The sequence below is a fragment of the Methanobrevibacter sp. genome (genome assembly GCF_045112895.1).
Lineage (GTDB): Archaea > Methanobacteriota > Methanobacteria > Methanobacteriales > Methanobacteriaceae > Methanocatella.
Genome location: NZ_JBGUIH010000006.1, coordinates 1 through 44695, shown reverse-complemented (window position 1 = coordinate 44695; position 44695 = coordinate 1). Strand labels below are relative to the sequence as shown.

Annotated in this window: 39 protein-coding genes, 1 pseudogene and 1 riboswitch; of the genes and pseudogenes, 22 read left to right on the top strand and 18 right to left on the bottom strand. The window is 35.6% G+C overall.

Annotated features, from left to right (window positions below; translation table 11 throughout):
- The coding region (locus ACJMLD_RS01655) for a Cna B-type domain-containing protein (RefSeq protein WP_405267365.1) at positions 1 to 3753 on the bottom strand (3753 nt) is incomplete at its 3' end.
- Between the two features lie 983 nt (positions 3754 to 4736).
- Here ACJMLD_RS01655 and ACJMLD_RS01650 point away from each other — a divergent pair.
- On the top strand, positions 4737 to 5849 hold the full coding sequence (locus ACJMLD_RS01650; RefSeq protein ID WP_405267363.1) for a radical SAM protein: 1113 nt from the start codon (positions 4737 to 4739) through the stop codon (positions 5847 to 5849).
- Positions 5850 to 5997: 148 nt separating this feature from the next.
- Here the strand turns inward: ACJMLD_RS01650 and ACJMLD_RS01645 are convergent, their stop codons facing one another.
- The 3 genes and pseudogenes from ACJMLD_RS01645 to ACJMLD_RS01635 all read right to left on the bottom strand — a co-directional run bounded on the left by ACJMLD_RS01645 (position 5998) and on the right by ACJMLD_RS01635 (position 9126).
- Complete coding sequence (locus ACJMLD_RS01645) at positions 5998 to 6540, bottom strand: AAA family ATPase (protein WP_405267362.1); 543 nt, start codon at positions 6538 to 6540, stop codon at positions 5998 to 6000.
- 104 nt (positions 6541 to 6644) lie between these two features.
- Positions 6645 to 7409: pseudogene (locus ACJMLD_RS01640) on the bottom strand (ParA family protein); the annotation flags it as partial.
- A gap of 415 nt (positions 7410 to 7824) precedes the next feature.
- Complete coding sequence (locus ACJMLD_RS01635; RefSeq protein WP_405267360.1) at positions 7825 to 9126, bottom strand: TrpB-like pyridoxal phosphate-dependent enzyme; 1302 nt, start codon at positions 9124 to 9126, stop codon at positions 7825 to 7827.
- A gap of 90 nt (positions 9127 to 9216) precedes the next feature.
- Between ACJMLD_RS01635 and ACJMLD_RS01630 the strand changes: the two genes are divergently transcribed.
- Both ACJMLD_RS01630 and ACJMLD_RS01625 read left to right on the top strand, forming a co-directional pair.
- A complete protein-coding gene (locus tag ACJMLD_RS01630) occupies positions 9217 to 10245 on the top strand; it encodes a DUF1786 domain-containing protein (protein WP_405267358.1) in 1029 nt (342 codons plus the stop codon).
- A 6-nt stretch (positions 10246 to 10251) separates the two neighbouring features.
- The gene (locus tag ACJMLD_RS01625; RefSeq protein ID WP_405267356.1) at positions 10252 to 10911 is read left to right on the top strand and encodes a PHP-associated domain-containing protein; all 660 of its coding nucleotides are present in this window, start codon (positions 10252 to 10254) and stop codon (positions 10909 to 10911) included.
- 8 nt (positions 10912 to 10919) lie between these two features.
- On the opposite strand, the gene albA is transcribed toward ACJMLD_RS01625, so the two are convergent.
- Both albA and ACJMLD_RS01615 read right to left on the bottom strand, forming a co-directional pair.
- Complete coding sequence (gene albA / locus ACJMLD_RS01620) at positions 10920 to 11195, bottom strand: DNA-binding protein Alba (RefSeq protein ID WP_405267354.1); 276 nt, start codon at positions 11193 to 11195, stop codon at positions 10920 to 10922.
- Positions 11196 to 11397: 202 nt separating this feature from the next.
- On the bottom strand, positions 11398 to 12951 hold the full coding sequence (locus ACJMLD_RS01615; protein ID WP_405267353.1) for a 2-isopropylmalate synthase: 1554 nt from the start codon (positions 12949 to 12951) through the stop codon (positions 11398 to 11400).
- 43 nt (positions 12952 to 12994) lie between these two features.
- On the opposite strand from ACJMLD_RS01615, the gene ACJMLD_RS01610 reads away from it, so the two are divergent.
- Positions 12995 to 13708, top strand: a complete 714-nt coding sequence (locus tag ACJMLD_RS01610) for a sugar phosphate isomerase/epimerase family protein (protein WP_405267351.1) — start codon at positions 12995 to 12997, stop codon at positions 13706 to 13708.
- Positions 13709 to 13770: 62 nt separating this feature from the next.
- Here the strand turns inward: ACJMLD_RS01610 and ACJMLD_RS01605 are convergent, their stop codons facing one another.
- Complete coding sequence (locus ACJMLD_RS01605; RefSeq protein WP_405267349.1) at positions 13771 to 14565, bottom strand: HAD family hydrolase; 795 nt, start codon at positions 14563 to 14565, stop codon at positions 13771 to 13773.
- A gap of 235 nt (positions 14566 to 14800) precedes the next feature.
- Here ACJMLD_RS01605 and gatA point away from each other — a divergent pair, with 235 nt between their 5' ends.
- From gatA to ACJMLD_RS01590, 3 genes are all read left to right on the top strand, one after another.
- Positions 14801 to 16171 (top strand): Asp-tRNA(Asn)/Glu-tRNA(Gln) amidotransferase subunit GatA, encoded by a 1371-nt coding sequence (gene gatA / locus ACJMLD_RS01600; RefSeq protein ID WP_405267348.1) that lies wholly within the window; start codon positions 14801 to 14803, stop codon positions 16169 to 16171.
- A gap of 658 nt (positions 16172 to 16829) precedes the next feature.
- The gene (locus ACJMLD_RS01595) at positions 16830 to 18326 is read left to right on the top strand and encodes a DJ-1/PfpI family protein (RefSeq protein ID WP_405267346.1); all 1497 of its coding nucleotides are present in this window, start codon (positions 16830 to 16832) and stop codon (positions 18324 to 18326) included.
- On the top strand, positions 18326 to 18739 hold the full coding sequence (locus ACJMLD_RS01590; RefSeq protein ID WP_405267344.1) for a hypothetical protein: 414 nt from the start codon (positions 18326 to 18328) through the stop codon (positions 18737 to 18739). Before ACJMLD_RS01595 ends, ACJMLD_RS01590 begins: the two co-directional genes overlap by 1 nt.
- 1 nt (position 18740) lies before the next feature.
- Here the strand turns inward: ACJMLD_RS01590 and ribB are convergent, their stop codons facing one another.
- Positions 18741 to 19424 carry a 3,4-dihydroxy-2-butanone-4-phosphate synthase gene (gene ribB, locus ACJMLD_RS01585; RefSeq protein ID WP_405267342.1) on the bottom strand — a complete coding sequence of 228 codons (684 nt, stop codon included), beginning with the start codon at positions 19422 to 19424 and terminating at the stop codon, positions 18741 to 18743.
- 47 nt (positions 19425 to 19471) lie between these two features.
- Positions 19472 to 19606, bottom strand: a riboswitch (FMN riboswitch).
- 43 nt (positions 19607 to 19649) lie between these two features.
- Positions 19650 to 20024, bottom strand: a complete 375-nt coding sequence (locus ACJMLD_RS01580; RefSeq protein ID WP_405267340.1) for a DUF120 domain-containing protein — start codon at positions 20022 to 20024, stop codon at positions 19650 to 19652.
- A 234-nt stretch (positions 20025 to 20258) separates the two neighbouring features.
- On the opposite strand from ACJMLD_RS01580, the gene tfrA reads away from it, so the two are divergent.
- Positions 20259 to 21902 carry a fumarate reductase (CoM/CoB) subunit TfrA gene (tfrA, locus tag ACJMLD_RS01575; RefSeq protein ID WP_405267338.1) on the top strand — a complete coding sequence of 548 codons (1644 nt, stop codon included), beginning with the start codon at positions 20259 to 20261 and terminating at the stop codon, positions 21900 to 21902.
- Here tfrA and ACJMLD_RS01570 read toward each other — a convergent pair.
- Both ACJMLD_RS01570 and ACJMLD_RS01565 read right to left on the bottom strand, forming a co-directional pair.
- Positions 21895 to 23199, bottom strand: a complete 1305-nt coding sequence (locus ACJMLD_RS01570; RefSeq protein ID WP_405267336.1) for an amidohydrolase family protein — start codon at positions 23197 to 23199, stop codon at positions 21895 to 21897. The two genes, tfrA and ACJMLD_RS01570, sit on opposite strands and share 8 nt — an antisense overlap.
- 42 nt (positions 23200 to 23241) lie before the next feature.
- Positions 23242 to 23448 (bottom strand): histone family protein, encoded by a 207-nt coding sequence (locus ACJMLD_RS01565; protein WP_405267334.1) that lies wholly within the window; start codon positions 23446 to 23448, stop codon positions 23242 to 23244.
- 221 nt (positions 23449 to 23669) lie between these two features.
- Between ACJMLD_RS01565 and hisG the strand changes: the two genes are divergently transcribed.
- The 3 genes from hisG to pyrB are packed head-to-tail and all read left to right on the top strand — an operon-like array spanning position 23670 to position 25964.
- A complete protein-coding gene (gene hisG, locus ACJMLD_RS01560) occupies positions 23670 to 24530 on the top strand; it encodes an ATP phosphoribosyltransferase (protein ID WP_405267333.1) in 861 nt (286 codons plus the stop codon).
- Positions 24527 to 25033 (top strand): flavodoxin family protein, encoded by a 507-nt coding sequence (locus tag ACJMLD_RS01555; protein ID WP_405267332.1) that lies wholly within the window; start codon positions 24527 to 24529, stop codon positions 25031 to 25033. The genes hisG and ACJMLD_RS01555 overlap by 4 nt, the downstream gene beginning before the upstream one ends.
- The gene (gene pyrB / locus ACJMLD_RS01550; protein WP_405267330.1) at positions 25026 to 25964 is read left to right on the top strand and encodes an aspartate carbamoyltransferase; all 939 of its coding nucleotides are present in this window, start codon (positions 25026 to 25028) and stop codon (positions 25962 to 25964) included. The genes ACJMLD_RS01555 and pyrB overlap by 8 nt, the downstream gene beginning before the upstream one ends.
- Here the strand turns inward: pyrB and ACJMLD_RS01545 are convergent.
- On the bottom strand, positions 25954 to 27117 hold the full coding sequence (locus ACJMLD_RS01545) for a Cdc6/Cdc18 family protein (protein ID WP_405267328.1): 1164 nt from the start codon (positions 27115 to 27117) through the stop codon (positions 25954 to 25956). The genes pyrB and ACJMLD_RS01545 overlap by 11 nt on opposite strands.
- Positions 27118 to 27718: 601 nt before the next feature.
- The gene (locus ACJMLD_RS01540) at positions 27719 to 28192 is read right to left on the bottom strand and encodes a DUF2299 domain-containing protein (RefSeq protein ID WP_405267326.1); all 474 of its coding nucleotides are present in this window, start codon (positions 28190 to 28192) and stop codon (positions 27719 to 27721) included.
- A gap of 64 nt (positions 28193 to 28256) precedes the next feature.
- Between ACJMLD_RS01540 and ACJMLD_RS01535 the strand changes: the two genes are divergently transcribed.
- The gene (locus ACJMLD_RS01535) at positions 28257 to 29294 is read left to right on the top strand and encodes a cobalamin biosynthesis protein (RefSeq protein ID WP_405267324.1); all 1038 of its coding nucleotides are present in this window, start codon (positions 28257 to 28259) and stop codon (positions 29292 to 29294) included.
- Positions 29291 to 30304 carry a cobalt-precorrin 5A hydrolase gene (locus tag ACJMLD_RS01530; protein ID WP_405267322.1) on the top strand — a complete coding sequence of 338 codons (1014 nt, stop codon included), beginning with the start codon at positions 29291 to 29293 and terminating at the stop codon, positions 30302 to 30304. The genes ACJMLD_RS01535 and ACJMLD_RS01530 overlap by 4 nt, the downstream gene beginning before the upstream one ends.
- A gap of 24 nt (positions 30305 to 30328) precedes the next feature.
- Here the strand turns inward: ACJMLD_RS01530 and ACJMLD_RS01525 are convergent, their stop codons facing one another.
- Entirely contained in the window at positions 30329 to 30574 is a 246-nt protein-coding gene (locus tag ACJMLD_RS01525) for a UPF0147 family protein (RefSeq protein ID WP_405267320.1), read from the bottom strand.
- 145 nt (positions 30575 to 30719) lie between these two features.
- Here ACJMLD_RS01525 and ACJMLD_RS01520 point away from each other — a divergent pair, with 145 nt between their 5' ends.
- Entirely contained in the window at positions 30720 to 30884 is a 165-nt protein-coding gene (locus ACJMLD_RS01520) for a ribbon-helix-helix domain-containing protein (protein ID WP_405267319.1), read from the top strand.
- Here the strand turns inward: ACJMLD_RS01520 and ACJMLD_RS01515 are convergent.
- Both ACJMLD_RS01515 and ACJMLD_RS01510 read right to left on the bottom strand, forming a co-directional pair.
- Positions 30881 to 31465, bottom strand: coding sequence for a class II aldolase/adducin family protein (locus ACJMLD_RS01515; RefSeq protein WP_405267317.1), 585 nt, complete (start codon positions 31463 to 31465; stop codon positions 30881 to 30883). The two genes, ACJMLD_RS01520 and ACJMLD_RS01515, sit on opposite strands and share 4 nt — an antisense overlap.
- Positions 31465 to 33102, bottom strand: a complete 1638-nt coding sequence (locus ACJMLD_RS01510; protein ID WP_405267315.1) for a DNA-directed DNA polymerase II small subunit — start codon at positions 33100 to 33102, stop codon at positions 31465 to 31467. The genes ACJMLD_RS01515 and ACJMLD_RS01510 overlap by 1 nt, the downstream gene beginning before the upstream one ends.
- 153 nt (positions 33103 to 33255) lie before the next feature.
- Between ACJMLD_RS01510 and ACJMLD_RS01505 the strand changes: the two genes are divergently transcribed.
- From ACJMLD_RS01505 to ACJMLD_RS01490, 4 genes are read left to right on the top strand one after another with little or no spacing between them, the layout of a single operon-like run.
- A complete protein-coding gene (locus ACJMLD_RS01505; RefSeq protein WP_405267314.1) occupies positions 33256 to 33753 on the top strand; it encodes a hypothetical protein in 498 nt (165 codons plus the stop codon).
- 7 nt (positions 33754 to 33760) lie between these two features.
- Positions 33761 to 34834, top strand: coding sequence for a precorrin-3B C(17)-methyltransferase (cobJ, locus tag ACJMLD_RS01500; protein WP_405267312.1), 1074 nt, complete (start codon positions 33761 to 33763; stop codon positions 34832 to 34834).
- A 10-nt stretch (positions 34835 to 34844) separates the two neighbouring features.
- A complete protein-coding gene (locus ACJMLD_RS01495) occupies positions 34845 to 35444 on the top strand; it encodes a potassium channel family protein (RefSeq protein WP_405267310.1) in 600 nt (199 codons plus the stop codon).
- A gap of 53 nt (positions 35445 to 35497) precedes the next feature.
- The gene (locus ACJMLD_RS01490) at positions 35498 to 36742 is read left to right on the top strand and encodes a magnesium transporter (protein WP_405267367.1); all 1245 of its coding nucleotides are present in this window, start codon (positions 35498 to 35500) and stop codon (positions 36740 to 36742) included.
- Here ACJMLD_RS01490 and ACJMLD_RS01485 read toward each other — a convergent pair.
- Positions 36739 to 37602: a hypothetical protein gene (locus ACJMLD_RS01485; protein ID WP_405267308.1), complete on the bottom strand. Its 864-nt coding sequence runs from the start codon at positions 37600 to 37602 to the stop codon at positions 36739 to 36741. The genes ACJMLD_RS01490 and ACJMLD_RS01485 overlap by 4 nt on opposite strands.
- Positions 37595 to 38533 (bottom strand): hypothetical protein, encoded by a 939-nt coding sequence (locus ACJMLD_RS01480; protein ID WP_405267306.1) that lies wholly within the window; start codon positions 38531 to 38533, stop codon positions 37595 to 37597. Before ACJMLD_RS01480 ends, ACJMLD_RS01485 begins: the two co-directional genes overlap by 8 nt.
- 172 nt (positions 38534 to 38705) lie before the next feature.
- Between ACJMLD_RS01480 and ACJMLD_RS01475 the strand changes: the two genes are divergently transcribed.
- The 4 genes from ACJMLD_RS01475 to ACJMLD_RS01460 form a co-directional block, all read left to right on the top strand.
- The gene (locus ACJMLD_RS01475; RefSeq protein WP_405267304.1) at positions 38706 to 39104 is read left to right on the top strand and encodes a Zn-ribbon domain-containing OB-fold protein; all 399 of its coding nucleotides are present in this window, start codon (positions 38706 to 38708) and stop codon (positions 39102 to 39104) included.
- Positions 39076 to 39993 (top strand): sirohydrochlorin nickelochelatase, encoded by a 918-nt coding sequence (gene cfbA, locus ACJMLD_RS01470; RefSeq protein ID WP_405267302.1) that lies wholly within the window; start codon positions 39076 to 39078, stop codon positions 39991 to 39993. The genes ACJMLD_RS01475 and cfbA (ACJMLD_RS01470) overlap by 29 nt, the downstream gene beginning before the upstream one ends.
- A gap of 95 nt (positions 39994 to 40088) precedes the next feature.
- The gene (cfbA, locus tag ACJMLD_RS01465; RefSeq protein WP_405267300.1) at positions 40089 to 40571 is read left to right on the top strand and encodes a sirohydrochlorin nickelochelatase; all 483 of its coding nucleotides are present in this window, start codon (positions 40089 to 40091) and stop codon (positions 40569 to 40571) included.
- Positions 40572 to 40829: 258 nt separating this feature from the next.
- The coding region (locus ACJMLD_RS01460) for a right-handed parallel beta-helix repeat-containing protein (RefSeq protein ID WP_405267298.1) at positions 40830 to 44695 on the top strand (3866 nt) is incomplete at its 3' end.

Sequence of the window (44695 nt, the reverse complement as noted above, 5' to 3'; positions counted from 1 at the left end):
TTCAATTACAGTGTTATTCTTCATCAACTGAACAGTCACATTAACAGGTCTGACACCATCCTGGTTATTATTATCAGTCCAAACTTTAACAACAGTAACATTAACCAATTGAATAGTGTGAGTATTATTAATTACAAAATTAATTACAAAATTATTATCATTATATCTGGTAACAGTAACATTATAATCTTCAACTTTCACTTCACTAATGTTATACTCAATTTCTTTACCATTCCTACGAACAGGTAAATTATTGAAAGTATATGTCCAATTATTAGTTGCGTTTAAAGTAGCATTTATAATATTTATATTATCAGCTGACAACCAAACAGTGACATTAAGAGGTCTGACACCATCCTGGTTATTATTATCAGTCCAAACTTTTTTGACAGTTACATTTTTAAGAGGTAGAACCTCAACAGTCGCATTATCTTCTACAACAGTATCATTTTCTTTACAGGTAGCATTTGCAACATTAGTCCAATTACCAACAACTAAAGCAACAGCTGTAATATTGAACAAGAAAGAATCACCGACATTTATAGTAACATTAGATAAAATGCCAGTTACATTATTGTACCTAGTATCATTACAACCTACTACTCTAAATTGAGGAGGAACAACATCAGTAATGTTGACATAGGTCGCATTGAAAGGACCATTATTGGTTACATTGATAGTAAAGACAACACTTTCACCAACATAAACAGGAGTTTCATTAACGGTTTTGTTAATTGTCAAATTCAAACCTTCCATACCGAATAATGCAGTGAAATTATATGCTGCGGTATAGTATGTAGATCCGTAATAAGTTCCATTAACTTCATAGAATCCAACAGGTAATTTTCCTGTCAAATTAAGGCTAATCGTACCATCAATGTCAGTTCTTATATAACCCTCTTCAATAATTTCGTTGGTAAGTGTATTCCTAATTGTGTAATATATGACTTGATTGTTTTCTTTTTCATCTTCGTATAATAACTCACCATCTTCACTTGCTTCCCAACCGTAAACAGGTGTTTGATTTTCTACAGTGGTATTCTTAACATACTCAGTTCCATTATGATAGAACAGATATGAGATATTGCTTATGGTAATATTACTACTTCTATTGAAATCGTGAATAGCGTTAGCAATATTGTCTCCTCCAATATGAGTAATAGTAATGATTACATCATCAACTTCCTTAAAATTGGTAGCGTTTTCAGGATTTATGTCTAAATGATGAGTATAAGCAAGATTGTCATAGAAAGCAGAATCATGGATATACAAAGTGGAATCTTCTACATAAATTGCTGAACCGTTGATAGCTGTGTTATTGGCGAAATACCCTTCTATATCCGCATTTTGAGAGTCAGATATATGGAAAGCACCACCTTCACCAATATTGTCCGCAAGACTTTCACCAGTAGCATGGTTATTAGTGAAAGTTGAGTTTTTAACTATCAAATTGTTAGCTCCTAGAAGTTGAGCAAATCCACCATTAAGAGCGTTGTTATTGTCAGCATAAATGTCATCGAAATATGTATTTGTACCGTCGACATATAAAGCTCCACCATTATCCTTAGCAAAGTTGTTTGAAATGTTATTGCTGGTGAAATTTGTTCTGTCACCGTGGATATATATAGCACCACCTGAATTGTCAGTGTCTCTTACATGATTAGGCACAGCTGTGTTGTTTATGATAGTGTTATTGAAGAATTTTGCATTGCTTCCATCAATGGATATAGCACCACCCACAGGAGCGGTATTGTATGCAAATAAACTGTTTTCAACAAGAGTATTTTCTCCTATAACATATATTGAACCACCAGCTGAATCGGCAGTGTTATTTACGGAAGTAATATTTTCGAATACTGCATTATCACCAATAACATGGAACCCCGCACCTAAACCTGAATGTTCAGGATTACCATCACATACTGCAGTATTATACTTGAGTGTTGAATCAATGATTTGAGTATTTTCACCTTCTACATAAGCACCTGCACCATTGGCAGCAGTGTTATCGATAAAGGTTGAATTGGTAATTTTTGTATTTGAACCTTCGATGTATACTGTACCATTGACAGCAGAGTTATTATAATAGGTTGAATTTTCAACAATAGTGCCTGAACCATGAATGTACATAGCAGCACCATCATTTGAAGCAGTATTGTTCTCAAAAACTGTATTTATGATTTTGGTATTATTACCCCATACATAAATAGCACCTGCATTACCATTAGGGTAAGAGGAACCATTATTGGTTTCAGTACCTGTTTGACCTTCAATTCTTGCACAATTATTCTTAAAGGTACAATTTTCAATGGTCATATTATTTCCTTCAATATTATAACCCAAGAATGCATCATGGTGATACTTGATTCCACCAACCATAATAGCTGCACCTTGTCCACCGGTGTTGTTGGTGAAGTTGGAGTTTCTTATAATTACATTGTTGTGGCTTATTCCAAGTGCGCCACCATATTCGCCTGTTGATGTACAATTAATAAAATTACAGTTATCAAGCACTTGAGGTTCTGTAATAAAGTCATGCTGGAGATCACCATCACCTGTGTAATTTCCATGTATATAAACTGCAAACCATCGAGAAGTAATATTGATAAAATTACAATCAGTTAAACTACTTGCAACGCGTTCAGCACCACCTGCGTATTCATCTGAAATACAAAAAGCACCACCGTGATTAGCAGAGCTTGTATTAATAAAGTTACATTTTTCCAGTTTTGCACCAAAGAGTACACCTAACTGACCGGAACCGTCGCCCATATCATGATTACCACCACCAGTATAAGTTTGTCTACAGTTGGTGAAATTACAGTTAGTTAGAGGTACTGGATTACCAGGGGTATTTTCACCCACCTCGTGACATCCATATATGAAAAAAAGATGCTCATATGACTCAAGATTATTAAAAACACAATCTGTCAAAGACCCACTGTTGAAAGAAAACATTCTCCCTGTAGTTCTTATATTTTCAAAAGTAACGTTCACTAAATTTAAACCAGAAGATCTAACATAATATCCATTCTGTGGGTTACCCCTGAAGGTCATTGCAATGTCAGTCTGTCGATTTGTTCGAAGTGTAGCCATTTGATTTGGTTGATTTCCACCAACAACCCTAACATTCCTAATTGTATAATCATTCGGAATTGTTTGACCAGTCGAAAATGTACTTACACCAGCAGTTATAGAAGCGGCATTTCCACTATACTCTCTACCATTTAGATAGACTGTACCCCCACCAGTTCGACTACATTCTATAATTGCATTCATAACATCCTGTATTGAATTACCAGTTACAGTTACGTCATTGCCCAGCACAGGCTCATCATTGCTAGCGCCAAGAACTAAATCGCTGTTAATTTTTAAATCACCACTAGCACCAAGAACTATCAAACTTTCATTATCTGCTTCTAAGTCATTCTCAGCACTAAGTATTTCTAAATTTTCATCATCATCAATTTCTACATCATTACTAGCACGCAATAATTTATTTTCATTATTGCTATCTATTTCAATTTCATCTTCACTGGCCGTATCCAATGAATAATCGCCTGTTTCATCTACAGAATCCACAGTTAAAGTGTTTGAAGCCCCTTCGATTGGAGTTACATCAGACATCGATAGAGTGTTTAGTTCACCAGTGTTTTGATCGTATGTTACATTTTCACTTGCCGCCACAAATGAAATCGAAAATATCGTTAAAAATAGCATTAAAGTTAAAAAAATACATCGCTTAAAACGCATAAACTTCTCCTTTTTTAAACAATTAATACTGTTTAACTTTAATTTAATGAAAACTTTTTGCCTTTTTTAATAATAAGAAATATATAGAAAAAAACTTGTGAATACAATAAATGCAAATTAACATTATTGCCTTAATTTGAAACAATGAAAACCCTTTGCGATTCAAAATAATACATAAATATAACAGAAAAAAATAGCGGAATATATACAATAGAATAAATCACTATTGCTTTAACTAATGAAACATTTTGATATAATAATTAAATAATAGAAAAATTTACGGAAACAATACAATAAAATACCTGGCGGCATCCTATAGTATCAATTAGTATATTGATCTTTGACATATATAAATCTTTATATTGCGTTTTGAAAAATCGATGAAAATGCAACAAAATTTTTTAAAAATCAATAAAAAAAAAAGCAGATAATAAATAAAATTTAAATAACTATGATCAACCATCTAAAAACCAATAAATAACTGATTAGACTAGAGTCAATTAATTATTGATTTAAAATAACTGATTAGACTGAAAGTCATTGCCATATCGAAATACAGCAAATAGTTATTTAAACTATTTATTATATGGTTAAAGAACCATTAATCCTTTCTATTTAATTATGCTTGGACCTAAATTAAACAGAAAGTCCGGTTGATCTTTTTTAACAAGGTATATTTCCTTCAACTGAACCATAATAAATATGGTTAAGGCATTGGTCATAAGCCTTTCGATAGGTTCCCAACTAATTGGAAATCCATCTAATTCCGTTTTTTTTCAAGATATTTAATACTATTTTTTAACAAATTTTTCATTAACATACATGCTCTAATTATATCTGCTATAATCCAAACATATATGCAAGTGATATTATTTTTTTCATTTAATATAAAGTTTTTTATTTATTTGTCAATTTGAGGTTACATAATTTGTTCTACATTAAACAAACAATTAAATAATTGAATAAATAAACAATAAAATGATATGTCTACATTAGAAAAGATGAAAATTTTGACAGATTCTGCACAATATGATCTCTGCGATTATGTCAGTCACAACAAAAGTTCGCAGGTAAACCTGCCTGGAATATATGAAGCAATAGGCCATAACGGCTGCAAGATTCCTCTTTTCAAAACATTATTGACAAACAAGTGCAAAAACGACTGCAAATACTGCATTAACCAATCCAGAAGAGACTTCACAAGGTTGGAACTGTCACCTGAAGAGCTTGCAAAGGCATTTCTTGGATACTACAATAGAGGTTTGGTAAACGGACTGTTCCTAAGTTCAGGAATTTCAGGTGATGTAGACTCTACAATGGAAAAGCAGATAGAAACCGTTCATCTACTGAGAAACAAATACGGATATGATGACTATATCCATCTTAAGGTCGTGCCTGGAGCGAGCAAAGACTCGATTAAAAGGGCAATGGCACTAGCTAACAGGGTCAGCATCAATATCGAGGCCGCAACACCTTCAGGTCTTGCTGAACTCTCATCCACAAAAGACTACAATAAGGATATATTGAAAAGGCTATCCTGGATTAACAGCCTGCAGCATAAAAGCACCACATATCCAAATTCTACCCATACTACACAGCTGATTGTCGGTGCAAACAGTGAAAGCGACAGGGAAATATTGAGTAGAATGGAAAAGATATACAAAAAATCGGATTTAAAACGGACATATTTTTCAGCATTCACCCCTATCGAAGAAACTGAATTTTCAAATAGGGAAGCGTGTTCAACCAATAGAACCTCAAAACTATACAATGCTGACAGTTTGCTCAACGATTACCATTACAGTGTCAAAGAATTGGTGTTTGATGAAAACGATAAGCTCTCACTCAATCAAGATCCGAAGATTCTAGCTGCAAAAAACATGGATATATTTCCTGTAGAAATAAACAGCGCACCGTATGTGGAGCTTATAAGGGTGCCGGGAATCGGTGTCAAATCTGCTCGTGAAATAATTTCTATTAGGAAAAAAATGCCATTCTCCAATAAAGAGCAGCTCAGAAAATTAGGGGTTGTAGTTGATAGAGCAGAGCCATATATAAAAATAAGTGGTGAATATCAAACCACATTTGATTTTTAGATTTTTAATTAAAATATTTAATAAATAAATTGATTTTATTTAATTAAAATTATGGTAAAAATAAGTATAAAAATAGAAAATTTTTGTATACAATATATTATTAATTAAATATATTGTCTACTATTTCAAATGTAAATATATAAAAAACTCAGTAATCTTCAAACAAAGCCCATATTTCAGGGTATTTTTTAGCAACGGCTTCTTCAATCAGAAGTGATGCCTCTTTAGAAATACTAAATTCGGGTTCGGTTTTTCTTAAATATCTGAAAACGGCTGATGATCTTGAAGACCACAAGGTAATCCTAGGATTCTTGTCAACAATCTCCTTGACTTCAGCTATATGTTTTTCCTGAATCTTGATTTCTTGTGATGATTGTACGCTTTCTCCGCCACTTTTATCACTACGTAAGTCTTCGGATTCGCCCTTATCCACTTGTACTTCTTCACGCGGTTTAGGTTCTTCAGAGATACCGCTTGTATCGGAATTCGAATTATCTTCTTGATCATTTTCTTCCTCGATTTGTTCAAATATATTCTTTTTATCTTCACTAGATATATCTTCTTCTACTGATATATCCTCTTTTTCATTTAATAAATCTTCAAGAGATTGAGTAGAATTACTGTCAAAATCTTCATTATAATAATCGGGAATTAATGAAGCCAATCCTTTTCCAAGACCTTTCCTAGCCATTATTTACCTCCCATACTCCTTTCCAAATTTCTTTTAACCATCTTATATTGACTTTTGCCTTTCTTATCAATATTATTTCTAGCTTCATTCAATTGGACATTTTCATCCCTTTGAATAATTTCCCTGGCTAATTTCAAATAAGCTTTAGTGCCTGTACTCTCAGGATCATAGATTAAGCAAGGTTTTCCGAAACTAGGAGCTTCAGCTAATCTAATATTTCTTGGAATGATAGTTTTAAACAATAAATTTGATTCGCCAAAGTAGGTTTTAAGTTCTCTGTGAACATCCCTACTGAGTCTAGTCCTTTTATCAAATAGAGTTAGGAGAATTCCTTTAATGGGAGTGGGACTTCTAAGTCTCTTTTCAACCAATTTTATTGTATTAATTAAATCAGCTACTCCTTCTAAGGCATAATATTCAGCTTGGATAGGTATTAAAACACTGTCGGAAGCTACTAATGCATTGACTGTTATGACCCCTAATGAAGGAGGTAAATCGATGAATATGTAATCAAATAATGGTACAACATCTTTTAGAGTTTCCTTAAGGATAATATGATAATTTTCACGTCTGGAAAGCTCCATACCAGCGCCGCTTAGGGATATATTACTTGGGATAATAAATAAATTTTTAATAAACGTAGGAATTGTTGCTTTTTTAACATTTATATCCCCAATAATAGCATCGTATATTGTATTTTCTATTTTGGTCTTATCGATTCCAAAGCTAGTTGTGGCATTAGCTTGGGGATCCATGTCAACGACCAGAACAGATTTGCCCATTACTGCCAGAGATGTTGCAGTATTGACAACAGTAGTTGTCTTTCCACAACCCCCTTTCTGATTCATCACCGCAATTACTTCACTCATTGAAAGAATTCTCCTTTATCTGATAAGTTTTAAGTTACCAGTTATGAATTATAACTTAAAATTTAAAGGTTTTAAAGAATAACTTTAAAGTTATCCAGTATAAGTTAAAAGAACTAAGTTAAATCTTTTATGTTAAAACTTAAAGGAAATAACTTATCAGTTTTAACTTCTAAGGGATAGGAATTAAGGTTTAAGTTAAAACGTGTAAGTTATAAAAAATAAGTTTTAAGAAATAACTTATCATAACTAACTTTTAACAAATAAGTTATATTTTATAACTTCTCTCTTATAAAGTATTTGTTTTCACAAATAAGTTATTCGTTATTTGTTAATAGTTATAAGTTATAACTGATAATAAACTTATAATAACTTATAAGTTATAACAATAAAAAATCAAAAAAAATAAAGAAAAAAGTTATTTAGCATTCTGCATGGTCCCATCAAAATAGCTAGCATAACCTTTTAAATCCAACATTCCATGACCTGAGAAGTTCATTACAATGGTTTTCTCTTCACCTGTCTCTTTACATTTAAGAGCTTCATCGATTGTAGCCCTAATGGCATGAGTAGTTTCAGGAGCTGGCAATATGCCTTGATTACGAGCGAAAGTGATGCCCGCTTCGAAACAATCCCTTTGATGAACTGCTTTTGGTTCAATATAGCCCTCTTTAGTCAGAAGGGAAACGATAGGTGACATTCCATGATACCTTAATCCGCCTGCATGCACAGAAGGAGCAACAAAGTCATGACCTAATGTAAACATCTTAAGCATTGGTGTAAATCCGTTGGAATCTCCAAAGTCATAATCATAGCTTCCCTGTGTAAGTGTAGGACAGGCTGTAGGCTCAACAGCAATGAATTGGGTTTCAGAGTTTCCATCAATCTTATCCTTAATGAATGGGAACAATGATCCTGCAAGGTTACTTCCACCGCCGGCACAGGCAATCATTACATCAGGAGTCTCTTCAGCAATTTCCAATTGTGTCTTGAGCTCCTGACCGATAATGGTCTGGTGGAGCATTACATGGTTCAAAACACTTCCTAATGAATATTTGACTTCATCGTTTTCCAATGCCTCTTCCATGGCTTCAGAAATAGCTACGCCTAAGGAGCCAGGATGGTCTGGGTTTTCAGCCAAGACTTCACGGCCTACCTTAGTGTTTTCACTAGGTGATGCATAAACATCGCCGTCATAAATGTTCATGATGTTTTTCCTATCCGGCTTCTGGTTAAATGAAACCTTTACCATATATACAGTACACTCCAAATCAAGCATGTTACATGCAAGGGATAAAGCAGTACCCCATTGACCGGCACCTGTTTCTGTAGTTAATCTTTCAACACCTTCTTTTTTAGCAAAATATGCTTGAGGAATAGCTGAATTCAATTTGTGAGAGCCTGTTGGAGAAGTATCTTCCCTTTTGAAGAAGATTTTGGCAGGAGTATTCAAGTACTCTTCAAGCTTATTGGCTCTAACCAATGGAGTAGGCCTGCCTATTTCCATATATAATTCTCTCACTTCATTAGGAATTTTAATATAACGGTCACTGGCAAATTCCTGTTCTAAAGCAGATTTTGTAAACGCAAGTTGTAAAGCGGCAATTTGATCTTTGCCTTCACTGTTTTTTGGAGCAGGAAGCTCTGAAGGCAAATCCGCCAACATATTGTACCATTGCTTTGGTACCTCATCGGATGATAATTCAATTTTATAAGTCATAATAATAAATTGTACAATGTACTATTTAAAGCTTTGTTGTACAAAAATGTACAGTTTAATTATTAATAAGATAAAAAACAATCTAAAAGCATGAGAATTTTAGCAATAGATGTGGGAACAGGAACCCAGGACATAATGATTTATGATACTGAAAAAGAGTTGGAAAACTCCATTAAACTAGTTTTGCCATCTCCGCACCTATACATTTCACAACAGATAAGGGAAACTGAAAATGACATTTATTTTAAAGGAGAAATAATGGGTGGAGGAAAAATCAAAAGAAGCATTCTGGAACATATGGAAAAGGGATACAAAGTAGTGATGGAACCTGTATGCGCAAGAACAATTCGTGATAATATAGAGCAGGTAAAGGCCATCGGAATCGAAATAGCCGATGAATCCAAAAACTATAAGAATTATACAAAAATTACTATGGGCGACATAAACATTACAAAATTATCTGAATTCCTACTGGGCTATGATTTGGAATTTGACCTTGACAAAATTGCAATAGCAGTGCAGGACCATGGCTACAATGAAAATATGGGAGACAGGGACTTCAGATTTGAAAAAATCAGGGAAAAGGTGTCAGAACCCATATCCCCACTGAAATTCGGCTTTAAGGAGGACGTTCCAGAATACTTTACAAGGATGCAGGCGGTCAGAAGACAGGTGAAAGGCGAAGGAATAGAAGAGTTGCCGTTGGTGATGGATACAAAATTCGCTTCAATAGCTGGAATGTGCTATGATGAAGTGGCTATGAAATTGAACAGCTTCATTGTCATTGATATTGGTAACGGCCATACTACGGCCGCATCCATAGAGGATGGAAAAATACAAGGAGTTTTCGAACATCACACATCTAGCTTAACCGGAGAATCACTTGAAAGATACATAAAACGGTTGGCATCAGGCGAAATTACCCACGAAGAGGTTCATGAAGACTTCGGGCATGGTGCCCATGTATTGAATCCTATATCAAAAATAGAAAAGGTAATTGTCAGCGGACCGAAAAGGGAATTGATTGAAAAGACAAATCTTGATTGGCATCATGCCGCTCCAGGCGGAGATGTAATGATGACAGGTACAATCGGTTTGATCAAAACAATAACAGGATAGATTATAATGCTTAAAATGGATTCCCATATTCACAGTGAATATTCTCCAGATTCAAATTCAAAAATTGACGATATCATAAAAACTGCAAGAAACAGGAATATCGACATAATAGCCATCAGCGACCACAATACTGTAGATGGAACAAGCGAAGTTTTGCAAAAAACAAGAAACACAGATATATTAGCCATTCCATCTATAGAGATTTCTTCAGCACAAGGCCATATTCTCGGATTTGGCTGTGAGGAAAATATACCGCGTGACCTCACACCACAGGATACAATTGACAGAATTCATGATTTGGCTGGGCTTGCAATCATACCCCATCCCTACTGTTTTTACCGGCATGGACTATTATGCAAAAGTGACTATAAGAATTTGAAAATTGATGCAATAGAGACAAAAAATGCAAGATTCATTGTTGGATACTGCAATCATAAAGCAAAAAAATTATCAAACAAACAAAATTTGCCTGGACTTGGCGCTAGTGATGCACATTATTGGAAATTTGTCGGTGACTGCTACAGTTTAATTGACTGCGAAAAAGATATTGACAGCGTCTTGAAAGCGATAAAAAAAGGCAATGTGAAAGCCCAAGGAAAAGGAACTTCCAATATTCTGCTTTCAAAATATTTATTTGAGAAAAATTTCTTAAAGAAATTTGATTAAAAAGAGTTTTAAGGACTCTTTTCAATTAAAATTTCTATAATAGATACATTTGTTTTTTCGTTGTTATAGTTTTCAATTTCTTCGGTAGAAATTTGAATATCTGTAACATCGGAATCAGGAACAAACCTATTTCTTACGATTTCGGCAGCATCTACCGCACGACTAATAGCTTTTCCTCTTGCACGAAGAACAACACTATCAGAACCTTCATTAAACTGGGTAACTACTGCTAAAACATAATTCATAACAGGCTTGCTTCCAACAAAAATTGTATTATTCTCCATAAATAATTCACCATATAAATATTTGTGAATGATGTATATAAAATTTTACATTATGAAAACAATAATATTAAACAATAAATAGAAAATCTATGAATATTATACAAATTATATATAAATAAAAAAATTTTTTTTGAACAGAAGTAATTTATAAAAAAAATTTATAAAAAAAATATAAAAAATTAAAAAAAAATTAAAAAATTAATTAAATTGACCTTCGAATTAATAATAATTTATTGATAGAATCTAAAACCGCCAATATACTGGCCATCACAATGTCCTGATTGATGGACCTGCCGGTTGACTTGTTGCCGTCAGGGTCTGAACAGATTACAAACACATCAGCCAAAGCATCAGTACCGCCGTTGATGGCCTCCAAATTATATTCTTCAAGTTCGATGTTAAGTGTATCCTGTATTAAAGTGCCAATAGCTTTCAAAGCTGCATCAACAGGTCCAACACCAGTGCTTGCTGTTTCCTTTTCAACGCCGTCGATTTCTAGTTTTACGGTAGCGGTAGGCGAAACGTTAGCACCCATGGAAATGCTCATGCCCTTAATTTCAATAGGAGTCTCACGAGCTGAAGCAAGCTCGGTAATCGCAATAGCCACAAGATCATCATCAGTAACGCACTTGCCGCTGTCGCCTAAAGATTTTATCTCATCGAAAACCTTACAGAACTGCTCATCATTCAAGTCAATGTGATAATCCTTAAGCTTGGATTTCAAGGCATTGGCTCCTGTGTGCTTTCCTAGAACAATGCGTCTTGAATGACCAACCATTTCAGGTGACATCGGCTCATAAGTTGAAGAGTTATTTAAGATTCCATGAACATGAATGCCTGATTCATGGGCAAATGCATTGTCACCCACTATTGGCTTATTGACTGGCATCTTAACCCCTGTAAGACGGCCAACCAGATTGGACAGGCTGTACAGCCTTGTAGTGTCCAGACCTAAATCAACGCCATAAGCGGTCTTAAGAGTCATGACCAATTCTTCCAATGAACAGTTACCGGTCCTCTCGCCCAAACCGTTGACTGTGACATGGGCCTGATTGGCGCCGCATTCAATGGCTGTCAGACTATTGGCGGTAGCCAGACCGAAATCATTGTGAAAATGAACGCTTATAGGAGTCTTAAAGTTATTTTTGATATCGGTGATTAATTCATGGGTCATGATTGGTGTTAATATGCCAACAGTATCGGGAACATCCAAAAAGTCGGCGCCGGCACCAACGACCTCATTGAATATTTCAAACAGGAAATCCCTTTCAGTTCTTGTTGCATCCTCGGCTGAAAACTCAACGGTCAATCCATGGTCCTTAGCATATTCAACGGATTCAACAGCACCTTGAACTATCTCCTCTTTGGATTTCTTAAGCTTATAGTCACGATGCAATGGGGAAGTACCTATAAAAGTATGAATGTATTCTAAATCAGCATCAAGGACTGCATCAATGTCTCCTTTCAAAGATCGTGCCAAACCGACAAGTGTTGAATCCAAATCCCTTTCCTTAATTCTTTTGGCGGATTCGATTTCGCCTTTAGAAGAGGCTGGAAAACCAACTTCAATCTTGTCAACGCCCAAATTGTTAAGCTTTTGAGCAATCTGTATTTTTTCATCAACAGTTAGAGCAACCCCTGGAGTCTGCTCGCCGTCCCTTAATGTAGTGTCGAAAATATAGATCTTATCGGCAAGATTCATATTTTCCCTTTTCAGTTTTTCTATATCATTTGTAGTCATTTCAATACTTCCCATTTTATATTAAATTTTATAATTATTGAAATTAATATATATTTTTATGAAACTGGGTTTTACAACACTGGCTTTATTCATGCAACCGAATGATGAAATCATAAATTTAGCTAAAAGACATGACTTTGAAATAATTGAAATTCTCGGAGAGGGACCGTTCTTTGAAAGGGAGAATATGGAATACAAAGACTGTGGCCTTGATGTGAGAATTCATGCAGCAACCGTAGACATCAACATCGCAAGCCTGAACAGAGGGATACGTGAAGAAAGCGTTCGTCAAATGATTCAATGCGGCCAATACGCTGAAACCATAAATGCAAATACGATTACGGTTCATCCCGGAATCATCGGCCGTAACGAGCCACGCCTAAGAAAGTGGGCATTGGAATATGCAATCGAAAGCGTTGGCCAAATCATTGACAATACGAATGTTGAAATCTCTGTTGAAAACATGCCCGTTCGAGGCAAATTCCTGGGAAATACCGTTGAGGAAATCGAGATGATTCAGGAGGCAACAGGATGCAGCCTGACCATCGACACCGGCCATGGGAACACATGCGGAAACCTTGAGGAAATGTTAAATTTAAAAAACATCAGCTATTGTCACCTGAACGACAATGATGGCGTTAAAGACCAACACATTACATTAGGCGAAGGCACTCTTGACTTGAATTTACTTAAAAAAATCGATACTGCAATCATTGAGCTGAACAACTTCGATAACATCCTAAAGAGCAAGGAAGTAATCGATAGCTTATGATTTATTATTTTTTTATAACTTATTAGTTATAAGTTATAAGTTATATCTGTTAAAAAAATAATTTAAAAGTCAATCTGTGTGACTTCAAAAATGTCTTCAATGATGTAGTCTGTCTTATCCATCATCTTTGGGGAGACTTCCTCCTGCTGTTCGATGGTCAGAACGCTGACATCAGCTTTTTTGAATGCCAATACGTCATTGAGGCCATCTCCTACCATCATGACCTTATAGCCGCCATCCTTTAGAATGGAAACGACTTCACATTTTCCTCTTGTCGAAACGGTTCCATAGGCGTTGTCTTCGGGAACATCAAGCATGTTTGCCAATCTGTTGATGGCCCCCTTCCTATCCCCTGAAGCGATAAATATTTCAATTCCGCGTGATTTCAGTGTTTCAACGGTTTCAAATACTTTTGGGAAGAACTTGCCTGCTGAAGTGATTGTGTATGCAACAACGCCAAGATCCATATCAACAATCAGGGCAGATCCGTTGCACAGCTCCATGTGGGGAATCTTTTCACGCAAAATGTCAAATCCGTCGGTGATGTCTGAAACCTTGGTGTGGCTTTCAACATTGAGAATATCCTTGACTTCGGCCTTTGATACCTGTTTTGTTGAAAAGCTTATGTCAAAATCAATGTTATAATCTTTGATGACATCTGAAATCAGGGTATCCGGATCCAATTTCTGAAGCTTATTTGTATTGAACTGCAAAACCACTAAAGCCAGAGAGTCAGCCGCTTCAATCAAATCCAAGGAATTGATGTCAGTGAATATATTACCATTTATAACATCTTTGATTACCCGAAATCTTTCTATCAATGTTCCTGAGTTATCAAATACCACAGCTTTTTTCATATTATCACTACCTTATAATATCGATAATAGTATTAAGCATACTCCTTTAACTATGTCAATGAAATCTTTGTTCTTTAAACCTAATAAAATTATTACTGCACATCATATTATTTGAATTATTGTTTAAAATTAATTTTACAAAGTTAAAGCAATAACTGCTTATAAAAAAAACAACTTTATAAACCTTGAAAAAGAAAATAATAATATTACAAATTACGATTATTTAGGTGTTTTAATGAACGTTATTGAAAAATTAAACTCCATAAAAAATGGAGAAATGACAGCTAAAGAAAATGTAGAAAGCTTCATTAAAGTTATTGATGAAAATAACGAAAGCATTAATGCATTCATTGAATTGAACTATGAAAATGCATTAAAGCAGGCTGAAGCTATTGATGAAAAAATAGCTAAAGGTGAAGATGCTGGCGCTTTGGCCGGATTGGTATTCGGTATTAAAGCAAACATTAATGTTGAAGACTTAATCATTTCAGCAGCCTCCAAAACCTTGGAAGACTATATCGGAAGCTACAATGCAACCGTTGTCAATGAAATCCTGGCTGAAGACGGAATAATCATCGGTATCTTGAATATGGATGAATTCGCAGCAGGAAGCTCAACCGAAACCTCATACTACGGACCTACCCAGAACCCTAAGGCCATGGGAAGAATTCCTGGAGGTTCATCCGGAGGATGTGCAGCGGCCGTAGCGGCTGAAATGTGTGACATTGCAATCGGATCCGACACCGGTGGATCCATCAGAAACCCTGCTTCACATTGTGGAGTGGTCGGATTCAAACCGACTTACGGCGCAGTTTCAAGACAAGGGCTTTTGGACCTTTCCATGAGTCTGGACCAAATCGGACCATTGGCTAATGATGTCAGCGGAATAGCTTTGGCATTGAATACAATTGCAAATTACGATGAAACCGAATGCACTACCCTTAACTGGGACAAGCCTGACTTTACCGAAGTACTGGATGAAACATCCCTTGAAGGCATGAAAATAGCTGTATGTAAGGAATTCATCGATGTGACTGACGAAGAAATCAACAAAACAGTCAATAAAGCCATCAACAAATTAGTTGATGCAGGTGCTGAACTTGTTGAAGTAAGTTTTGATTATATTGACCTTTGTTTGCCGACCTACTACCTAATCAACTATGTGGAATTCTTCTCTGCAACCAGAAAATACGATGGAAGGGACTACGGTTCCAGAATCGAAGAGGTATGTGGTGATGAAGTATTAAGAAGAATCAAAATAGGTTCCCACATTGCGGAAGCCGAATTCAGCGGTAAATACTACAAGCAAGCATTGAAAGCAAGATCCGTGATCAGAGCTGAAATTACCTCAATGCTTGAAAACGTGGACCTGATTGTTGGTCCGACCGTACCAAAACTTCCACACGAAATCGGCGAGGAATTGGAACCTATGGAAATGTATGCCTACGATATCTTAACCGTAATAGCTAACCTTGCAGGTATTCCTGCAGCAAGCATTCCTGCAGGTGAAGTCGACGGCATTCCGGTAGGACTGCAGATTCAGGCAAAGCCATTGGATGATGAAAAAATTATCAAAGCCATGAGTGTTTTTGAAAACACTCAATAAACTTCTTTTTTTAAAAATATGCCCATATTAATCAACAAATGAAGACTTTAAAATTATTTAAATCTATTTCTAATAGTAATTAGATTGTATTTTTAAAAAATAGAATGCAAGTAGGCACTTGCATTCGGAAATCTTTATATATGGTCTTCAATATATAAAGAGTAACATGATTAGTTCAATCAAAAATAAAAATATTATGGTGATAAATTATGAATAACAATGAAATTATGTTAAATACCGTTTCTTTATTAGTATTTTCTCTTGCTGTTGTAGCAGCTTTAGCTTAAACTAAATACTGATGAGGATAATAGAAATCTTTTTTAATCCAAATCATACAATTGCAACAAAAGAGGAAATATCTCCTTCAAAATGATAAACTCACTAAATTTTCAAGAAAATATATAAAAAATCAGTATGAGGTTATCAAATCATAATCTCTTAAATTCCCTTTTTTTTCAATATAAAAACAACTTTTATTATTTTTAAAAGCAAAATCCTAATTTTTTCAGCATTAAAATCTTTCTAATGGACTCTTCGTCACCCAATAAAACATCAGTGGTATCAGCTCATCATCACTATCAATTTTTTTACACTTGAAACATACCTCTAAAATTTAATATAAATTAAATACAATAGATTTATACAAGAGGTTATTTTTATGACAAGAATTGGACTTGCTTATGTTAGTGGAGCCGTTCCGGGATTTGAAGATTTTGGAAATCTACCAACAGATATCGTTAAGGAAAACGGACTTGTTGATGGTTTAAATGCTTCAAAAGAATTGGATGCATTGATTATCCCAGGCGGAACATTGATTGAGTCAAATGACATTAATATGGATTTGAACACTGAAATCAAGAGGATGGCTCGTGACGGGAAGCCCATCATTGGAATTTGTGCGGGCTTTCAGCTTCTCTCAAACCAAATAGATATCGGTAGAAAATCTCCGGTGCCTATTGTAAAAGATGGTCTCGGTATAATAGATGTAAATTTTTCACCGTTGATTACAAGCGACCGTGTAAAGGCGAAAGTATTTGACAACTCCTTTTTGGTTAAAAACCAAACTGAAGATGTTGACGGCTTTCATACACACACATACGGCAAGGTTGAGGGAGATGCAAAACCCTTGTTCTATTCACAAGTCCAAAGAATGAATTATGGCGATGTCAACAAGGAAGCTGAATACAACATATTTTCAGGTGCTTGCAGTGATGATGGAAACGTTATCGGTACCATGATTCATGGAATATTAGATGAGAATCCGATTCTTGTAGAGAATCTATTAGAAAAAATAGATGCAACAGACATCGACAATATATACAGTAGAAACCTCAAGGTCAAGGAATTCCTGCAAAGTGAAGTCGGAATCAACACCGACATCAAGGTTCCTAAACTTGAAAGCAAACCTCAAAAGCCTAAATACCTGATGATTGGAAGCAACGGATCCGATTCGGGAAAGACTTTCATCATGACAGGCCTTGCGGGAGCAATAAGAAAAAGAGGATATAAGGTTGCGCTTCTCAAAGTAGGACCTGATGTTCGTGACATTATACCGGGATTATATTTGACAAAAGGCAAGATGGAAGACTTCGCATCTGTAAAGATTGGACATCTGGGATGGGCCGACATAGAATCTACAATAGCTACACTAAATTCATCAGACTATGATATCGTCTTGATTGAAGGGGTGATGAGTGTGTTTACAGGCTTATTGAATGAAAAGGTTCCGTTTTCAGCGGCCGAAATCGCAATGTCATCAAAAATCCCAATGATTCTTGCATCAGGCGTAAACAAAGGCGGAATCGAATCCGCCGCAATCGATTTGGTTTCACATGCCAACATGCTTGACAAGTTCCAAATCCCGGTAGAAGCGATACTGCTAAACAAGGTATACAATGACGATATATTCGACCAAGTGGTGCCTTACATCAGAAATAACACCAATGTCGAAAAAGTATTAAAGCTTCCTAAACTAAAGTCTGCAGATATGAGAGGATTCATCCCTGAAGTTGAAATAAGATATGAGCTGTTTACAGGCCACGCAATGAATCTGATTGAAAACAATCTGAATGTCGATGAGATAATCGGCATGGCTCGCGAAGTGGAATTCGGGAAAATCTACACATTTGACGAAATCAAGGAAAAAGTGATATAATGGCACTTAATTTAAGCCCAGAACCAAACGTTAAGCTTACAAAAAAGGATAGAGCACATGTTTTAAAAAAGATGAAGCAAGGCTGGAAGGCTACCTGCCTTATCCCTGACTATGTCATCGATGAAAATGGCGATGTTCAAATAGGACTTGAAAAGAATCGCCGCATAGTCAAGATTGTTAAGATTCTGGATGACGGAATCCACATAGAAAAGGCTTTGGGAAGCAAAACATTACGAGTTCAATGGCATAAAATAGCTGAAATAAATAAATCAAAAGAAATTAAAGATGCTTTGGAAATTAAAATGCGTGATGGAAAATATGTTTCCTTTAGCATTTACAATTCCTATAAAATCAGGCAAAACAGTGAATTTATTGCAAATTATATTGCAAATAAATGCAATGAGAGGAATTAATCTATTCCTCTATGTATTTATTAATGATGTCTTCTCCTTTAAGCAAGACCAAATCGTTTTCTTCCGCGTATTTGCGGGCATCGGCAACGGATGTAGCCTGTCCGGTTTCACCATCCATCATTTCACAAACCACGCAAACAGGGGTAACGCCAGCCATTTCACATAAGGCAAGACCTATTTCTGTGTGTCCCTGTCTATTTTTTACAAGACCATCCGCTCCTCTCAAAAGACATACGTGACCAGGTGATCTGAAGGTAGCTCCGAATTCATCAAATCTTTCTTCCTTCATCATTATAGCCATTTCGCTAATGGTCATTGCTCTGTCATGGTCGGTTACGCCAGTGAATGATTTTCTGTGGTTGGTCCAAACTGAAAATGATGACCTTTCATCATACGGAATATCAGTTGGGGCAAGTTCAGCAAGTTCCGGATACTTTTCTGTTGCCGCCTTCATGATGTCTACCATGAAAGGCAAATGAATTGCATCACAAAAATCAGCATGCAAACAGTTGCAGATCAATCCGCCTGCATCATTTCTCATGGTTGCAATGGATTTGGGGGTTACGAATTCGGAAGCGATGATCATGTCGACTTCCCCTTCCCTGTCATCATCATCAAAAACGAGTACAAACTCACCATTTCTAATAGCTTCTAGAGCTTCATCTAACTTTGTTTCTTGATTCATAGTAATATCTCCTTATAATACTAGAACCAGGGCTAAAAATAACACTATTATCTTCTCTTCCATCCGGACTGTCACCGTCGGTTTTGGATTTTCACCAAATCAACACTTCCTTGTGCTCGTGGACTTATTTTATAAAAAAAATCACCACCGGTGGAGAATTCCACTCCGCCCTGAGAACGTATTTAAACATTTTATTAATTATACATAAAATACTTTACTATTTTTTCAAAATTCTAAAGATACGATGTCACCATCGTTTAACATTAATTTATCTCTTAATTTACATTCTGCAATGAATTCCAAATAATTTTCTTCATGAGTGGTCTTTGCCGGGAAAACGATAGCGCCTTCAATCTTATCGTTTAATTTAGCTTGAATGTATTTTACAGCACCGAATCCTTCATCCGGCTTAATCAGATTTTCACAAGTGTCTTTGATTTCATTGATTTCATCCAGATAATCATCGCTAACGATGACATTCAATGTGCCGGGAAAGGGGACAAATCCCAAATTCTTCTTAAATTCCCTAGTGTAAAACTCCTGTGAAAGGAAATATGCCGCTTTTCCCAAACCGGTTGTAACTTCACCATCGATTTTCATTAAATACCCTCAAATTAAATTACATGTTAGTAATAAATAATGCTAAAATTTTATCCATATTTTAAATTTAACAATATTTCCCGATAAAACGATAAAACCTGCTTTGTAAAATATAGATTCAATACTATTAATTAACTCATTTTAATTAATATATTTTATTAGAATTTTTTAAGAAATTTATTTAATCATTGAAAAATAAAGTATTACTATAATGAATTTTACAGGGTAATTGAAATGGAAATAAAAACTATCTCAACAGATATATTAATAATCGGATCTGGTGGAGCAGGTTCAAGAGCAGCTATTGAAGTTGATGATGCGGGACTGAAAGCCCTTATTGTATCAAAAGGCCTATCATTCAGGTCAGGCTGTACTGGAATGGCAGAAGGAGGATACAATGCAGTATTCAAGACCGTGGACAAGGACGATTCAATAGAAGCTCACTTCAATGACACACTTAAAGGCGGAAGCCACCTCAATGACAAAAGGCTGGTGGACATTCTCGTCAATGAATCACCGAAAAGACTGATTGACCTGGAAAATTTCGGTGCGCTGTTCGACCGCCAGGAATCAGGTGAAATAGACCAAAGGCCTTTCGGCGGACAGACCTACAGAAGGACCTGCTATCAGGGAGACAGGACAGGTGCAGAGCTATTGAATGCACTTAAAGAAGAAATCATCAGAAGAGATATAGAATGCATCGAAGAGGTGATGATAACCTCATTGATTACCCAAGACAATCAAGTAATCGGAGCAACCGGACTTGACTTAAAAGACTCCAGTTTAATTTATTTCAAGGCAAAATCCGTTATTTTAGCAAGCGGAGGAGCCGGTCAACTATACCCTGTAACATCCAATACCTTCCAAAAGAACGGAGACGGCTATGCAATAGCCTACAGAGCCGGAGCCAATCTGGTGGATATGGAACAGATTCAATTCCACCCAACCGGAATGGTGGCACCCGAATCCAAAAAGGGAGTTTTGGTGACTGAAGCCGTAAGGGCAGAAGGCGGAAAGCTCATAAACAAGGATGGCGAAAGGTTCATGAGCAAATATGCCCCTGAAAAAATGGAATTGGCTACCCGTGATGTCGTTGCCCGTTCAATCTATCAGGAAATCATCGAAGGAAGGGGAACAGAAAGCGGCGGAGTCTATCTTGACATTTCACATTTGGATGACGATTATATCGATGAAAAGCTTGAAACCATGGTACTGCAGTTTGAAAACGTTGGAGTGGACATCAAGCATGGTCCAATTGAAGTAGCACCGACTGCACACCACTTCATGGGAGGATTGAAAATAAATACTGACGCTTCAACTTCACTTAAAAACCTATTCGGAGCCGGCGAAGTCTGCGGAGGAGTTCATGGCGCAAACCGTTTGGGAGGAAATGCCCTGGCAGACACACAGGTATTCGGTAAGATTGCCGGTGAAAGCGCTAGCGAAGCTGCAAAAGCAAGCGAACTCAAGACAAATGAAGAACAAGTAAAAGATGAAGCTTCAAGAATCGAGGGGCTAATCAAAAAAGGCACAATTAAACCGCAAGACTTTAAAAACAACATTAAAAACCTCATGTGGGAAAAAGTAGCTATCGTAAGAGACGAAAAGACCTTGAATGAAGCGTTAGGCCAACTTCAAGAAATGCAAAAGGATCTTGAAAATCTGGACGTCAGCGATAAAAAGCAATACAATACAGATTTGGTCACTGCCCTTGAAGTGATAAACATGGTTGAAATTTGCATTTTGACCGTGAAATCTGCAATACTTAGAAGAGAAAGCAGAGGAGCACACTTCAGGTCTGATTTCCCAGAAACCAAAGACGAATGGAAAAAGAGTATAGTAATGGGTAAAAATAAAATAGAATTTGAAGCTAGATAGCTTCTTTTAATTCTTTTATAGCCTGTCTGGCTTTGGCATAGATTTCATCCTCATCCAAAACTGTCAATTTCTTATTTTCCATTAATACTTTACCGTTGCAGATTGTAGTATCAACGTTTGAACCGTTTGCGGAGTAAATTATATTGGAGCTTAAGGATGAACTGTCCGGAACCATATTGGCTGAGTTGGTGTCTATTAGAATAATGTCTGCCTTTTTGCCAACTTCAATTGAACCGATTTCGCTGTCAAGACCCAAAGCTTCAGCACCTTTTATGGTACCCATAGCTATTGCCTCATCAGAATCCAAAACCTTAGGATCCAAAGTTGAAACCTTTTGAAGCAAACTTGCAGTCTTCAGCTCTTCAATCAAATCAAGATTATTGTTTGAAGAAGCGCCATCGGTTCCAATGGAAACGCAAATGCCATTTTCGATTAATTTAGAAATTGGAGCGATTCCTGATGCCAACTTCATGTTGCTGCATGGATTGTGTGAAACCTTAACACCATTTTTCCTGATGATTTCAATTTCGCTGTCACTTAGCCATACGCAATGTGCGGCAACAACGTCAGGGCCTAAAAATCCTATCTTATCCAAATATTCAAATGGCCTTAATCCCTTTTCCTCTAAGCTGTCATTGATTTCCTTTTCTGTCTCGGAAACGTGAATGTGAATTCCCATGCCATGTTCATCTGCCAATTCACGGACTTTAGTCAACAACTCTTCAGAAGCTGTGTATGGAGAGTGTGGTCCAAAGAAAACCTTGATTCTTCCGTCAGCCATGCCGTTGCAGGCATCAAATAATGTTAAATTTTCTTTGAATTCATTTTTTCTTTTCTCTTCATCGCCGAAATCAATCATTCCATATGACAAGACAGCTCTGATTCCGGCTTCTTCAACTGCACGAGCAACATCTTCCATGTAAAAGTACATGTCTGAAAATGTTGTAGTTCCTGATTTTATTAATTCGACAGCTCCTAAAAGGGCTCCGATATAACAGTAATCCCCATTAAGATTAGCTTCCATCGGCCAGATATGATCATTCAGCCAGCTGTCCAAACTTAAATCGTCGGCTAATCCTCTAAACAAGGTCATGGATAAATGAGTATGAGTATTAATCAATCCCGGAAGTAAGATCTTGCCGGTGGCGTCAATAATCTTATCGACGTTGCTTTCATATATTTTTGGAGCAATCTCAGAAATAATATCATCTTTGATTAAAATTGATTGCTTATCTTCAAAATTTGTATTAGGACTTAAAATAAATGCGTTCTTAATTAAAATAGTATTATCTGACATAATAACACCTAAAAAATAAAAAAAAGAAAGCTAAAAAACTATTTATAAGTTTTTGATAGCTAATTTAATATCTTCTGCTTTAACAGTTTTACGTTTTGCGATTTTAGCAACAGCGTTTGCTTCTTTAGCTACATCACGAGCAACTTCTTCTAAGTATGCTGCTAATTCAGCTTTTGCGTCTTCGCTAACTCTTTCTGCACCAGATTCTTTAATAATTCTTGCGATAGGAGCTTTTGGTATTTCAGACATGCTTTTCACCTCACAATAGTTTATTAAAACTTATGATTTACAGCCAAAATCATAAGTTAAATAACAATATAATATAACTTAATATTTAAATATTTTGCAAAATTATGCTCATAATCAAAAAAATAGATGTTATAAATTAAATAATAAAAAAAGTAATACTTAAAAGTATTTAACAAATGATTAATAATATAATATAAGATAGAAAAAAATTGAGAGATACAATGAAAATTAAAATTGCTGTTCCTTCCAAGGGAAGAATAAGTGAACCTTCAATAAACATATTGGAAAAAGCAGGTTTAGGATTAATAGATAAAAATAACCGCAAATTAATTTCCAAGACATTTTACGATAACATTGAGATTATGTTTGCAAGAGCATCAGACATTCCGGAATTCGTCAATGACGGAGTTGCAGATATGGGAATAACCGGTGTTGATCTAATCAACGAAAATGAAGTTGACGTCAACGAACTGCTAGACTTGAGATTCGGACAGACAAAACTGGTTCTGGCTGCTCCTGAAGAATCAGATATCAAATCCCTGGATGACATTACGGATGACATGAAAGTTGCAACCGAGTTTCCTGTCCTGACTAAAAAATATTTTGATGAAAAGGGTTTGGATTTGAAAATCGTCAAGTTGAGCGGGTCAACAGAAGCGGCTCCATTTATTGGGCTTGCCGACATGATAACAGATTTGACAAGCACAGGAACAACATTGAAAATGAATCATCTTGAAATCATAGATGTGATTTTGGAAAGCTCCATCAAGCTTATTGCAAATAATGAAAGCCTAAGCGAAAAAAGGGAACTGATTGAATCCGTCAGCACAAGCATAAAGGGAGTTCTTGATGCCGACAGAAAGAAACTAATAATGATGAACGTTAAACAGCGCGATTTGGATAAAGTCAAGGAAGTCATGCCGTCAATGGGTGGTTTGACAATATCAGAAGTGCTTTCCGATGAAAAGACTGTTGCCGTTCAGGCAGTAATAGATGAAAAGCAAGTATTTGAACTTGTAAATGACCTAAGAAACGCCGGTGCAAAAGACATTCTGGTTGTGCCGATAGAGAGAATAATATGAAAATCGCAATAATCTACTCCACTTCAAGCAGATCAACCAAAAAGGCATGTAAATTACTATCCGATAAAATCAAAGCCAACGTTAAATTGATTCCTATTGAAAAGGCCAAAACCGCATGTCTTCTGAAATATAATTTCATAATTTTGGCTGGATCTGCATATAACGGCAAGGTTCAAAATGCACTAAAGCAATATATTTCAAGAAATATGATGACTCTCAAAGAAAAGCCTATTGCTTTGGTAATGAACTGTGAAGAAGGCATCGATACAAGAGACAGATTAAACAAAACATTTACAGAGGAACTGGTTAACAAATCAAGCCTCAGCTCAAATTTCGGATATGAACTGAATCCGGATGATGGAAATTTTATTGAAAAAAGAAGAATAAATAACTTAATTAACAAACATAAGCAAGAGGGGAAAAGTCTCCCTGTCTTGAATATTGACGAAATCGATAAGTTTGCTGAATACATTAACGACATGATTGAAAAAAGGGTTGATTAGAATTTTTAGACTAAAGAACATAATTTCAATAAAGGATTTTGAAAGAGAGGATATTGAATATCTCCTGGATGAAGCATCAAAACTGGAAAACATTGCCAAATCCAAAGAAGTGTCTGAAGAATTGAAAGGAAAGCTTTTAGGACTGATGTTTTTCGAACCTTCAACAAGAACAAAAATGTCATTTGAAACTGCAATGAAACGTTTGGGCGGAGAATGCATTGGATTTGAAAACAGCGGATCCAGCTCCGTGTCCAAAGGTGAAAGCATTGCCGATACTGCAAAGATGTTTGAAGGATATAGCGATGCATTGGTCATCAGGCATGAGCTTGAAGGCGTGTCCAAGTTCATTTCAGATATTGTTGATGTTCCTGTTATCAATGCTGGAGACGGTGCGGGCCAGCATCCAACACAAACATTGCTCGATTTGTACACAATCAAAAATGAAATAGGATACATCGACAACTTAAAAATAGCTTTGATTGGAGACTTGAAATTCGGACGTACAGTGCATTCACTATCAAATGCATTAGGATTATTTGATAACGTTAAAATATATTTGGTATCCCCTCCAGAGCTCAGAATGCCTCAGGAAATTCTTCACGATATATCAAAAACAAATATCAAATATGTGGAAGTTGACAGCATTGAAGAGATTATCGATGATGTCGAGGTATTATATGTAACCAGAATCCAAAAAGAGCGCTTTGCGGATATCGAAGATTATCTTAAAATAAAAGGAGCTTATATCATAAACAAAAAAATGCTTGAAGGCAAGGACCTGATTGTAATGCATCCGTTGCCTAGAATCGACGAAATTGCAGACGATGTGGACAATACAAAATACAACAAGTATTTCACACAGGCCGCAAACGCCGTTCCGATGAGAATGGCAATATTGAAAACATTAATAAAAAACAACCCTAAACAGTGAAGAGAGTTGTTTCAAGTAATGTTTCATCACATTGAAGCTTGATGATATTGGTTCTTCCCTTTGCACGTCCACGTGAGATGGTGTTTGTGGAAATTATTCCAAGCATTTCAAGCTCGCCGATAAAGTCAAATATTCTTCTGTAGGTAACAGCATCCTTTTTGGAAATATCCGTGTAGGCATCATATAATTTCCCAGAAGATATTTCCTCTTTTTGTTTTGTCAAATTTAAAATGGCTTCCAAAAGCCTTTGTTGCTGTAGCGGTAAAGTGGATATGATTTCAATTATTTTGTTATGTTCTATCTTGTCTTTTGCCCTTCTTACATGATCGCTTGTAACAATCTCTGAATCTTCATCGAAAGCTAATTCACCAGCGTTCTTGAGCAAATCAAGAGCGTATCTTGCATCACCCTCTTCCTTGGCTGCCATTGCGGAACACAATGGAATGACATCGCTTTCCAATATGTTTTCATTGAAGGATAATTCCGCCCTTTCACCCAATATGTCTGACAATTGATCTGCTCCATAAGGTGGAAATACAATCTCTTTATCATTCAAACTGCTGGTAACCCTGGAATTGATTAAATTTTTAAAGTCCAAATAATTACTGATGCATAAGACGGAAACATTATCTGTTCTTGTAAGGGTATACAATATTCCATCGCCATCCTTATTAAGTAATATGTCAATTTCATCCAAAATAACAATCAAATGCAATTTACGAGCAAAGACATCAGGTTTGAAGATATCCCTAAATGTATTTACGACTTCACCTTTTGTCCAACCTCTGTTTGGAACGTCACGTCCAAGCTTATTGCATAACTCAGCAATAACTTGATATTCTGTCGTAAAATCTGTGCATCTGATATAAATTACTTTAACAAAAACATTCTTTTTACGGGCAATATCAATAAGCTGCTCACGTGCAAACAATGATGCTGCTGTCTTGCCTGTTCCTGTTTTGCCGTAAAGGGTTACGTTAGCTGGAGTGACACCGCTTAACACATCCACCCAATATTTGGCAATTTGCCTTATCTGATCGTCTCTGTGAACCAATTTCTCAGGAAGCCATCTATGATCCAAAGGACGCTTGTCCTTAAATATAGTGGGAGCAATTGATTCCTCAATTTCCAAATCTTCAAAAATATTTGACATATATCCACCTTAAAAATTTAATAAAAATTATCAGTATAATTTCCAGTGTTAATATTATAAAACCTATCATAAATAAAGGTTTTTATTACAATTTTGCAGAAAGTTAATAAATTTGACAATGATGTAAAATAATAAATAAATCAAATTCGTTTAAATTAAATAAAAAAAGTTTAAAATTGATATTTACTAAAAAAACTTATTTTAATTTTATAAATACAAAAAAAGACTTATAATCAATCATTAAATTTTAAATATGAAATTGTACTATTTCAAATATAAAATAAGAATTTCAAGTGTAAATTTCTAGTAAAAACATGGAAAATAAGCCCTCAGATAGCTTGAATGACATCACTTTCAAAAAATCTATCATGATTAATATCAAGAGAGAGACATGTGTTTCAAGTGTAAACACTTTTATGCAAAAAACGAAAATGAAGGGATGCCCTTCAAGTGTAAAAAATTGGAAAACCCGTAATACGGATTTAAACAAAAAATAAAGAAAAATTAAGGGAGATTGATTTCAAGTGTTACAATTGAAATATACCCCTTCGTTCATAGTATATCCTCGCAGACGTTATACTTGAAATGGACCTCTCTCTGTCTAGATGAACATGTCATTTTCATTGGACTGAGGTGGGATGCGACCGAATTTTTTATCAATCAGCCAGATGCAATGCAGCTTGGATTTGAATACCCTCTTCAAAGCCCTGATGAAAGCGTCCTTTGTTAGGCCATCCTCAAATATCTGATCTGAAATGATAAACTGCTGCAATATGTCCTGGTTTATTTGAAGTTCATAATCGACAAGAAAACTATTCAAACCAAAATTCAAATCCAAAATGAAATCCTTTTTAGTACTTGGATCTGCAGGAATCATAATGTTTTTATGTTCAGGTGAAACCTGTGTTGCACATGCAACAACAATGCAGTCTTTCTCTTTTGGCTTTACAACATCCATTATGTTATCTTTAGGAAACTCGATAATGAAATGAAAATCAGCATTTTCATCATATTTCATTTCTCTGAGCAAATCTTCATCAAGTAGCCATTCTTTAATTGTTTCTTCATTAATCATAATATCAACATCAATAAAAATTTATAATAAATTATTTATTTTTTTATTATATATAATATAAAGTATGATTGAATATAATGAATTTATAAATAATTTAATGTTGACAAACGTCAGCAATATTGTTTCATTGAAATTATTTATGTTTGTTGTATTCGCATTGTTGTTTTCACTTGCAATAGATGTCATGTTCGGTGAGCTTCCTGGCAGAATCCATCCAGTTGTGATTATGGGTTCTATAATCAATTTTTTCAAGAACTTGTTCATTGGCATGAAGAGCAGATTATCAGGCTTCATCGTTGTAATATGCTGTTGTGTCGTTACCAGCGTTATTTTGCTGGTCATTTACATGATTTGTCAAATCAATATAATTTTGCTGTTTGTCGTTTTCACAGTCCTTTTGTCATCAACCTATTCGGTGAACATGCTTTTGCAAACGGCAATCGACGTTAGGAATGATTTGACTGAAGACATCGATAAGGCAAGAAGATCAGTTTCATACCTTGTCAGCAGGAATACTGAAGAGCTGACAGAAGAATTCATTGTCTCTGCAGTCATTGAAAGCCTGACTGAAAATATAACGGATTCATATGTTGCACCGGTATTCTATTATTTTGTTTTTGGAGCAGTCATCTTATATAATCCGTTCAATTATCATCTATATTTCCTGCTGTTAGTTCCAATGCTTTACAGACTTTCAAATACGATGGATGCAATGCTTGGATATAAAACAGAAGAATTGGTAAACATAGGTTTTTTTGCAGCGAAAATCGACGATGTTCTGAATTATATTCCATCAAGAATTGCAGGGATATTTGTTGTCATTTCCGCTTATCTGCTTAGGCTTGATGGAAAAAACAGTTTTAGGATAATGATGAGAGATGCAAGAAACTGCCCATCTCCAAATTCAGGTTATACTATGGCATCAACTGCCGGAGCGCTGAATATTCAGCTGATAAAAAAAGAGACATATATTTTAGGGGACAGCAATAAAGAAATAACAAGGGATGATATTTCCAGGGCTGTTGATCTATCAAGATTGTCAATGATTTTATTTACAATAACAATTATTCTAATATTTGCAATGATTTATGTGATATTATGAAAATAGCGATTATTTCCGTTTCAGATAAGGGGCAAGAATTGGCATTAAGCTTAAAGGAAAAATTGGATGCAGATTCAACAATAATAAAAACAGATCTGTATCATAAGAATGTCAAGAAATATTTTCCAGTATTGTTTTATGAGTATGATGCTGTAATAGCTATCATGGCATCCGGAATTTTAATCAGGTCGATTGCACCACTAATAGAATCAAAGGTCAGTGACCCTGCAGTTTTAAACATTGATGACAACGGCAATTTTGTTATATCAACCCTGTCAGGCCACTTGGGCGGTGCAAATAAATTGACTCAAAAGGTAGCCGGTTTAATCGGCGCAACACCTGTCATCACGACATCTACAGATGTCAACAATAAGCTGGGAATAGACGTGATTGCAAAGGACCTCTATTTGTCAATCGATAAACCAGAAGAGATCTTATTCTTCAACAAAGCAATCCTTGAAGGAGAAGAGATTTCATTTACAATCAATCCCAATAAAAATTTTGAATATTTATTGGGATATTTGAATAAAGTTACACTTGAAATCGATGTTTCATTTGATTATTCGTCTGAAGTTAGTGAAGATGAGATTCTCGTTCACTTCGATGACCACAGGCTTGTTTTAAAGGAAAGAAAAATAGTCGCAGGAATTGGCTGCAGACGTGAAAAGGAATATGAAAAGATTCATGAAGGGCTGATCAAGTCAATAAATGATTTGGGCATAAGTGAATCTAGAATCAACATGTTGGCATCAGCTGAAATAAAAAAGGACGAGCAGGGAATTTTGAAACTCTCAGAAAAGTTAGGAATACCTGTTTCTTTTGTTGATATGGATAGATTGAAATTATTCGAATCAACTGATGTTGCAAAATCAGATTTCGTATATTCAAAATTTGGAATTTATGGCGTTTGCGAACCTTCAGCGCTGATTACGGCAGGTTTCGATTCGGAATTGATATATAAAAAGACTTCTTATGATGGCGTTACAATAGCTATCGCTATTTCAAAATGAATTTAATAAAAAAAAGAAAAGAAATTAGATAGATTCTAATTTTGATAAAACTTCCCAAATTAAGGTTCTTGCATGAACAGGGATGTTTGGATCATTACTAATCTCATCTAGCTTTCCTAAAACAGTACTTATTCTAATAGATTGATCTTGTTCTTCATCTTTCAATAAAGCACTTGAATCTCCTGCAGCCTCTCTGATATTACGAGGTACAGTATTGTTGTCTGCAATATATTCAAGAATTTGACAGACTTCTTCAATTTGACTATTCATAATACCCCTCCAAAATAAATTATTAAAATGAGTTAATAAAAGCTATTAGAAATATATTTGTTTCTAATTACTTTAAATATTTTGTGGTAAATTGTATTTTTGATAGTAGAAAAATTTATATTAAAATAAAATTCAATTATATATTATGTCAGATATAAGCAAAACTACTATAAATTTACCGGTGGACTTAAAAAAAGAATTAAAGAAAATGGCAATTGATGAGGATACTTCATTATCTGGTTTAATCATTAAAATGATTGAAGAAGGAATGGAGAAAAGAAAAACAGGTGTTATTTCAGATGGAGATTAGATATCTTCAACTGAATTTAACATATATGTTATGAATTGGGTTTTTGCACTCTCTTCTACAAAAACGGCAAGCAATTTAGCTTCTTTTAAACTGTCACTTACGCAAATAACACCATGATTTTTTAATATTAAGACATCTTCATCGCCGATGGCTTCACCAGCACCTTTTGCAAGTTCGTGGCTTCCAGGCTTTTCATATTCCATTTGGGATAAATATTGATTTTTTATAGCGCCGAAGCCTTCCAGCCTTTTAAGCCTCTTTTGCGAAAAGGCAAATCCTGTAGCATAAGATGAATGGGTATGGACAATAGCTTTCACATCTGGCCTTTTTTTGTATATCTCCAAATGCATATTGACCTCTGAAGATGGCTTTCCCTTAGTCAATACATTCCCGTCCATATCAACCAGAACGATGTCCTCTTCGTTTAAGTTGGAAAGTGACTTCATGGTTGGAGTTATGGCAACAATGTCTCCGGTGCTTCCATTTATTCTTTTACTAATGTTTCCAGCTTTGCCTGAAACCAATCCCTTATCATAGATTTCATTTGCAACATTGATTATTTCAGCAATATTCTTTTTCATTAATTAACCTCATCTATAAATTTGAAATGCTTATATTTTCCCTTATGAAGAACAGGGACTTCTGCAGGAGTAGGTTCAATATTATAAATTTTCTGGAATTCGGTCTGGGTCTGAAAAGTACCTGAGTTGATCAAATGAATTCCTTTGAATCTTCTGTAGGTATTGATGTGAACGTGACCTGTATGGAAGACATCAGGCAGTTCGTCGATTACCAAATAGTCCTCAAGTTCTGATGCAAGAGGAGTTCTTTCACCATAAATCGGGGCTAAATGCCTCTTTTTGAGTAATTCTTCCATTAATATATCATTTCTCTCATGTGTAAATCCTTTGACGGCCATCACAAGATCGTCAAAGCTGCGCCCGTGATAGATTAGGACATTAATTCCGTCGAGTGATACTACACCAGGATTTGAAATGAATTCGACATTGTCGAGCTCATACAGTGCCTTTGCATATTCTTCAGGAACTGCCGGCTGCGGTTCAGCCACTCTGGACGCATCGTGGTTTCCAGGAGCGATGATGATTTTGATGTCGCTTCTGATATTGCCCAGAAACTTAGCCGCTTCGTTGTATTGTTGTGTAATGTCCTTGATTGCAAGCTCCTTTTCCTGATTTGGATACACACCGATACCGTCCACAATATCTCCTCCGATAATGAGATATTTGACGTCTTCAGCAACTTTTCTTTGTTCTTCAGAGCCATATTCACAATTAATCCAGTCAATAAACCTTTGAAACGCGTCTTCAAGAAATGTAAGGCTTCCGATATGGACATCTGACAGGAACACTATACCGAAATCCATTTCCTTTTCGGGAATCCTCACGACGCCGGGGTTTATGATTTGCTGGCCGAATGCAAAATTCGAATCGTCGCTTTTGTTTGCAATCACGCCGACAACTTCGTCCTTTACAAGCTTTTCGGCTTCAGCAAAGAGCTCTTCATTTTTGTTTGTGAAAAGAATTGAGATTGATCCGGTATCATCTTCAAACTCAACAATCTTATGGCCGTTTTTGCTTGTCCTGATTTCACGCACCATCAGAATTAGGCTTAGGCTTTCCTGAGAGTCATCAATATCCGCTATCTTTGTGAAGTTCCTTAGTTCCGGCCTTCTTTGCAGAATGTTTGATAGTTTTTCATATCTGCTTTTGAAATAGGCTATGAGGTTTTCAAGCTCGCCGCTGGTGTATGATTTTTTGGAAGTGTCCTGAATTATTTTGAAGTCATATTTGACGTTTGTCTTCTGTTCGTTTCTTTTGAATTTGACTTTTGTATCTTCAATTGTTTCGGAAGCTTTTAATATTTCTTCGTTGACGTGCTTTTCCTTTATGTCGCTTTCCTTTTTAAAGTCATCAATTGAAGATGCTTCGTTAGAATCCTCCAATTTAGGCTGTGGTGTTTCGTCAAGTGTAGTTTCGGCTTCAATTTTATCTTCTTTTTTAATACCTGTAATTTCATCAACCATTTCACCGCTAACAGAAACCAAATCTTTTGATGTGAACTTATCGCTTTTTAGCTTAACTATTAACGAGGATGCAAAATCAGTTGGATTTTCTGCGCTAATAACCCTATTATACGCTTCAGGTGATAGGTTGATACCTTTTTTTGCAAATTTTAATAGAATTTTACTAGTTGACATTAATTAGAATTTTTATTTTCTATGTTAATAAACTTTGAGAATTTAATTTTTAAAAATTGATTTTTCCCTATAATTTTTTGTCGATTAGTTATCTTTATTATATATTAAAAATAGAAATTATCATATTATAAGTTAGATAATGATTGTGATAACATGGCGAATAAAGTTGTTAGAATTATTTTAATTATAGTTTTATTTATTGCATTTTTTGAGATAGGGCTCTTTAGTTCATACACTATCGTCACTGCTGAAGCTCCTAACATTCAAGGGTTGATTGATTTGCAAATAGATAAGATTACTACATTCTTCAATCCTGAAACAGTTAATGAAGCTTTAATTAAAGATCCGACTCCAGTCAATATTACTAACAAGAAGGATGTTGCAATGAAGCTGGAAGAGCTATCGAAGGTTGATGGTGTTAATGTTGAGTCTATGAACATTTCTACTCGTGATGACACCAGCAACAAGAATTTGACAGTTTCAATCGAAGCTTTAGGTTATGCTTCACCTAATTCAACTTCCGGACAAATAGTTATAAGTCAGGATCCGTCCTATAAGATTATTGCAGTAGGTGATGCTACATTCAGAGGAAATGGTTTGATGGTTAACCCTAATTCGATAACTATTACTTCAGTGTTAAAGTTATATTAGTGATAAAATGATTAATGTAATAGGAATAGGTCAAAATAGAGAAAACATGACTCTAGGTGCTATAAAGGCTATTGAAGAGTCTGATGTCATTATTGGTTATAAAAAATACATTAACCAAATTGAGGATTTGATTCAGGATAAAGAAATCGTTAAAAAAGGAATGGGCGATGAAATTGCTAGAGCGGAATTTGCTATTCAAAAAAGTCTGGAGGGCCAGACTGTTTCATTGATCAGTTCCGGCGATCCGGGCGTATTTGGAATGGCAAACGTATTATATCAAATCGTCAGCAAATATGACGGTGTCGAAATCAAAGTCTATCCTGGGGTTTCTGCACTGAATTATGCATCAGCTCATTTGGGAGCGCCCTTGCACGATTTTGCAGCTATCAGCTTAAGCAACATTTTAACTCCATTGTCCGAAATTGAAAAGAAGTTAAGGTATGCTCTTGAAGCCAATCTGATTGTTGCAATTTATAATCCAATCAGCAAAACACGCAAAGAGCCTTTCAGAAGGTTCAAGCAGAGTGTTTTGGATATTAAAGGGGAAGATGCATTGATCGGTATTATTGACAGTACCTACGAACCTCCGAAAACCACTATTGTCAAGGTTAAGGATTTAACTGAAGACATCGTTAACATGTCTTGCACATTGATTGTCGGAAATGACATAACATATGTTCAGGATGATAAGCTGGTGACTCCAAGGGGATATGTAATCAGATCCAATATTCATCCATTATCACAAAATCATTATGAAAAATTCCTCAATGGCGAAGTTCCGCATGGTCCGAATCGCGAATGCGAATTCTATCCTTGCCATTATGATGGCCAATACTGTGATTTCTGCTATTGTCCGTTTTATCCTTGCGGAGACTCAGCAACTGGGGGAGAATGGATCAAGGGCAAAAACGTTTGGAACTGCAAGGAATGCAATTGGCTGCATTCAAAAGAAGCGGTTGAATGTTTAAGGGAACCTTTAGAAAACATTTTAGAAGAAGTTGATGATTTAAAATCAAAGAAAAAAACATTGTTAAAGCTTAGGAAAGCATGCTTATTGAATGTTAATCCAAATGACTTATGAGGTAATTTAATTGTCAATCAAAAATCTTTTAATCGAAATGAAAAACATGTCGGAACTGATGGTTGATTTAGCATATTCTGCAGTGCTTTTTAATAGTAAAACCGCTGCAGAAGAGGTACTTACATTGGAAAATGAAGTAAATGCAATGAATTATGAAATCAAAAAGGAATCATTAGTTGCCGCAAGGTCATACGAAGACGCTGAAAAATTAACCGCCTTGCTTGAGATTGCAGAAGCGACAGAAAGTATGGCAAATGCAGCAAAGGATTTGGCCGATTTGGTTATAACCGGCTTTAAACCACACCCAGTATTTAAGATGGTGATGGAAGAATCAGATAAGAGTATTGCAAGGGTCGTTGTTGACGAATCATCAGAACTTGCAAACAATACATTAGGAGATTTACTTTTAGTTAACCGTACAGGTATGAGAGTTATTTCTATAAGAAGAGGTTCATCCTGGATTTATGGGCCTGACAAGAATACAACACTTTTGCCTGGCGACACATTAATTTTAAAAGGAACAGATGAGGGTGCAGATTTACTTGAAAAATTGGCATCCGGAGCATGTTCATTAGACGATATTCCAGAAGAATTAGAAGACGAAGATTAGAGAAGTGATTTAAATGATAAGGGGTAGTGATACTTGTGAAAGACCAAAAGAAGATGACTCGCAGTTCACTATCTACCCAAGCGTTCTCTGAGTTTTACGCTGAACATGACTATATCATAAAAGAAGGATTAATTGCTCTTTTTATTTGTGCAGTAGGAGATTTAATAGCCGGTATCATCTTAGGCAAAATGACATTTTTCCTTGAAACATTCCCAGGACTTTTGGTTGTTATTCCTGGAGCTATTGGAATGAGGGGAAACATTTTTGGCTCATTTGCCTCAAGGCTATCAACAAGTCTGCATATCGGTCTGATATCTCCAGAATTTGAATTTTCCGAAGACTTGAACAATAACATTTTTTCATCATTTGTCTTAACATTAGTTTTGTCAATATTTTTAGGAATAGTAGCCAAGATATTCTGCATTCTATTAAACTCACCTTCAATGTCTGTCATTGACTTCATATTGATTTGTACAATTGCAGGAATAATATCAAACTTGATTATGCTTCCAATAACCATGTTCGTTTCATTCAAGAGTTTTGAACATGGATGGGATCCGGACAACATTACAAGCCCTATCATAGCGGCATTTGGAGATTTATTCACCTTGCCAGCTATTATTGCATCAACCTTTATATTGAATCTGCTGAATGTAGACATTATTGTTAAATACGTTGTTCTTGTTGCAATTGTAATTGGAGTTTTAATAAGCTTTGTTCATTGCTATCGCTTATCAGACGAGACAAGAACTATTTTAAAGCAGTCCACACCGATTCTGCTTTTATGCTCCTTTTTGGGCGGTTCGGCTGGTGGAATTCTGAACAACTCAGTGGAAACATTGCTTACCAATCCTAGCTTATTGACATTGGTTCCACTGTTTTCAGGTGAAAGCGGAAGCCTAATAAGTATTTTAGGAGCAAGGCTATCATCCGGATTGCACTCAGGTTTAGTAGAACCTTTGGCTAAACCAGAAGGGGAAGCACTTCATAATTTTGGAATTTGCTATATTTTAGCTATTATAGTATTCCCATTCATTGGGATTCTTGCCGAAAGCTCTTCAAGAATATTTGAAAGCGTTGGAGTCGGTTTTGATAGGATTATTTCAATCAGTACATTATCAGGTCTGATATTGGTTACAGTAATGGTCTTTGTTGTCTACTATATCTCAACAATTTCCTATAATCATAATTTGGACCCTGACAATATCGTGATTCCAATTTCAACTAGTGTCACTGATTCGATTTCCAGCTTGATTTTGATTAGTGTTTCTTTACTTTTGTTAGGCGTTTTAATTTAAAACCAAGCTCTTAGAATGAATTCACATTCATTTGTTCTGAAATAATCATATTCCAATTTATCCCTATCAAAATTTTTAGGCACACTAACCAAAAGAGCTTTAGTTTGGGGCTTGTTGAAATGAATAAACACCACGGCACTATCATCATCATAGAAGTCTATCTTGTCATTAAGGCAAATAACGTCTGATGTTGCTGTTTGCCAATATCTTGCCTTGACGACTCTTGTAGTATCTATGATATATTTCAGGTTATATTCACCGTCATCCAGCAGCAGGTAATAATTGGAATTTTTAACGTTTCCCTTGAATACTTTAAAGTAGTTGCAGCTATTTGAGCTTTGGTCGTGATTGCGGTTGCATTTTCCTTCGCTTTGAAAATCCTTTAATACATATTTTTTGTAGAAGTCGCATTTCACTATCCTATTAACGGCAAATACATTATTTGAATCCTTGTTAGAACCGATTTTTACACTTGAAACACTACTCTTTTGTGGGATTATTTCCATTGATGTTTTTATTTTTGAATTGAATAATCTTTCGTCAACAAGCTTTTTGTATTTGCTCCCAAGTGCAACAAATTTTGAATATGAAATGCTGTTTGGTATGGTTTGCCCTCCTTCATTGACAATTGCCAAACCAGGTGTTCCCTTTAAATTTTTAAACCAATTGTCCGGAACTCCCGGATTGTTTATTAAATTGTCAACGACCTGCGAAGTTAGGATTTCCATATTTTCCCTTTCTTGCGCATTGACAATCTTGTTTGTGACATTCTCAAATGATGATAGGACAGTCCCGCTTATCAGCAGAACCACTATCAGGATTATTGCTATTTCAATTGTGCTACTTGCCTTATTATCCATCTTCCCACAACCCGTATTTTTTTCTATGAGATGAATCCAAAATCAGGCTGTTCCAGTCATCAGGGTCGATTTTTTCACCGTTATAATGGTCTGCAAAAACGACATGATCAGAACAGGACAACGATTCGTTTTTCAATGGGGTGTGGGTTTGGATAAATACTTCAAATCCATAATGGGGACATTTTCCCTTCCCTTCAAGTCTGCATAGATAGCAGCTTCCATCAGCGCTTTCATGGAAATAGCCATTTTGAAGACAGTCATCCAACACTCCTGAATCGCCATGGTGAACATAAGGGTCATATGGACATTTTTGAATGATAAGCGGCGCTGTCGCTTCAATATATGACTCGGGAGAATCCAGATTATGCAATACCATATAGGCTGAAAGTGCCGTTTTATAGTGGATTTGATTGTCATATGTCAAAATTCCGGATAGGACAGTCAGTTTAGCTATTGGAAGAGGGTCCCGCAAGCCTTCAACCGATGCGTTTTTCTCTACGATTTTTGAGAATTTCTCATTACCCTTTTCCATTTTCAATTTGACCCTGAATAGAACCTTCCATGGCGAATCAGTATTTTCCACACTAACGGTTTCGGATGTTATTTTTACTCCATATCTCTTTTCATATTCATTGTTTTTTTCATCCAATATGTTGTTTAAGTTCTTCTTGATTTGGTCTCTGCTGTCCAGTACAGGCAGGCCGTTGTAGACTTTGGAAGTTGCCTTTGCGATTGCATCCCGTCCCAAAATTTCCAGATTCTGAGTGTAGTCATCAACAATATATTTGAAATTGTCATTGCTTTTAGAGTCTATATTTTCATCTTGAATGTAATTTATTGAAGTTACGACAAAAATGCAAATCAATAACAGCGCCACGATTAAAATGGCAGTTGTACCTACAATCATATTTCCTTTAGAGTCGATTTTCATTTTTAAAAATTTAATCTGTATTTTATAAATTTATTGTTGAAGTGCGACTGTGTGATTTTGTGTAAATATGTATTAATTATTTGAAGAATTTGCGAAAATAGTAATAAAAAAAATAGTTATTTATATTATTTACAATAAATTATACTTATTAGAAAATATATGGAGGATTTACATGTCAGATACTGTAAGAACATGGCGTCATATACAACAAAGATACAATCTTATAGGTTCAAAATGTAACACCTGTGGAGAATTGTTTTTCCCATCACGTGTTGTTTGTCCTAATTGCAGAAGAAAAGGAGACCTTGAACCTTTCAAGTTTTCAGGAAAAGGAAAAATTCACACTTTTTCAGTAATCAGATCTGCACCTGATGATTTTAAAAAATCAGCTCCCTATGCGGTTGCAGTCATTGAACTTGAAGAAGGTGCAAAATTGACCACACAACTTGTAGATTGTGATGTAGACGATCTTGAAATCGGTGACGATGTAGAGATGGTATTTAGAAGAGTTAGAGAAGACGGAGAAGACGGAGTTATTTCATATGGATACAAATTCAAAGTTATCAAATAATGCTGCCGTGATTTTGGTAAGTCATGGTAGTACTTTACCTTTCGCTGAAGAGGTTTTCACTGAAATCAAAGAAAAATTCATTGATAAATCAGGTATTCCAGCTGAAATAGGATATATGAAAGTTTCAGAGCCTACCATCGCAGGAGCTGTTGAAATATTAAAGGATGAGGTTGAAGATTTAGATAAGATAATTGCACTTCCTGTATTTTTGGCTCCAGGGATTCATACAAACATTGATATTCCGCAATTGTTAGGTCTTGAACCTTTGGAAGTTGATCCAAGATGTCCTGATGGAAATTACCCTGATGAACATTACTTATCAATAGCGGATGATGTCGTATTTGATGGAGAAATTGAATTGCTGCCGTCAATTGGGCCTCGCGATGAGCTTTTGGATATCATTGATAAAAGGATTAATGAGGCTTTAGGGGACTCTGAACTTGATGATGATGCAAAAACCGGAATTTTGCTTGTAACTCATGGTTCCAGATTGAATTATAATAAGGAATTTGCCACTGCATTATATAATAAATTCGAAAAAACTTGCGAATTACCTTCAAGTTTTGGATTTATGGAATTGTGCGGTCCTAGCATTCCCGAATCCATTAATAAATTAGCGGATGAAAATGAATTGGAAAGATTGGTCGTTATTCCTGTATTCATTGCTCCTGGAATGCACACAACTCATGATATTCCACATATCTTAGGATTTTTAGAAGAGCATGAGCATGAACATTCACACAGCCATTCCCATGGCCACGATGACCATGACCATGTGCACGACTTGACTCCTGTCGAGTTCGACGGCGAAATCCTATATCCTGAGCCTATCAAAGCGGACGATATATTGATAGACATTTTAGTTGATATGGTAAATGAAAAATTATGATTTTCCATATATTTTTTTGAAAAAATTTTTAATCAAGATAACTTAATTGAATTTAATTTAAAACTTAATTATAAATTATTAAAGGATGATAAATTATGGCTGATAAAAAAACAGGAATTTTACTCTTAAGCCACGGTTCAAGATTGGACGATGGTGAAGAAGTAATTAAAGCTTATAAAGAAATGTATGCAGAAGAATTTCCGGACATGCCTGTAGAATACGGATTCATGGAAATCAGAAAACCTGGCATTCCAGAAACAATCAAAAAATTAACCACAGAAAACGATTTGGAAAAGATAATTGTTGTACCTGTATTTGTCGCACACGGACTTCATACTAAAAGGGACATACCAGGATTGCTTGGTATCGAAAGCGATTTCGAAGGTGAATCAGGTCATCATCATCACCACCATCATGACCACGATGAACATGACCACCATCACGGACATCATCATCACCATCATGACCATGATGACGAACCGGTTGAATTTGATGGTGAAATCGTTTTGACAGATCCTCTTGGCATTGACAAGCGTATGTATGAAATCATTAAGGACAGAGTTTCAGAACACTTATAGTTCCTGAAACTTTTTTTACTTTTTTTAAGTCTGGTTTTTTCCATTCCACAATTTTTTGATATATCAAACTAAACATTATGTTTTTTTTTTAAATGATTCGGTTTAAATCTGTTCAGTTTTTCATTTTATATAATGATAGGCATCTTTTTATATATCAGTTTATAGATTTTTAATTATAATTATTTAAAAATGATATTTTTTTAGTTTGTTATAAAAATATCTTTTATCAGAATATTTTTTTTGAGAGGATAGGTGAAAATGAAGTTCAAAAAGAGCATTCTTATATTGATTCTTGCTGTTTTTCTCTTAAGCATTGCCGGCGTATGCGCCAGTGATGTGAATGATACCGCAATGGCTAGCCATGATGATGCAGCAATGGAATCAACAGATGAAAACCTGATAATGGTTGAAGATAGCGAACCCGCACTCAGCACAGCAGCAAATGAGGAAATAGTGTCTGACAGTGCTGATGATGAAATTGTAAGTGCGGAAAATGATTTGGATGTATTAAGTGCTAATCCAGGCACATATTCAGGACTGTCTAGCGAGATTGGCACTGGAGGAAATATTGTATTGACACATGATAACTATACCTATGACAGCGGCAGTACAATTAACATAACAAAGAGCAATAGTGTTATTGATGGTAATGGTGCGATTATTGATATGGCTGGATCAAATATCCGTGCATTCAAAGTAACCGGTTCCGGCGTAACAATTAAAAACCTAACCATTATAAACGCCAATGCAACTGAAGATAATGATGGTGCTGCAATTTACTTTGAAAAGGCAGGTACTGTTGAAAATTGTAATTTTGTTAATAATTATGCAGGTGATGCCGGTGCAGTTTACTTTAAAAAAGCTAACAGCAAAGTAATAAATTGTAATTTCACAGGTAACAAAGCGGCATTTTCCGGTGGTGCAGTTTGCTTTAAGGAATCTGGTACTGTTGAAAATTGTAATTTTGTTAATAATGTTGCTGCTTCTAATAATATAGGGAGCGGCGGTGCAATCTCCTTTAATGGTACAGGTAATGTGATAAATTGTAGTTTTGTCAATAATTCTGCTAACGGGTTCTCATGGGCCGGTGCTATTTACTTTAATGATGGTAATGTGATAAATTGTACTTTCACTAATAATAAGGCTTGGACTGGCGGTGCAGTTGGGCTTTATGGTAATGCTAAATTGGAAAACTGCAGTTTTGATAAGAATTCTGCTAATGATGGTGGTGCAGTTGAAGTTATTGGTGCAGCCAGCATAATAAACTGTAATTTCACCGATAACAAAGTACTAGATGAAATTTATGGCTATGGTGGTGCCGTCTTGTGGAATACCAGCGCAGGCAACATAAAAAATTGTATTTTTGATAAAAACGCAGCTTTTCGCGGTGGTGCAGCTTACTTTGAAAAAGACGGTGAAGTAACAGACTGTAAATTTAACGATAACCAAGCGGCAGATGGGGGTGCAGTTTGGTTTACTGAAGACGGTACTGTAGAAAATTCCATTTTTGTTAAGAACGAAGCCTGGAATGAGTATGGTGGTGGAATTTGTTTTTATACCACAGGTAAAATAAGAAATTGTAGTTTCACTGACAGTAAGGCTGTTAAGCAGGGTGGTGCTGTTTATTGGAATGGTGCGGGTACTGTTGAAAATTGTAATTTCACCAATAACAAAGCACAGGATGCCGGTGCAATTTTCTTTTCAGAGGACAGTACTGTAGAAAACTGTATTTTTGTTAAGAATTCTGCTACTGATCAGCGTCCTGATAGGTATTTTGGTGGTGCAATTGTATTTTATAAGAATGGTGATGTGACAAATTCCAGTTTCACTGAAAACACTGCTATTGAGGGTGGTGCAGTTTTATTTAAGGGCAACGGTAAAGCAATAAATTGTGATTTTACCAATAACTCTGCTCAATTTGGTGGTGCCATTGACTTCGAGAGCAGGGCTACTGTAGAAAATTGTAATTTCAATGGCAACATTGCATCTTCTAATGGTAGTGCCATCTGGGTGAATCGTGCCGGGGGCACTGTTTCAAGCAGTGTTTTTGTGAATAACCGTGCTAATAGTGGTATCATCTTTTTCAAGAATGAAGATTCCGCTTCCGATTTGACAATCAATGATAATATTTTCCTGAATAATAGGGGTGTTGCAATTTATTTTGCTAAAAATGATTCCGTTTCAAATGCCGATTACAATTGGTTTGGAAATAATGCAACCAACTACGATATTGAACCGGTAAATACTAATGTGAAAATAGGCACTTGGCTGTTCTTGAATGCAACTGCAAATCCGGATTCAATCCATCTTCTTGGTTCATCAGATATTATATTTAAATTGTATGCTTATACTCCTTCTGAGGTATCAGAATATGATAACAGTCGTTTGAATCCTGTCAGCTTAACATTAACTCCAACAAACGGAAGAGTCAATGCTACCAAGACTGACTTGGGTAAATCTGTTCAGTATACTCCAGAAGGTACTGGAATAGACAAGTTAACAGCAACAATAGAAAATGCAGCTCACACTATAACATTAAAAATCACAGATGGAACAACATTCTATGACTTAAATCATGTAATCAATGGTAATAATAATGACACTATTGTTTTGGATAGCGATTACACTTATAACTCAACATTTGACTATAATCTAAATGGTGGAATAGTCATTGATCGTGCTGTGACAATTATCGGAAATGGCCACATCCTAGATGCTGCAGGACTGGCAAGAATATTCAATATTCAAGCAGATAATGTAGTAATCAATAATATTACATTCACTAATGGTAAAACAAATATTGAGGGTGGTGCAATATGTTGGAGTGGTGCTAATGGTAATCTTTCTGGCTGTAGTTTTGTGAATAACTCTGTAAACTACAATGGTGGTGCCATCTATTGGAATGGCGCTGCTGGGGGTCTTGTTTCTGATTGTAGTTTTGTGAATAACTCTGGATACAATGGTGGCGCTCTCTTTTTGGATGCCGGTGCGGGCGCTATTGTTTCTGATTGTACTTTTGCGAATAATTCCGCTGATTATGGTGGTGCTATCTTTTGTGATTCCGGTGTTGGTGATGTTGTTTCCGGTTGTAGTTTTGTGAATAACACTGCAGGTGTTGGTGGTGCTATCTATTGGTGGTCAAGTAATGAGGGTCTTGTTTATGATTGTAGTTTTGTGAATAATTCTGTTAGATATTATGCTGCGGCTATCTACTGGAGGGGTAACGATGGTAATGTTTCTGGTTGTAGTTTTGTGAATAACAGTAAATATAGCATTTATTTCTATAATGATGAAAATATTTCTCATAATTTATCAATCAATGATAATATTTTCTTGAATAATACTGGCGTTGCAATTTATTTTGTTAATAATGATTCTTCTTCCAATGTGGATTACAACTGGTTTGGAAATAATGCAACCAATTATGATATTGAGCCGATAACCAATAATGCGGAAATGAGTACTTGGTTGTTCTTGAATGCAACAGCAAATCAGGATGCAATTTCTATTTTAGATTCATCTGATATTATATTTAAATTGTATGCTTATACTCCTTCTGGAGTATCAGAATATGATAACAGTCGTTTGAAAGCTGTTAACTTAACATTAACTCCAACAAACGGAAGGATCAACACTACCAAGACTGAATTGGGAGAACCTGTTCACTACACTGCAGAAGTTGGTAGAATGGGCAAGCTAACAGCATCAATAGAAAATGCCTCCTACACTATATCATTACTTATCTCAGATGGAACAACATTCTGCGACTTAAATAAGACAATAAACGGCAATGACAATGACACTATAATTTTGGATAGGGATTACACTTATAACTCAATATTCGATTACAATCTTAATGAGGGTATAGTCATTAATCGTCCATTGAGAATTGTCGGAAATGGTCATACATTAAATGCTACTGGGCTTGCAAGAATATTCAGTATTCAGGCAAATAATGTGGTAATCGAAAATATTACATTTGTTAACGGTAAAACAGACAGACACGGTGGTGCAATCTTTTGGAGTGGTAACAATGCTAATATTTCTGATTGTATTTTTGTGAATAATTCCGCTGATCAACAGGGTGCTGCTATCAATTTAGATGGTGATGATAGTATTGTTTC

Bases quoted from the DNA above. Each gene is read 5' to 3' on its own strand.
- ACJMLD_RS01515 (WP_405267317.1), bottom strand. From the start codon at position 31,465: ATGAAAAAGAATATTGCTGAAATAATCAATGTTGCAAATGAAATCTAT.
- ACJMLD_RS01565 (WP_405267334.1), bottom strand. From the start codon at position 23,448: ATGTCTGAAATACCAAAAGCTCCTATCGCAAGAATTATTAAAGAATCT.
- cfbA (WP_405267300.1), top strand. From the start codon at position 40,089: ATGGCTGATAAAAAAACAGGAATTTTACTCTTAAGCCACGGTTCAAGA.
- ACJMLD_RS01635 (WP_405267360.1), bottom strand. From the start codon at position 9,126: ATGACTTATAAAATTGAATTATCATCCGATGAGGTACCAAAGCAATGG.
- ACJMLD_RS01540 (WP_405267326.1), bottom strand. From the start codon at position 28,192: ATGATTAATGAAGAAACAATTAAAGAATGGCTACTTGATGAAGATTTG.
- ACJMLD_RS01475 (WP_405267304.1), top strand. From the start codon at position 38,706: ATGTCAGATACTGTAAGAACATGGCGTCATATACAACAAAGATACAAT.
- ACJMLD_RS01605 (WP_405267349.1), bottom strand. From the start codon at position 14,565: ATGAAAAAAGCTGTGGTATTTGATAACTCAGGAACATTGATAGAAAGA.
- hisG (WP_405267333.1), top strand. From the start codon at position 23,670: ATGAAAATTAAAATTGCTGTTCCTTCCAAGGGAAGAATAAGTGAACCT.
- ACJMLD_RS01645 (WP_405267362.1), bottom strand. From the start codon at position 6,540: ATGGCTAGGAAAGGTCTTGGAAAAGGATTGGCTTCATTAATTCCCGAT.
- cfbA (WP_405267302.1), top strand. From the start codon at position 39,076: ATGGATACAAATTCAAAGTTATCAAATAATGCTGCCGTGATTTTGGTA.
- ACJMLD_RS01610 (WP_405267351.1), top strand. From the start codon at position 12,995: ATGAAACTGGGTTTTACAACACTGGCTTTATTCATGCAACCGAATGAT.
- ACJMLD_RS01485 (WP_405267308.1), bottom strand. From the start codon at position 37,602: ATGGATAATAAGGCAAGTAGCACAATTGAAATAGCAATAATCCTGATA.
- cobJ (WP_405267312.1), top strand. From the start codon at position 33,761: ATGATTAATGTAATAGGAATAGGTCAAAATAGAGAAAACATGACTCTA.
- ACJMLD_RS01630 (WP_405267358.1), top strand. From the start codon at position 9,217: ATGAGAATTTTAGCAATAGATGTGGGAACAGGAACCCAGGACATAATG.
- ACJMLD_RS01510 (WP_405267315.1), bottom strand. From the start codon at position 33,102: ATGTCAACTAGTAAAATTCTATTAAAATTTGCAAAAAAAGGTATCAAC.
- ACJMLD_RS01505 (WP_405267314.1), top strand. From the start codon at position 33,256: ATGGCGAATAAAGTTGTTAGAATTATTTTAATTATAGTTTTATTTATT.
- albA (WP_405267354.1), bottom strand. From the start codon at position 11,195: ATGGAGAATAATACAATTTTTGTTGGAAGCAAGCCTGTTATGAATTAT.
- ACJMLD_RS01595 (WP_405267346.1), top strand. From the start codon at position 16,830: ATGACAAGAATTGGACTTGCTTATGTTAGTGGAGCCGTTCCGGGATTT.
- ACJMLD_RS01590 (WP_405267344.1), top strand. From the start codon at position 18,326: ATGGCACTTAATTTAAGCCCAGAACCAAACGTTAAGCTTACAAAAAAG.
- ACJMLD_RS01555 (WP_405267332.1), top strand. From the start codon at position 24,527: ATGAAAATCGCAATAATCTACTCCACTTCAAGCAGATCAACCAAAAAG.
- ACJMLD_RS01545 (WP_405267328.1), bottom strand. From the start codon at position 27,117: ATGTCAAATATTTTTGAAGATTTGGAAATTGAGGAATCAATTGCTCCC.
- ACJMLD_RS01625 (WP_405267356.1), top strand. From the start codon at position 10,252: ATGCTTAAAATGGATTCCCATATTCACAGTGAATATTCTCCAGATTCA.
- tfrA (WP_405267338.1), top strand. From the start codon at position 20,259: ATGGAAATAAAAACTATCTCAACAGATATATTAATAATCGGATCTGGT.
- ACJMLD_RS01570 (WP_405267336.1), bottom strand. From the start codon at position 23,199: ATGTCAGATAATACTATTTTAATTAAGAACGCATTTATTTTAAGTCCT.
- ACJMLD_RS01650 (WP_405267363.1), top strand. From the start codon at position 4,737: ATGTCTACATTAGAAAAGATGAAAATTTTGACAGATTCTGCACAATAT.
- gatA (WP_405267348.1), top strand. From the start codon at position 14,801: ATGAACGTTATTGAAAAATTAAACTCCATAAAAAATGGAGAAATGACA.
- ACJMLD_RS01580 (WP_405267340.1), bottom strand. From the start codon at position 20,024: ATGAAAATCGATGGTGAAGTTACAACCGGTTTGGGAAAAGCGGCATAT.
- ACJMLD_RS01615 (WP_405267353.1), bottom strand. From the start codon at position 12,951: ATGGGAAGTATTGAAATGACTACAAATGATATAGAAAAACTGAAAAGG.
- ACJMLD_RS01520 (WP_405267319.1), top strand. From the start codon at position 30,720: ATGTCAGATATAAGCAAAACTACTATAAATTTACCGGTGGACTTAAAA.
- ACJMLD_RS01530 (WP_405267322.1), top strand. From the start codon at position 29,291: ATGAAAATAGCGATTATTTCCGTTTCAGATAAGGGGCAAGAATTGGCA.
- ribB (WP_405267342.1), bottom strand. From the start codon at position 19,424: ATGAATCAAGAAACAAAGTTAGATGAAGCTCTAGAAGCTATTAGAAAT.
- ACJMLD_RS01480 (WP_405267306.1), bottom strand. From the start codon at position 38,533: ATGAAAATCGACTCTAAAGGAAATATGATTGTAGGTACAACTGCCATT.
- ACJMLD_RS01535 (WP_405267324.1), top strand. From the start codon at position 28,257: ATGATTGAATATAATGAATTTATAAATAATTTAATGTTGACAAACGTC.
- ACJMLD_RS01525 (WP_405267320.1), bottom strand. From the start codon at position 30,574: ATGAATAGTCAAATTGAAGAAGTCTGTCAAATTCTTGAATATATTGCA.
- ACJMLD_RS01490 (WP_405267367.1), top strand. From the start codon at position 35,498: ATGACTCGCAGTTCACTATCTACCCAAGCGTTCTCTGAGTTTTACGCT.